This is a genomic window from Embleya sp. NBC_00896, from assembly GCF_045207785.1.
Lineage (GTDB): Bacteria > Actinomycetota > Actinomycetes > Streptomycetales > Streptomycetaceae > Embleya.
On record NZ_CP108776.1, the window covers coordinates 5210365 to 5268035 of the forward strand.

General features: G+C 71.0%; 46 protein-coding genes (2 of these 46 only partly in view). 29 read left to right on the top strand and 17 right to left on the bottom strand.

Features of this window, described 5'->3' with window-relative positions:
* Window positions 1–711: the 5' portion of a type VII secretion protein EccE gene (gene eccE, locus OG928_RS23690; RefSeq protein WP_406287052.1), read on the bottom strand. Its footprint begins 444 nt before the window's first position; only the first 711 of its 1155 coding nucleotides appear in the window; the start codon lies at window positions 709–711; its stop codon lies beyond the left edge, outside the window.
* Window positions 712–1004: 293 nt separating this feature from the next.
* Here eccE and eccB point away from each other — a divergent pair, with 293 nt between their 5' ends.
* From eccB to mycP, 4 genes are all read left to right on the top strand, one after another.
* Window positions 1005–2480 (top strand): type VII secretion protein EccB, encoded by a 1476-nt coding sequence (gene eccB / locus OG928_RS23695; protein ID WP_406287054.1) that lies wholly within the window; start codon window positions 1005–1007, stop codon window positions 2478–2480.
* A 297-nt stretch (window positions 2481–2777) separates the two neighbouring features.
* Window positions 2778–3083 carry a WXG100 family type VII secretion target gene (locus OG928_RS23700; RefSeq protein ID WP_406287056.1) on the top strand — a complete coding sequence of 102 codons (306 nt, stop codon included), beginning with the start codon at window positions 2778–2780 and terminating at the stop codon, window positions 3081–3083.
* A 97-nt stretch (window positions 3084–3180) separates the two neighbouring features.
* Entirely contained in the window at window positions 3181–3471 is a 291-nt protein-coding gene (locus OG928_RS23705) for a WXG100 family type VII secretion target (protein WP_406287059.1), read from the top strand.
* Between the two features lie 162 nt (window positions 3472–3633).
* Complete coding sequence (gene mycP, locus OG928_RS23710; RefSeq protein ID WP_406287062.1) at window positions 3634–4863, top strand: type VII secretion-associated serine protease mycosin; 1230 nt, start codon at window positions 3634–3636, stop codon at window positions 4861–4863.
* Between the two features lie 191 nt (window positions 4864–5054).
* On the opposite strand, the gene OG928_RS23715 is transcribed toward mycP, so the two are convergent.
* Window positions 5055–6341, bottom strand: coding sequence for a S8 family serine peptidase (locus OG928_RS23715; protein ID WP_406287064.1), 1287 nt, complete (start codon window positions 6339–6341; stop codon window positions 5055–5057).
* Between the two features lie 1062 nt (window positions 6342–7403).
* Here OG928_RS23715 and OG928_RS23720 point away from each other — a divergent pair.
* Window positions 7404–7712 (top strand): hypothetical protein, encoded by a 309-nt coding sequence (locus OG928_RS23720; protein ID WP_406287065.1) that lies wholly within the window; start codon window positions 7404–7406, stop codon window positions 7710–7712.
* A 285-nt stretch (window positions 7713–7997) separates the two neighbouring features.
* Here OG928_RS23720 and OG928_RS23725 read toward each other — a convergent pair whose 3' ends face one another.
* The 7 genes from OG928_RS23725 to OG928_RS23755 all read right to left on the bottom strand — a co-directional run bounded on the left by OG928_RS23725 (window position 7998) and on the right by OG928_RS23755 (window position 15508).
* Entirely contained in the window at window positions 7998–8417 is a 420-nt protein-coding gene (locus OG928_RS23725) for a hypothetical protein (protein ID WP_406287067.1), read from the bottom strand.
* Between the two features lie 274 nt (window positions 8418–8691).
* Entirely contained in the window at window positions 8692–12642 is a 3951-nt protein-coding gene (gene eccCa, locus OG928_RS23730; RefSeq protein WP_406287069.1) for a type VII secretion protein EccCa, read from the bottom strand.
* A gap of 155 nt (window positions 12643–12797) precedes the next feature.
* Entirely contained in the window at window positions 12798–13127 is a 330-nt protein-coding gene (locus OG928_RS23735; protein WP_406287072.1) for a hypothetical protein, read from the bottom strand.
* On the bottom strand, window positions 13124–13471 hold the full coding sequence (locus OG928_RS23740) for a hypothetical protein (protein ID WP_406287074.1): 348 nt from the start codon (window positions 13469–13471) through the stop codon (window positions 13124–13126). Before OG928_RS23740 ends, OG928_RS23735 begins: the two co-directional genes overlap by 4 nt.
* The gene (locus OG928_RS23745; protein ID WP_406287077.1) at window positions 13468–14040 is read right to left on the bottom strand and encodes a hypothetical protein; all 573 of its coding nucleotides are present in this window, start codon (window positions 14038–14040) and stop codon (window positions 13468–13470) included. The genes OG928_RS23740 and OG928_RS23745 overlap by 4 nt, the downstream gene beginning before the upstream one ends.
* A gap of 34 nt (window positions 14041–14074) precedes the next feature.
* A complete protein-coding gene (locus OG928_RS23750) occupies window positions 14075–15085 on the bottom strand; it encodes a WXG100 family type VII secretion target (RefSeq protein ID WP_406287079.1) in 1011 nt (336 codons plus the stop codon).
* Window positions 15086–15157: 72 nt separating this feature from the next.
* Window positions 15158–15508, bottom strand: coding sequence for a hypothetical protein (locus OG928_RS23755; RefSeq protein WP_406287081.1), 351 nt, complete (start codon window positions 15506–15508; stop codon window positions 15158–15160).
* Window positions 15509–15863: 355 nt separating this feature from the next.
* Here OG928_RS23755 and eccD point away from each other — a divergent pair, with 355 nt between their 5' ends.
* The 6 genes from eccD to OG928_RS23785 all read left to right on the top strand — a co-directional run bounded on the left by eccD (window position 15864) and on the right by OG928_RS23785 (window position 22854).
* Complete coding sequence (gene eccD / locus OG928_RS23760; protein ID WP_406287084.1) at window positions 15864–17261, top strand: type VII secretion integral membrane protein EccD; 1398 nt, start codon at window positions 15864–15866, stop codon at window positions 17259–17261.
* Between the two features lie 144 nt (window positions 17262–17405).
* Complete coding sequence (gene rpsO, locus OG928_RS23765) at window positions 17406–17693, top strand: 30S ribosomal protein S15 (RefSeq protein WP_406287086.1); 288 nt, start codon at window positions 17406–17408, stop codon at window positions 17691–17693.
* Between the two features lie 306 nt (window positions 17694–17999).
* On the top strand, window positions 18000–20225 hold the full coding sequence (locus OG928_RS23770) for a polyribonucleotide nucleotidyltransferase (protein WP_406287089.1): 2226 nt from the start codon (window positions 18000–18002) through the stop codon (window positions 20223–20225).
* Window positions 20222–21583 carry a M16 family metallopeptidase gene (locus OG928_RS23775; protein ID WP_406287091.1) on the top strand — a complete coding sequence of 454 codons (1362 nt, stop codon included), beginning with the start codon at window positions 20222–20224 and terminating at the stop codon, window positions 21581–21583. The genes OG928_RS23770 and OG928_RS23775 overlap by 4 nt, the downstream gene beginning before the upstream one ends.
* 54 nt (window positions 21584–21637) lie before the next feature.
* Window positions 21638–22390, top strand: coding sequence for a 4-hydroxy-tetrahydrodipicolinate reductase (dapB, locus tag OG928_RS23780; protein ID WP_406287093.1), 753 nt, complete (start codon window positions 21638–21640; stop codon window positions 22388–22390).
* 5 nt (window positions 22391–22395) lie between these two features.
* Window positions 22396–22854 carry a hypothetical protein gene (locus tag OG928_RS23785; RefSeq protein ID WP_406287094.1) on the top strand — a complete coding sequence of 153 codons (459 nt, stop codon included), beginning with the start codon at window positions 22396–22398 and terminating at the stop codon, window positions 22852–22854.
* A gap of 61 nt (window positions 22855–22915) precedes the next feature.
* Here the strand turns inward: OG928_RS23785 and OG928_RS23790 are convergent, their stop codons facing one another.
* On the bottom strand, window positions 22916–23581 hold the full coding sequence (locus OG928_RS23790) for a TetR/AcrR family transcriptional regulator (protein WP_406287097.1): 666 nt from the start codon (window positions 23579–23581) through the stop codon (window positions 22916–22918).
* Between the two features lie 79 nt (window positions 23582–23660).
* Window positions 23661–24206: a GNAT family N-acetyltransferase gene (locus OG928_RS23795; protein WP_406287099.1), complete on the bottom strand. Its 546-nt coding sequence runs from the start codon at window positions 24204–24206 to the stop codon at window positions 23661–23663.
* A gap of 174 nt (window positions 24207–24380) precedes the next feature.
* Between OG928_RS23795 and OG928_RS23800 the strand changes: the two genes are divergently transcribed.
* From OG928_RS23800 to OG928_RS23830, 7 genes are all read left to right on the top strand, one after another.
* Complete coding sequence (locus tag OG928_RS23800) at window positions 24381–25106, top strand: hypothetical protein (protein ID WP_406287102.1); 726 nt, start codon at window positions 24381–24383, stop codon at window positions 25104–25106.
* Between the two features lie 48 nt (window positions 25107–25154).
* The gene (locus OG928_RS23805) at window positions 25155–25283 is read left to right on the top strand and encodes a hypothetical protein (RefSeq protein WP_406287104.1); all 129 of its coding nucleotides are present in this window, start codon (window positions 25155–25157) and stop codon (window positions 25281–25283) included.
* Between the two features lie 279 nt (window positions 25284–25562).
* Window positions 25563–26462, top strand: coding sequence for a 4-hydroxy-tetrahydrodipicolinate synthase (dapA, locus tag OG928_RS23810; RefSeq protein WP_406287107.1), 900 nt, complete (start codon window positions 25563–25565; stop codon window positions 26460–26462).
* Window positions 26463–26587: 125 nt separating this feature from the next.
* Entirely contained in the window at window positions 26588–28276 is a 1689-nt protein-coding gene (locus tag OG928_RS23815; protein WP_406287109.1) for a ribonuclease J, read from the top strand.
* Between the two features lie 464 nt (window positions 28277–28740).
* A complete protein-coding gene (locus OG928_RS23820) occupies window positions 28741–29160 on the top strand; it encodes a peptidoglycan-binding protein (protein ID WP_406287110.1) in 420 nt (139 codons plus the stop codon).
* Between the two features lie 180 nt (window positions 29161–29340).
* Complete coding sequence (locus OG928_RS23825; RefSeq protein ID WP_406287111.1) at window positions 29341–30264, top strand: type IV toxin-antitoxin system AbiEi family antitoxin domain-containing protein; 924 nt, start codon at window positions 29341–29343, stop codon at window positions 30262–30264.
* Window positions 30265–30307: 43 nt separating this feature from the next.
* Window positions 30308–30805 (top strand): GNAT family N-acetyltransferase, encoded by a 498-nt coding sequence (locus OG928_RS23830; RefSeq protein ID WP_406287113.1) that lies wholly within the window; start codon window positions 30308–30310, stop codon window positions 30803–30805.
* Window positions 30806–31035: 230 nt separating this feature from the next.
* Here the strand turns inward: OG928_RS23830 and OG928_RS23835 are convergent, their stop codons facing one another.
* On the bottom strand, window positions 31036–33555 hold the full coding sequence (locus OG928_RS23835; protein ID WP_406287116.1) for a SpoIIE family protein phosphatase: 2520 nt from the start codon (window positions 33553–33555) through the stop codon (window positions 31036–31038).
* Between the two features lie 319 nt (window positions 33556–33874).
* Here OG928_RS23835 and OG928_RS23840 point away from each other — a divergent pair, with 319 nt between their 5' ends.
* The 9 genes from OG928_RS23840 to OG928_RS23880 all read left to right on the top strand — a co-directional run bounded on the left by OG928_RS23840 (window position 33875) and on the right by OG928_RS23880 (window position 49253).
* Window positions 33875–39568 carry a HAMP domain-containing protein gene (locus OG928_RS23840; RefSeq protein WP_406287118.1) on the top strand — a complete coding sequence of 1898 codons (5694 nt, stop codon included), beginning with the start codon at window positions 33875–33877 and terminating at the stop codon, window positions 39566–39568.
* Between the two features lie 375 nt (window positions 39569–39943).
* Window positions 39944–40636: a two-component system response regulator gene (locus OG928_RS23845; RefSeq protein WP_406287120.1), complete on the top strand. Its 693-nt coding sequence runs from the start codon at window positions 39944–39946 to the stop codon at window positions 40634–40636.
* 338 nt (window positions 40637–40974) lie between these two features.
* Window positions 40975–43482 (top strand): DNA translocase FtsK, encoded by a 2508-nt coding sequence (locus tag OG928_RS23850; protein WP_406287121.1) that lies wholly within the window; start codon window positions 40975–40977, stop codon window positions 43480–43482.
* Between the two features lie 57 nt (window positions 43483–43539).
* A complete protein-coding gene (locus OG928_RS23855; protein ID WP_406287123.1) occupies window positions 43540–44436 on the top strand; it encodes a helix-turn-helix domain-containing protein in 897 nt (298 codons plus the stop codon).
* A gap of 78 nt (window positions 44437–44514) precedes the next feature.
* Window positions 44515–46014 carry a 30S ribosomal protein S12 methylthiotransferase RimO gene (gene rimO, locus OG928_RS23860; protein ID WP_406287126.1) on the top strand — a complete coding sequence of 500 codons (1500 nt, stop codon included), beginning with the start codon at window positions 44515–44517 and terminating at the stop codon, window positions 46012–46014.
* Window positions 46011–46685 (top strand): CDP-diacylglycerol--glycerol-3-phosphate 3-phosphatidyltransferase, encoded by a 675-nt coding sequence (pgsA, locus tag OG928_RS23865; RefSeq protein ID WP_406287128.1) that lies wholly within the window; start codon window positions 46011–46013, stop codon window positions 46683–46685. The genes rimO and pgsA overlap by 4 nt, the downstream gene beginning before the upstream one ends.
* 38 nt (window positions 46686–46723) lie before the next feature.
* Window positions 46724–48001 (top strand): CinA family nicotinamide mononucleotide deamidase-related protein, encoded by a 1278-nt coding sequence (locus tag OG928_RS23870; protein ID WP_406287130.1) that lies wholly within the window; start codon window positions 46724–46726, stop codon window positions 47999–48001.
* Between the two features lie 244 nt (window positions 48002–48245).
* Window positions 48246–48638, top strand: coding sequence for a helix-turn-helix domain-containing protein (locus OG928_RS23875; protein ID WP_406287132.1), 393 nt, complete (start codon window positions 48246–48248; stop codon window positions 48636–48638).
* A gap of 183 nt (window positions 48639–48821) precedes the next feature.
* Window positions 48822–49253 carry a hypothetical protein gene (locus OG928_RS23880; protein ID WP_406287134.1) on the top strand — a complete coding sequence of 144 codons (432 nt, stop codon included), beginning with the start codon at window positions 48822–48824 and terminating at the stop codon, window positions 49251–49253.
* On the opposite strand, the gene OG928_RS23885 is transcribed toward OG928_RS23880, so the two are convergent.
* The 5 genes from OG928_RS23885 to OG928_RS23905 all read right to left on the bottom strand — a co-directional run bounded on the left by OG928_RS23885 (window position 49204) and on the right by OG928_RS23905 (window position 56448).
* Window positions 49204–50001: an SDR family NAD(P)-dependent oxidoreductase gene (locus OG928_RS23885; protein ID WP_406287135.1), complete on the bottom strand. Its 798-nt coding sequence runs from the start codon at window positions 49999–50001 to the stop codon at window positions 49204–49206. The genes OG928_RS23880 and OG928_RS23885 overlap by 50 nt on opposite strands.
* Window positions 50002–50129: 128 nt before the next feature.
* Window positions 50130–50642, bottom strand: coding sequence for a hypothetical protein (locus tag OG928_RS23890; RefSeq protein WP_406287137.1), 513 nt, complete (start codon window positions 50640–50642; stop codon window positions 50130–50132).
* Window positions 50639–51472: an Fpg/Nei family DNA glycosylase gene (locus tag OG928_RS23895; RefSeq protein WP_406287139.1), complete on the bottom strand. Its 834-nt coding sequence runs from the start codon at window positions 51470–51472 to the stop codon at window positions 50639–50641. Before OG928_RS23895 ends, OG928_RS23890 begins: the two co-directional genes overlap by 4 nt.
* Window positions 51473–51817: 345 nt before the next feature.
* The gene (locus OG928_RS23900; RefSeq protein ID WP_406287141.1) at window positions 51818–52069 is read right to left on the bottom strand and encodes a hypothetical protein; all 252 of its coding nucleotides are present in this window, start codon (window positions 52067–52069) and stop codon (window positions 51818–51820) included.
* The gene (locus tag OG928_RS23905; protein ID WP_406287144.1) at window positions 52066–56448 is read right to left on the bottom strand and encodes an ATP-dependent helicase; all 4383 of its coding nucleotides are present in this window, start codon (window positions 56446–56448) and stop codon (window positions 52066–52068) included. The genes OG928_RS23900 and OG928_RS23905 overlap by 4 nt, the downstream gene beginning before the upstream one ends.
* A 102-nt stretch (window positions 56449–56550) precedes the next feature.
* Between OG928_RS23905 and OG928_RS23910 the strand changes: the two genes are divergently transcribed.
* On the top strand, window positions 56551–56748 hold the full coding sequence (locus OG928_RS23910; protein ID WP_406287145.1) for a DUF3046 domain-containing protein: 198 nt from the start codon (window positions 56551–56553) through the stop codon (window positions 56746–56748).
* An 89-nt stretch (window positions 56749–56837) separates the two neighbouring features.
* Window positions 56838–57671: the 5' portion of an AI-2E family transporter gene (locus OG928_RS23915; RefSeq protein ID WP_406287148.1), read on the top strand. The gene runs 345 nt beyond the window's last position; 834 of the gene's 1179 nt are visible here — the first part of the coding sequence; the start codon lies at window positions 56838–56840; the stop codon falls past the right edge of the window.

Genomic DNA, 57671 nt, shown 5'->3' on the forward strand with positions numbered 1-57671 from the left:
CTCGAAACCGGCGCCGGTCAGATTCGCCGCGAGCTGGTTGACCGCCCGCAGCAGCGCGCGCTGGGCCCCCTGTTCGCCGCCGCCACGCGCCGCGACCGCGCTCGCGGACAGCTCGGGCTCGAACCGCAGCGCGATCCAGGTGAGCCGCAGCGCGGGCACGTCGTGCAGGCCCTGCTCGACGAGCTGCCGGTACGACCGGGTCGCCAGCGCCTCCTCGGGCAGGTGCGTGGCCGGCGCGGGCTGGGTGTGCTGGACCACCTGTACCGACGACAGCACCACGTCGTCGACCTCCAGCGTGCTCACGATCGCGGGCAGCGGCAGCGGCCGTTGCGCGCGGGTGGGCCGCAGCGGCTCGTCCCGCGAGGTGACCAGCAACACCGCGGTGAGAAACGTCCCGTCCCCGATCAGGCCGATCGAGCGGCGTTCGCGGTCGGTCACCGCACTCGTCACCAGCTGCGGAGCGCACTCCAATACCGGTACGAGGGTGGGATCCGCGTCGTCCGGCACGGCGGGCATCCGCCGCCTGTGGCGGAAATCGAGGACGATCGGCAGCCACTGCACGAGCCAACGCCCGCGCAGCCGCGCGATCGCGGGCACCACGAGCAGCAACGCCACGGCACCGAGGCCGATCAGCAGCGCCGGATTGGTCGCGAGACCGATCGCGACGAGCACCACCCCGAGCTGGATCAGTACGATCTGTTGCACCAGCACGCCGCCCACCCGCCCCGCGCGTGGATGTACCCGTAGAACGGCGCGCTGTGGTGCGGGTGGTGACGTCCCGTCAGGTGTGGGCGGGCGTGTCTGCCGATGCGTCCCTACAGGCGCGGGTGCGGCCACGTTTGCATCCCCCATGCTCACGACTTGTCCCCGTACGCCGTCGCCCGGCTGTCACGGTGGGTGCGGCACACCGTACGGTACGGGGCCAGAGGTTCGCCCGCGACCCTGTGGCCGCGTCGGTGATAGAACCTTCAGCCGGAGCGCACGGTCGATCACGGGGGAGAACGATGGCATCGCGCCGCGAGCAACTTGAGGCGTACATCTTCGCGCGCCGCCGCATGGTGGCCGCATTCCTGCAACCCGCGCCCGGCGGTGGGAGCGAGGAGAACGCCCCCAAGCCGATGCGCATGGTCACGCCCAGCATCGTGGTCGCGATGCTGGTCCTGGTCGGCTTCGGCGTGATCGGGCTGATCAAGCCCGGCACCCCGCCCGGCTGGAAGGACAAGAGCAGCCTGATCGTCGGTCGCGACTCGGCGAGTCGGTACGTCTATCTCGACGGCAAGCTGCACCCGGTGCTCAACATCGCGTCCGGCCGGCTGCTCCTGGACCCGGGCAAGTTCAAGGTCAACATGGTTCCGGAGAAGCAGCTCAACAGTGTGAACCACGGTGCGCCGCTGGGCATCCCGAACGCGCCGGACCGGCTGCCCACGGCCAAGGAGGTCAACGCCCGCAAGGCCTGGACGGTGTGCGAGCGCCCGGCCACCGGCAAGGACGGCAAGCCCGACCCGGGCGCCGAGCCGCAGCGCAGCGTGTTCATCGGCGCGGCCCCCGCGGACGGCGCGCTGCGACCGGGCGAGGGTCTGTTCGTCCAGGACAGCGACCTGCGCAAGTACCTGATCTACCAGGGCAAGCGTTTCCTCGTCGAGAAGACCACGGTGATCGGCGCGCTCAACCTCGTGGGCCTCCCGGCCCAGCCGGTGAGCGACGCGTGGCTGGCCACGCTGATCGACGGCGGCACCATCGACCACCCGACGCCGACGGACGCGGGCAAGTCCACGTCGTTGCCGCTGGACACGGAGTACAACAAGGTCGGCATCGTGCTGCGCGCCGAGGGCAGCGCCCAGCGGCAGAACTACGTGGTCACCATGGACGGCGTGATGCCGATCAGCGAGCTCACCGCGGTGCTGCTCACGTCGGACCCGCAGGCCAGGCAGGCGTACGGGAACACCCAGCCGGTCGCCTTCCCGGTCAACATCGGCACGCTCGGCGCCGCGGTCGTACAGGACCGCACGTACGCCGCCGAGAAGGGCTGGCCGGACATCCCGCCGGCGCCGATGAACCGGATGACGCGCAACGACCTGGAGCTGCCGCGCAGCGTGGTGTGCAACACCTTCTTCGGCGAGTGGCGCGGCAACCAGCCCGTGACCGCGCAGTCCGCGGGCACCCATCTGCCGGAGCAGCTCGTCGAGGGCATGGGCGGCGTATGGGTCAAGCCCGGTGCGGGGGCGCTGTATCGCGAGGTGACCGGTACGCCGAACGAGGGCGGTCCGATGTATCTCGTCGCCGACTCGGGGCTGCGCTACGGCATTCCGGAGGAGGCCCAGACCGGAAATCAGCCCGCGGCCGGTCAGGAGAGCGAGGCGAAGACGCGCCTGGGCTACAAAGGCGTCGAACCGCGGTCGCTGCCGCGCGCGTGGTCCGAACTGGTCTCCCGCGGCCCGCGATTGAGTGCCCAGGACGCCAAGAAGCCGCAGGGATCCTGACCTGCCGGGCGAGATTTTCAAACCTGGTACGGGAGTTGGGGTAGCGTCGGTCCATGTCGTGAGTGACTGCGAGCGCAGCCGAAGAGCACCACTCAAGACCCGGGCGTTACACCGGCCCAGTACCGTTTCGACTGCGTAAAGGTTCCGTAACCATGCGTAGGGCCTCGCTTGGGGGCTTTCCGCGGTTACGGTTAGAGTTCCCACGACGTCACAACAGTGACGTTGGTGCGGGGGCGCCCGACACGGGTGACACGAACCTTCCCTCGCGCACGTCTGTCTCATGGGGGATGGTGAAACATGGCAGGTGAAGCGTTCAAGATCACTCCGCAGATGTTGGCGGAGCTGTCGAAGAAGGTTCAGGGCGTCGCGACCGACCTGGAAGCGGCCATCACCGAGATGAACCGCAAGGTCGACGCGATCGAGGGGCAGTGGCAGGGCGCCGCACGGAACCAGTTCGACCCTTTGCAGGAGCAGGCCGTACAGAAGGCGCTCGGTGTCAAGCGCGCTCTTGACGCCATTTCCGGGGCCATGGGCTCGAACGCCAACTCGTACGACCACGTTGAGCAGGAAGTGGGCGGCAGAATCTCGAAGTTGATGTTCTGACCGATTTTCCTTCGGTAGCCGACGGTCGTACCCGCTCTCGTGCTGCTCGGGGCGATGCCCCGGTCGCAAACCGGTCATCCGACACTGGGGAGAAAGCATGTCGTCTGTAGTTGTCACTTTCGCTGCGCTCGAACAGGCCGCAGCCGATATTCGCGCCCTCAACGCCCGTCTCGCCGACATGCAGTCGGGTCTGAAGCGGGACATCTCGCCGGTCACCGAGTCGTGGTCCGGTGACGCGCGCGAGGGTTACCTCGTCCAGCAGGCGAGCTGGGACCAGAACGCGCAGGGCCTTCAGGACGCGCTCAACGGCATCGCCGACGGCCTGATGCGCGCGGCCGAGGCGTACCGCCAGACCGAGGCGTCCAACGCCAAGATGTGGCAGCAGTAGTCGGTACCACCGCAGCGATGTGGTGAGAGGAGGCGGGCGCGAGCCCGCCTCCTCTCGCGTCCGTCACCGGTCCCACGGGGGGTCGGCGAGATCTGACGACAGACCCGGCCGGACCGCGATCGACGGGCGGCGGCCGGGTGTTGATCCGGAAGGCGATCGACGATGCGATCCGTGCGGCGGTTGTGGGCGGCCCCTGCCCTCGCGTTGGGACTCCTGCTCCCCGCGGGCTCGGTGGGCGCGGTCGCGGGAACGCCCCCCGGGCCGGCGGACACCGCCCTGCTCGCGGGCAGCGATTGCCAGTACCCGTCCAAGCCGATGCCCGGCAAGCCGTGGTCCCTGCAGCGGGTGCTCCTGGACGAGCTCTGGCAGAAGGCGACCGGCAAGGGCGTCACGGTCGCGGTGATCGACAGCGGCATAGACGACGACAATCCGCAGCTCGGTCCCGGGATCACCATCGGTGGCAAGGACTTCTTCAACGACAAGGGCAACGGCACCGACGACACCCACGGCCACGGCACGATGGCCGCGGGGATCATCGCGGCCCGGCCCGGCGACCGGCTGACGCCCAAGCTCGAGACCGGCTTCGCGGGCCTCGCGCCGGACGCGCTGCTGTTGCCGATCCGGCAGAACGGCGGCGACGACGCGACGAAGGGCAACGAGGACACCCTGGCCGCGGCGATCGACTACGCGGTCACTGCGGGCGCCTCGATCATCAACATCTCGCAGGACACCGTGGGCGGCCAGAAGCCGGGCTCGAAGCTGGAGGAAGCGGTCCAGCGGGCGATCGCCAAGCAGATCGTCGTGGTCGCCGCGGCCGGCAACTCGGGCGACAAGGACAACCTCGACTCGTGGCCGGCGGCGTACGACGGCGTGTTGGCCGTCGGCGCGTCGGACCGGAACAACGAGCGCGCGCCGTTCTCACAGAACAAGCCGTACGTGGGCGTGATGGCCCCCGGCGTGGACATGTGGTCGACGGTCCCCAAGGGCGGGCACTGCCGCGGTGACGGAACGTCCTTCGCGACCCCGTACGTCGCCGGCGTCGCGGCCCTGATCCGCTCGGTCCACCCGACCTACACCGCGGCCCAGATCATCACGCTGATCGAACAGACCGCGCAGCGGTCCGCCCCGGGCCACGTGGACGGCGTCGGCTGGGGCGTGGTGGACCCGCTGCGCGCGCTGAACTCGACCAAGGTCCCCGGTAACTCCCCGGTGCCGGACCCCCAGGTCGACCGCAGCACCGAACTCGTCAATGTCGCCCCGCTGGCCTCCGGACCCACCCGCGCCGAGCGCGACCGGCGGCAGGCGTCGGTGGTCCTGTTCCTGGCACTGGGCCTGACCGTCGTGGTCATCTGCGGCGCGGTGGTCATCCGCGACGCGCGCGCGTCGAAGTAGTCGAAGCAGCCGGATCGGGGCCGGTCGGGCCGAGCAGCGGCCCGGCTTCCGGGGCGTACGCATGCGCGGGCGTCCCCTCTGGGGGTCATGGCGCGTCGAGCACCTTGACCTGAAGCGCCTTGGTTTGAGGGCCAACCTCCGTTGTCGGGCGGGCCGCTGCCAATACGGGGCGGGGCCTTGTTGTGTGAGTCTCAGCTCGGGCCGTACGGGCCGCCCTGGTAGTAGGACGGCGGCCCGCCGGGCCAAGCCGGTGCGGCGGCTTGTTGCCGAGCCGCCTCGCGGGTCCGGCGGCGGCGTACGGCCACGACGGCGGCGCCGGCGACCAATGCGACGGCGACCGCGCTGCCGCCGAGGATCGGGACGAGCAGGCTGTCGCCGTCGGACGTGCTGCCCGAAGCCGCGGGGGGAGCGGTGTTGCTCGGCCCGGCGGCGGGCGCGGTCGCGGCGGCCGAGGGCGTACCCGTCGCGGGCGGCGCGGAGGGCTTGTCGCCGCGCACACCGACGAGCGGGTTCACGTCGGCCGGTCCGGGGGTGTCGGTGGCGGCGATGGCCTTGCGGGGGCTGACGGCGCCATAGCCGAAGGTGTTCGAGGGCACGGGCTCGTTGGGCCGGTTGGCGGTGTCGATGAGCCGACGGATGACCTGATTGGCGGTCCAGTCGGGGTGGAGCGACCACACGAGTGCGGCGATGCCGGAGGTGAGCGCCGTCGAGTCGCTGGATCCGGTGGCCAGGCAGTAGCGGCTCTCGGTTACACAGGCGCTCGGGATGTCTTGTCCTGGAGCGGTCAGCGAGATCCACGACCCACGCACACTGTTGTTGGCGGGGCGCCCTTCACGATCCACCGCACTGACGGCCAGGACACCCGGGTAGGCGCCCGGATAGACCGGCACGTTGTGTCTATCCATAGGAGTGTTCCCACCGGCGGCGACCACCAACTTGCCTTTGCTCAAGGCATATGACACTGCTTCTCTCAACACTGGCTGGTCGACGGAGCCACCCTGGGAGAGGTTGATGATGTGGGCCGGCGAGTCCGCAGCGAGACGGACGCCCTGAGTCAATGAGACGACGTCTCTCCCGCCGGAGGCAGTTGCCTTTATGCGGAACGGGAGCACTTTCGTGGCAGGGGCCACACCGTAGACACCCTGGCCGCCGGCGGCCCGGCCTTGTCCCGCGATGAGGCTGGCCATCCCCGTGCCGTGACCGTCTTCGTCGCCTGAAGCGTTCAGACTGGGCAGCGTTTGTCCCACCAGGTCGGGGTGGGTGGCGTCCACTCCGGAGTCGATCACCGCGACGGTGATACCGGCCCCGCGTGTGGTCTTCCAGACCTCCTCGATCTTCCAGGTGTCCAGGTACCACTGTTGAGCACGGATGGACTCGGCTCGGGCGGGCGGAGCGAAGCGGCCAGCGCCGATCAGGACAGCCAGGAGCAGGCCGAGCGAGACGAACAGCCGGGGAGCTCGGATGAGGCGTCCGCTCATGCGGAGATGGTGTCCTTCCCGGGACAGTGACAGGACGTCGATCACTTGATGACCGGCGGGACGACACCGGGGCGGCGTGGGCCGTCCCAGACATTGTCCTCGTCGTCCTCGGAGCGGCTGGGGCGCGGCCGGACCTGTTCCGCGCGTGCGCCACCGGTGAACGGCGTCCGCTCTCCGGGCGTCGTGGTGCGGCGTTGGGCACCCGATCCCGAGGGTCCGGGAGTCCCGCCGTCCGCGGGCAGTGCCTGCAAGCGCGGCGAGTTCCGATTGGACGGAGTACTCGAAGTGCCACCTACGGAGCCGCCTTGTGACGACGCCAGCCTGCGCCCGGATCCGGTGCGCGACGGTTGTCCGGTCGCAGCACCGCCGACGCCGGAGGCACCCGGCATTCCCGGGGAGCGACCGGGGGAGCCCGTCGCGGAAGTGCCGCCCGGCCCGACGGGGCCCGGACCGTGTGCTTCGGGTCGAGCGCTGAACGTCCCGCGTCCGCCGCCGGGTCCGGGAGTGCCGCCGGGCGTGGTCCCCGGGATGCTCCCGCCCCCGCCGCGCGGACCCATGCCTCCCGGACCACGGGTGCCCGGCACCGATCCGGGAGCCGAGTTGGAGCGGCCGCCGCCTCCTCCGCCGGGGGAGGTGAAGGGGTTGTTCCCAGAGTAGGGAGGCACACTGCCCGGGGTGCCTCCGCTGGGCCCGTTTGCTCCTGGTGGCCCAGCGCCGGGGCCTCCTCCCGTGACCTGGGGCATCCAGGAGGGATCGAGTGTCGTGCCCGGACCTGTCAGAGGGCCGCTGCCTTGCAGGCTCGTTGTTTGAGGCACGTGAGGCATGGTTGAAACCGTTCCCGAACCGCCACCCGCACCTCCGGACCCACCCCCCGGCACGAATCCCTGTGGAGCACTGTAGATACCGGAGCCCGGACTACCCGCCCCGGAACGAGCGCCCGAAGAGTATTGCCCGCTTCCACCCGAGCCCCCACCAGTGCCTCCCGAGCCCCCACCGCTCCCTCCACTATCACCCGGGCCGCCCCCACCCGGAGCATTCAGGCTCGCGCCACCGTGCTTGTCGTTGTTGTCGCTCGGAAACACCGGAACCGGAAGCCCCTGCAAGTCCGTCGCCGCCACCCGATACGTCGACGCCAGCGTCCGCATCTGCGTGATCGCCTCGCGCCTGGCCGCCTCCACCTGCCCCTGGGCGTCCGCGTGGGCCTTGACCGGGTCCACGCCGTCGGCCGGAGGCGGGGTGCCCGGTGGCACGACCGGGGCCGGCTGGCCCGCCTTGGCCAACACCGCCCCGTCCACCTTCGGCATGGCCATCTTCGCCACGAAGATCTGCGTGCCGACGTGGTTGATGTGCCCACCGGCCGCGCGGGCGTAGTCGCCGAGGCCGTTCGTGGCCGCGACCAGCGTTCCGGCGAGCAGTTGGAAGGCGTCCGCGCTCTCGCCCTGCCATCCGTCGTTCACGCCCCGCGCGATCTTGGCCAGACTCTCCGCGGCCGTGGTGATCTTCTGCGCCGCGCCGGTCAGCTTCTCCCCGTAACCGGCGAGCGCCGAGGGGTTGGCAGTGGCGATCATGCTCTGCAATTGCTCGAGCGTGAAGCCCTCGAAGTCGGTCTCCGTCATCGGAATCGCCCCCTGATCCGCGTGCCCTGCCGCCCCGGCGTCATCCGAGATCGACCTTTCGATCCGCCTGCGACACTTGCGGCACCTGCGGTGTCTGCGGCACCTGCGCTGTCTGCGGAGCCGAACCCCCGACGGCGGGCGGCGGGCCACCATTGAGCTGCTGCTCGATCTGCGACATGGCCCGGCGCTGATCGTCGTCCGTCGCCGCCATGTTCTCGCCGGTCGCCTTCATCCCCTGCTTCATCGACACGATCTCGGAGTGCAGACTGTTGATCAACGTCTGCAGCCGCTGGGCCGTCTCCTTCAGTACCCCGCCGATCAACGGCGCCTCGGCGAACGACACGCCCAGATCCCCGTCGCCGATGGTGTACTTCGTCGAATTCGCCGGAGAGTCCGCGGTGTCCACGAGATCCGCGAGTACACCCTGCAGCGCGCCCTGGAACGTCTCCAGGGCCTCCACGCTCAACCGGAGGTTCGCGCCGCCCCCGGGCCCGACTTCCTGTTCTGCCATGACCAGCATCCCCCGGTGCTTGTACGTCTGTGCCGCGGCGCGTTTCGGCGCGCGCCGAACAAACCTGTGGCCGCAGCGTGCCCAATTGATCCATAGGGCATCAGCAGATCGCAAGAGGAATATGACGTTCCGTTATAACTATTCGGATGGACGTTCGCCCCAACCGGTACAAAACGGGGCCCGACCGATGTCGGCCGGGCCCCGTCATGTGGGTGGGGGTGCGCTATTGGTCGGGCAGCCACGCGGTCTGGATGAGTTGGGTGCCGCGGCGCCTGGTGATGAACTGGCCTCGGCCCGGCGGGAGTTGGCTGGGCTTGATGTTGCCCATCAGGACGCCCTCGTCGCGGTTGCCGGAGAGGATCAGGCCCGATGTGCCGAGGTCCAGGAGCTTCTGCAGGACCGGTTCGTACAGCGCGCGGCCCGCGCCGCCGCTGCTGCGGGCGATGATCAGGTGCAGGCCGACGTCTCGGGCCAGCGGGAGGAACTCGGCGATGCTGCCGACCGGGTTGCCGCTGGAGGAGGCGACCAGGTCGTAGTCGTCGACCAGCAGGAACAGCTCCGGCCCCGACCACCAGCTCCGGTTGCGCAGCTGATCCTGCGTCACCTCCGGTCCGGGGAGCCGCCGTTCGATGCCGCCGCGGATCTCGGCCATGAAGGAGGTCAGCGCCGGCGCCGCCGCCGCGTACTCCAGCAAGTGCGACTCCGGGACCACGTCCAAGAGCGTGCGCCGGTAGTCGGACACGATGATCCTGGCCTCCGCCGGCGTGTACCGCTCGGAGATGCCGCGGGCGAGCAACCGCAGGAAGTTGGTCTTGCCGGACTCGCTCTCGCCGAACAGCACGAAGTTCGTGTCCACGTTGAAGTCCAGGTACACCGGGCTCAACGTCTGCTCGTCCACGCCGATCGGGATTCCCCGACCCGGCACCTGCGCCGGCGTCGGCAACTGCTCGAAGGGAAGCAGCATCGGCAGCACGCGGACCGGCGGAGCGGGCGGACCCGACCACGCGGCCTTGATCGCGCCGACCATGCTCGCCATGCCCTCGCCCAGGTCCTCCGCCGAGTTCGCCCCGTCTATCCGCGGCAGCGCGCCCAGGAAGTGCAGCTTGTCCGGGGACAGACCGCGACCCGGTGCGCCCGTGGGCACGTTCGCCGCGAGCCGCCGGTCGACCTCGGACTCCATCGTCTCGCCGAGCCGCAGTTCGAGCCGGGTCTGGATCTGGTCCTTGAGCGCGGGCCGGACCTCCGGGTGCCGCGACGCGGTGAGGACGACGTGCACGCCGAAGCCCAGACCACGCGTGGCGATGTCGGTGACCTCGGCCTCGAGCGCGTCGAAGTCGTTCTTGAGCGTCAACCAGCCGTCCACGAACAGGAAGACGTCGCCCCACGCCTCGTCCGGCAGCGTCCCGGCGGCGCGGCGTCGACGGAAGGTGTCGATCGAGTCGATGTTGTTGACCCGGAACATCTCCTCGCGCCGGTTCAGGATGCCCTGGACCTCGCTGACGATCCGTCGGACCCGCTCGGCGTCGAGCCGGCCGGCCACCCCGCCCACGTGCGGCAGATCGTTCAGCGCGACCATGCCGCCGCCACCGAAGTCCAGTACGTAGAACTGGACCTCGGACGGAGTGTGGGTCAGCGCGAAGGAGGTGATCATGGTCCGCAGCAGCGTGCTCTTGCCACTGCGCGGACCGCCCACGATCAACGCGTGGCCGGCCGAACCGGAGAGGTCCGCGTACATGATGTCGCGGCGCTGCTCGAACGGCTTGTCCACCAGACCCAGCGGCACCACCAGACGACCGTTCGCACCCCAGTCGGGGGCGGTCAGGCCGCGGTCCGGCGTGACCACCAGCGGCGGCAGCATCTGGTCGACCGAGTTCGACTCGGCGAGCGGCGGCAGCCACACCTGGTGCGCGGGCGGGCCCTGGTTGACCATGCGTCGCACGATCACGTCCAGCACGGTGTCCGCGAGCGCGCTGTCGATGTCCGGCTCGGGCTCCGGCTCGGGCGGCAGATCGGGCTGCCGGTTCCACATGTTCGCGACCGTCCACTGGCTCCCGAACACGACCGGCATCGGCGAGCCGGCCTGGTTGCGCCGGACCCGGTCGGACGGGCGGTACGTACCCGACACGTACGCGGCCTTGAACTGCACCATCGACTCGGTGTCGAACTTCAGGTAGCCCGCGCCCGGCACCGACGGCAGGTGGTACGCGTCCGGCACGCCGATCGCCGCGCGCGACTCGGCGGCGGAGAACGTGCGCAGACCGATGCGGTACGACAGGTAGGTGTCCAGACCGCGCAGGCGGCCCTCCTCCAGACGCTGCGACGCGAGCAGCAGGTGCACGCCCAGCGATCGGCCGATGCGGCCGATCTGGATGAACATGTCGATGAAGTCCGGCTTCGCGGTGAGCAGCTCGCTGAACTCGTCGATGATGATGACGAGCGACGGGAGCGGTTCGAGCGCCGCGCCCGCGACGCGGGCCCGCTCGTAGTCGTGCATGTTGGCGTAGTTGCCGGCCGAACGCAGCAGTTCCTGACGCCGGTTCAGCTCACCGGTGATCGAGTCGCGCATGCGGTCGACCAGGGTCAGGTCGTCCGACAGGTTCGTGATGACCGCCGCGACGTGCGGCATGTCCGACATCCCGGAGAACGTCGCACCACCCTTGAAGTCGGCGAGCACGAAGTTGAGGATCTCCGAGCTGTGCGTGGTCGCGAGACCGAGCACCAGCGTGCGCAGCAGCTCCGACTTGCCGGAACCGGTCGCGCCGACGCACAGGCCGTGCGGACCCATGCCCTCCATCGCCGCTTCCTTGATGTCCAGCATGATCGGCTCGCCGGTCTGACCGATGCCGATCGGGACCCGCAGCCGGTCGTTGGGCGGACGCGGTCGCCACGTCTGCGACACGTCGACCTGTGCGGCGTCCCCGATGCCCATCAGGTCGGTGAAGTCCAGGTTGGCCAGCAGCGGTTCGTCGTCGTCGTTGGCCGAGAGCCGCAGCGGCGCGAGCTTGCGGGCCAGCGCCTCGGCGTCGCTCTCGGACAGGAAGTCGGGGAGGCCCTCGTACGCGCCGGCCGTCGACTCCAGGGTCAGCCGGTCCTCCTCGGTGATGATCGCGAGGCCGCCACGCAGCTCGTCGAGCGGTCCCGGGATCACCTCGACGATCGTCACGCCCTGGAGGCCGTCGGCCCCCGCGAGCTGCGAATTGGCGGGCACGCCGCCGCCGTCGAGGACGACGACCAGGTGCGGCTGGTCCAGCAGGGGCTGCGCGCCGGCCGCGAAGCGGGACCGGCCGGACAGGTCGTCGGCCAGCCACTCCTCGATCTCGCCGAGGTCGCCCGCGATCATCCGGACCGAGCCCGCGCCGTCCGACTGGGACGGGTGCTGCACGTGCGGCAGCCACTTGAGCCAGTCCCAGCGGGGCAGCGAGTTCGCGTCGGTCGCGACCACGATGCGCACGTCGTCCGGCGAGTGCAGCACCGCGAGTTGGCCGAGCATCGCCCGGGTCAGCCCGTACACGCTCTCCGGCTCACCGGAGACGGTCAGGTGGTAGAAGGACCGCAGCGAGATCGCCATCGGCAGGTCGTCCAGGGTCGCCTGGGTGCGCAGGAAGCGGCCCATGGCGTCCGCGCACAGCGGCTCCAGCTCCTCCAGCGGCGCGGTGCTCGGCGCCACCAGCGGGGTGGACAGCTGCTGTTGGCCGACGCCCACCCGGATCTGGCCGAAGTCGGCGTCGCCGGCCCGGCGTTCCCAGATCCGTCGCTCGCTCGCGGCCACCGACCACAGCTGGTCCGGGTCCGGGTGCGTCCACAGTTGCGCGTCGCGCTGCTTGCGGGCGGTCTTCCGGACCTCCTTGCGCTGCTGCCCCAGGTACTTGAGGTAGTCGCGGCGCGCGTCCAGCATCTCGACGCGGTTGCCGCCGCGGGCCTTGATGATGTTGGCGACCACCATGACCAGGGACGACACCATCATCAGGCCGCCCATGACCATCATCATCTTGGGTGCGCCCGGCATGAAGAAGAAGCCCGCTGACCCGAGCATGCCCATCATGGGGAGCACGCTCATGATCCAGTTCTGCTCGGCCGGGCGCTCCAGTTCGGGCGGCGGCTGGAGCTGGATCTCCTCCGCCGGCACGGGAGAGGGCAGCACCCTGGGCGGGCGCTTGACGATGACCACGGTCAAGGTGAATCAGCCTCATCCGTCGCGAGGATCCTTGGATACGGATCGAGCCCGCCGCAGAACACGGAAAAGGAGCAGGTGATGTGAGTCAACCCACCCCGTCAGGGTCGTCTCCATGATGCCGACGGCCATGGGGCCGATCGGACGTGCACGGCATCCTACTGGCCGAACCCGTTCGCGCCAGGGGTAGTTCTCCGGGATGCCGGCGGTGGGAAGGCGCCGGGCGGGGCCGTGCGCACGAACGTCATCCGGCGCTGCCCGCTGTAATTCTTCGTCTTCAAATACAGATAGCCCTGCTCGGCCGCCACCTCGATCACCTCCGGCGCGGTCAGACCGGTGCGCGGGAGCCAGATGTTCCGCTTCCGGCGGCGCCCCAACGCTTTTGCCACGGCCGCCCGTTGGCGGTCGACAGGCCAGGCCCGGCGGTGCTCCAGGTGCCATATATAGAGGGCGAAGAGCACCGCGAAAACTACTCCGCCGATCGTCACAGCCCGTCCTCCCACCACGGTGAACCGTTCCGCGGTGGCGGAAGGCGTCGGAAGCACAGCCGCATGCGGCCCTTGCGGTCCGGCAGGGTGGCGGTCCACACGTATCCGTGTGCCAGCGCGATGCGGCGAACCTCTTCGGGCCCCGGTAGGTGCTCATCGAGCGGAGCGGAGACCTCGTCCTCACCCGAGAACCAGATTGAGAACCGATTCGCCTGCTTTGTTCGCGCGTCCGGCTGGTGGCCCCGAACGCGCACGTACAGCGCCATCGCGACGACCGGCGCCACCAGCACGCAGAGCCCGACCAGCGAGATGTCCCGTGTAACCGCCTCGGCCGCAGTAATCATGACCGGCCGCCGGTGATGCGCAGGGTCTGCAACATGACGAGGGCCACGTCCACGAAGTCCTGCGACCGCACCAGGTTCGGCGTGGTCATGCGGAAGTGGATGGTCGCCCGAGTCCCACGCACGGGAACGAACGCGTTCAGTCGGGCGAGTGTCGCGCCACCGGGCAGGGCGTCAGGGGACGCGAGTGCTTCGTCGTCCATCGCGATGACGGCGGGCCCACACGGCAGATCGAGGAATGTGGGAGCCCGCACCGCGAGCCCCTCCGATCGCAACGTCGCGTGGATCTGCGTCACCGCCTCCGTCGGATCCGGCGACGGGGAGGCGCGTAACGCCGCGGTCATCCATGCGGATACGGATTCCTCACTCGACGGATCAGTCTCCAGTAAAATCGCGGAATAGAAGATGCCGTCCGCTTCCAGGGCCTGTCGAAACAGTTCCCCCGGGTCGTCCGCAGGGGTATCCGGGGCGACCTCGGAAGGGCGCGGCAGAATGACCTGGAAGCTGCGAGGGGACGTAATTTCCGCCATGATATCGGGATGATTCTCGAACGGTGCGAGGCTGGATATCATATGTCATCTCTCCCGTTGGATGGGCTCTCTGTCGTCAGAGGCCGAAGATCTTCTTGATTTTTCCCGATCCGGGTATCTTGTCGACGATATTATCGTCTGCCCATTTGAAGGGTGCCGTAATCGGTTCGAAGTCGCGATTGAAGAGATCTCCCAAGCCGGCACCGGTGACCACGTATCCCAGGCCCTTGACCCATTCGATGGTCTTATCCGCATTGCGGAGCAGGTTGACGCCGGGCACGATCCCGAGGGTGTCCCACATGTAGGTACGCCAAGGCACGCTTTCGCCGCCCAGGTCCGCCAGCGCGTGGAAAATGAGCGCGTCGGCCGAGGTTGCGGAGGAGATCAGGGTCAACGGCGGGGCGGCGCCCGTGGTCGCGCTGATCCCCGCCCAGAAGTCTCCGGCCTTCAGGTTGAATTCCGACTTGCGATCGATCCACCCGGGGGACCCCGAACCGGAGTCCTCCCCTCCGCCGTAGGGCATCGTGCTGCGCTTGATGTCGGCGGCGATGCGCTGGGCCGTCTCGTCGTGCCTTTTGCGCAACTCCATCCCTTCGGCGCGGATCGCTTCGAGCATCTGCACGGCCTGGCCGAGCGCCTCCTCGGCCTGCTTGCGGTTCGCGCGCTCCTCCGGCGCCACGATCGGGGACAGGTTGTGCCGTTGGAGATGGGGACTCTGTTCGAGTCGGTCCACTTGTGCGGCCGCACCGCGCGCGCGACTCTCCAAATCCTGACCCTGCTGATCGAACGTGCCCAGCGAGGCCGCCCACGTGTCGAGGGCCTCGACCGTCGCCCGGAGCCGCGGCAGCATCTCCCGGAGTCGGGTGGCGGTGGCATCGAGATCCGTACGAAAGGCATCCGCCGCAACGCCCGTCCAGGACATCGACGTCTGCCCGGCGGCCTCCATCCCCTCGACGAGGTGGGTCGCTTCCGATACCGACTCGCGCGTTCTCGTGGCGAGTTCGACCATGGCCGGCGGCTGTCCGGGGGAGGGGTCGAATCCTAATCCGGGGAATTCCTTGGCATTCTCGAAGAGTTCAAATCCCATGTGTGTGCCCCGATCCGGAAAGCATTCGATGACGTAGGTCCCGAGGTTTCGCGAGTTTCACGCCGTGCGCGGTCACCCCGTGTTCCCGTCGGGGGTGGTTCCGCTGCTCACTGCCGCGTCGCCGGCCGCCGCCGAGGCGGTCGCTATACCGAGACGGATGCCTTCCTCGGTTTTCCGATACTCTTCGAGAGCCGCCGCCAGGGTGCTCTTGAGCATTCGGCTCTTCTCCTGGATCAACTCGACATCCCGACTCATCGCGTCGTGGACGGCGAGGCAGGCGGTATCGAGATCCTTGTGCCCGGTGCGTCCCGGGCCGGTCTCCTTGAGAGCGGCCAGGGTGTCCTGTAATCCACGCATGTTCTGGATGATGGCGTCGTGGACGCGCGACAGCGCCTCCATATCGACGGCGAAGCTCTCGGCCATGCCTTCCCCCCACACCTCGCGACGCCCCTGACGGGAATCGCATCCGCACAGGCTCGCGCCGCGGTGTGCATGTGAGGCGACCTCGTGTGGACGGCGGATGCTGGAATCGCCCGTGGAGGCACGGGCTCGGATCCGTCGCGGAGCACGGAAAGGCCAAGGCGGGTGATGTGAGTCAACCCACCCCGTAAGGGTCGTCTCAATGGCACACGTGGGGCGGTGGAGCCGTTCGTGTACCCACCACATGTTATGGGCCGGCCGCGTCGATTCCAGTGATCGGGCGTATAGAGTTCGTCGATATCCCGGCCCCTCGGGGCCGCGGGACACGGGGCGGCTACAAGCAGGGGGATCTGCACAGGTGAACTCCACGACCACGACGGTCACGACCGGGTTCGCCCGGATCACCGTCATCGCACCGGATTGCCGAGTCGACCTCGCGCTGCCCGAGGAGGTCCCGCTCGCGGAGCTGTACCCGGAGATACTCCGGCTCTCCGGGCAGGTCCAGCGCAACGGCGCGGTGACCGGATTCCAGCTCACCCGCCTGGACGGCGAGGCCCTGGACAGCACGCTCACGCTCGCCGCGCAGAACGTGCGCGACGGCGAACTGCTGCGTTTCACCGCGCTCGCGGACGCGCCGCCACCGCCGGTGTACGACGACGTCGCCGACTCGGTCGCCACCTCCGTCGCGGGCGAACACCGGCTCTGGACGCCGGAGATGCTGCGGATCGCGGGCCTGTCCGGCGCGGCCGTGTTCTTCTCGCTCGGCGCCATCGTGCTGTGGCGGATGACCCCCCTGCCGCACGGCCTGCCGGCCATCGTCGCGGGTTCGCTCGCACTGGTGCTGACCGTCGTCGCCGGCGTCCGCGCCCGGGTGTACGGGGACAACACCGGCGGCGCCGTGCTCGGCCTCGGCGCGCTGCCGAACGCGTTCATCGCCGGTCTGGGCATCGTCGAGCCGCCGGTGCGCGAGGGACCCGGACGGGTCCAGTTCCTGGTCGCCTGCGTCGCCGTGCTGGTCGTGTCGACCCTGATCGCCGCGCTGCTACCGGAGCGCGGAGCGGTGTACATCGCCGGCGCCGGCGCCGGCGCGCTCGGCACGCTCGCCACCTTCGGACTGATCGCGTTCGACAGCGGCCCCCGTGAGGCCGCCGCCGTCGCCGCCACCGTCGCGGTCGCGATGATCGCGTTCCTGCCCTCGTGGGCGGCCCGGCTCGCGCGCCTGCCGATCGGCTTCCTGCCCTCCGACGCGCCCAACCGGCAGGGCGACACGCTCGACCACGCCGACGTCGCGGCGCGCGCCCGCAACGGGCACGAGCTGCTCAGCGGCCTCACCGGCGCGTGCGCGGCCGCGATCGTCGCCTCGTGCGTCGTGCTCGGCAACGTCGACACGCTGTGGACGCAGATCCTCACCGCGGTCGTGTCCCTGGTGACCCTGGGCCGGGCCCGCCTCTTCCGGCACACCGCGCAGGTCACGGTTTTGTATACGGCCGGCCTGCTCGGGCTCGCGATGCTGTTCATCGGGCTCGCCCTGGACACCGGCTTCCTGGACAAGGAGCGCCAGGGCTGGATCTTCGCGCTGGTGTGCGTGATCGGCGCACTGCTCTCGATCGTCGCCACCACGGTGCCCGTACGGGGTCTGTCCCCCTTCTGGGGGCGGCTCATGGACGTGCTCGAAGGCATGCTGATGGTCTCGGTCGTGCCGTTGTGCCTCGCGGTCCTCGATCTGTACGACAAACTGCGGAACATCACAGCCTGATGCGCTCCTGCTAGGGTTGTCCGTATCCCGGTGCCGCGTGCCCGGGATGCGTGCTGCCCACGGGTGGCGCGCCCGCACCATGTGAGCCCAGTCGCCTCCGTGAGTCAGACCGGGGGCGCTCACCACCTTGTAGAGGGAGAACACGTGTCGCTCGACGCAGCAACGAAGAAGCAGATCATGGCCGACTACGCCACCAAGGAAGGCGACACCGGCTCCCCCGAGGTGCAGGTCGCGATCCTGAGCTACCGCATCAACGAGCTCACCGGCCACCTCAAGGAGCACAAGCACGACCACCACAGCCGCCGGGGCCTGCTGCTCCTGGTCGGCCAGCGTCGTCGCCTGCTCGGCTACCTCGCCAAGAAGGACATCGAGCGCTACCGCACGCTGACGGACCGCCTGAGCATCCGCCGCAGCGGCGTCGGCATCCGCTAGTAACGAACGACGGGGGAGCGGCTTTCCGTAAGCCGCTCCTTCGCCGTATCCGGACGCGGTCTTTGTAGGCTGTGTTCCGCGGGCGCGTCACGCGCGCCGCACACGGCACGTCGCGCTACGAGGCGTGCCGGTACAACCCCACGAATTGGGAGCGCCGCGTCGCGACCAAGGCGCCGACCTACAGCGCCGGTCCTCGGTAGTGGCCCCCGGGTAACGCACCCGGGTGCTTCGATCGAAGACCGGCTCGGCCGGCCCTCAGGCGTCATGCGCCGCGGACCTCCCTCGACACGACCGAGGAGGGCACCCGTGGAGGGTCCCGACATCAGCTTCGCCGAAGCAGTCATCGAAAACGGCACGTTCGGCAACCGCACCATCCGCTTCGAGACCGGCCGGCTCGCCCGGCAGGCCGCCGGCTCCGCCGTGGTCTACCTGGACGACGACACCATGGTGCTTTCGGCCACCACGGCCTCGAAGCGCCCGAAGGACCAGCTCGACTTCTTCCCCCTGACGGTGGACGTCGAGGAGCGCATGTACGCCGCGGGCAAGATCCCCGGCTCGTTCTTCCGCCGCGAGGGCCGCCCGAGCGAGGACGCCGTCCTCACCTGTCGGCTGATCGACCGTCCGCTGCGCCCGTCCTTCCGCAAGGGCCTGCGCAACGAGATCCAGATCGTCGAGACGATCATGGCGCTCAACCCGGACCACCTGTACGACGTCGTCGCGATCAACGCGGCCTCGATGTCGACGCAGCTCGCGGGCCTGCCGTTCTCCGGCCCCATCGGTGGCGTGCGCGTCGCGCTCATCGACGGCCAGTGGGTCGGCTTCCCCACGCACACCGAGCTCGAGCGCGCCGTGTTCGACATGGTGGTCGCGGGCCGTGTGCTCGACGACGGTGACGTCGCGATCATGATGGTCGAGGCCGAGGCCACCGTCGGCACGATCGAGCTGGTCAAGGGTGGCGCCGCCGCCCCGACCGAGGAGATCGTCGCCGAGGGTCTCGAGGCGGCCAAGCCGTTCATCAAGGCGCTGTGCGCCGCGCAGGTCGAGGTGGCCAAGAGCGCCGCCAAGGAGACCGGCGAGTTCCAGGTCTTCCTGGACTACCAGGACGACGTCTTCGAGGCGCTCACCACCGCCGTGTCCGACGAGCTGTCGGCCGCGCTGACGATCGCCGGCAAGCAGGCCCGCGAGAGCGAGCTCGACCGCGTGAAGGACGTCGCGGCCGAGAAGCTGCTCCCGAAGTTCGAGGGTCGCGAGAAGGAGATCGGCGGCGCGTTCCGCGCGCTGACCAAGAAGCTCGTGCGTCAGCGCGTGCTGCGCGACAAGGTGCGCATCGACGGTCGTGGTCTGACCGACATCCGCACCCTGTCGGCCGAGGTCGAGGTCATCCCGCGCGTGCACGGCTCGGCCCTGTTCGAGCGCGGCGAGACCCAGATCCTGGGTGTCACCACGCTGAACATGCTCCGCATGGAGCAGATGCTCGACACGCTCTCGCCCGAGACGCGCAAGCGCTACATGCACAACTACAACTTCCCGCCGTACTCGGTCGGCGAGACCGGCCGCGTGGGTTCGCCCAAGCGCCGCGAGATCGGCCACGGCGCGCTCGCCGAGCGGGCGATCCTCCCGGTCCTGCCGGCCCGTGCGGACTTCCCGTACGCGATCCGTCAGGTGTCCGAGGCGCTCGGCTCCAACGGCTCGACCTCGATGGGCTCGGTCTGCGCGTCCACGATGTCGCTGCTCAACGCCGGTGTGCCGCTCCAGGCGCCGGTCGCGGGCATCGCGATGGGCCTGATCTCGGACGAGATCGACGGCAAGACCGAGTACGTGACGCTGACCGACATCCTCGGTGCCGAGGACGCGTACGGCGACATGGACTTCAAGGTCGCCGGCACCAAGGAGTTCGTGACCGCGCTCCAGCTCGACACCAAGCTCGACGGCATTCCCGCGTCGGTGCTCGCCGGTGCGCTGAAGCAGGCCAAGGACGCCCGCCTGCACATCCTCGACGTGATGATGGAAGCCATCGACACGCCGGACGAGATGTCGCAGTTCGCGCCGCGGATCATCACCGTCAAGATCCCGGTGGACAAGATCGGCGAGGTCATCGGCCCGAAGGGCAAGATGATCAACCAGATCCAGGACGACACCGGCGCCGAGATCACCATCGAGGACGATGGCACGATCTACATCGGTGCGTCGGACGGCACGTCGGCCGAGGCCGCGCGGGCGACGATCAACGCGATCGCCAACCCGACGATGCCCGAGGTCGGCGAGCGTTACCTGGGGACGGTTGTCAAGACCACGACGTTCGGCGCGTTCGTGTCGCTCATGCCCGGCAAGGACGGCCTGCTGCACATCTCGCAGCTGCGCAAGATCGCCGGTGGCAAGCGCGTCGAGAACGTCGACGACGTGATCAAGGTCGGCGACAAGGTCCAGGTCGAGATCGCCGAGATCGACGCCCGTGGCAAGCTGTCGCTCGTCCCGGTCATCGAGGGCGAAGACAACGACGCCGAGGCCTCCGAGGACGCTGCCGCCAAGTGACGTCCTCCTCGTCGAAGAACCAGGCCGCTGCGTCCGCGCAGCGGCCTGGTTCCACGAAGACCCTGCTGCGTGACGCGGACGGCGTCGGTGCCGTGCGCCGCACCGTGCTGCCGGGCGGCCTCCGGGTGATCACCGAGAACATGCCGTCCGTACGCTCCGCGACCTTCGGCATCTGGGTCGGGGTCGGCTCGCGCGACGAGACGCCCGCCCTCGCCGGTACCTCGCACTACCTCGAGCACCTGCTGTTCAAGGGCACCGAGAAGCGCGACGCCCTGGAGATCTCCGCGGAGCTGGACGCCGTCGGTGGTGAGATGAACGCCTTCACCACCAAGGAGTACACGTGCTACTACGCACGCGTGCTCGACAGCGACCTCCCGCTCGCGATCGACGTCATCTGCGACATGGTGACGAGCTCGCTGATCGAGTCCGAGGACGTGGACGCCGAACGCGGCGTCATCCTCGAGGAGATCGCGATGAACGAGGACGAGCCCGGCGACCTCGTCCACGAGCTGTTCTACGACGCCATGCTCGCCGACGCGCCGCTGGGCCGGCCGGTACTCGGCACGGTCGAGTCGATCAACGCGCTCACGCGCACCCAGATCAACGGCTACTACAAGCGCCGCTACCGGGCGCCGAACATGGTCGTGACCGCGGCCGGCAACGTCGAGCACGCCAAGGTCGTCCGCCTGGTCAAGAAGGCGTTCGCGCACGTGCGGGTGGACGAGAACGCGGTGGCCGCGGCGCCGCGCACCGGCGGTCGCGCGTTCCGCTCCACCGGGAACGTCCGGCTGATGAACCGGCCCACCGAGCAGGCCCACCTCGTGCTCGGCATGCCGGGCCTGGCCCGGGACGACGACCGGCGGTTCACGCTCAGCGTGCTCAACACGGCGCTCGGCGGCGGGATGAGCTCGCGCCTGTTCCAGGAGATCCGGGAGAAGCGCGGACTGGCCTACTCGGTCTACTCGTTCCACTCCGGCTACGCCGACCTCGGCGTGTTCGGCATCTACGCCGGGTGCCAGCCGAAGAAGGCCCGCCAGGTGATCGACATCTGCCGGACCGAACTGGACAAGGTGGTCCGCGAGGGCCTGCCCCAGGACGAGATCGATCGCGCGATCGGTCAGCTGCGCGGTTCCACCGTGCTCGGCCTGGAGGACACCGGGTCGCGGATGAGCCGGATCGGCAAGAGCGAACTCGTCTACGGCGAACACCTGTCCGTCGACGAGGTGCTCGCGCGGATCGGCGCGGTGACCGCGGCCGAGGTGCACGAGGTGGCGAAGAACCTGTTCGCCGCGCGACCCACCCTGGCCGTGGTCGGGCCGTTCGCCGACGACGCGGACTTCGTCGCCGCGTCGACCTGATCGACATCGAAGTTCCTCTGACTGGGTTCCTCTGACTGGAGAGTGCGCGAGATCATGACTGCAATCCGGGTGGGTGTGATCGGTGCGGCCGGCCGCATGGGCTCCGAGGCGTGCCGGGCGATCGAGGACGCGAGCGGCCTCGAACTGGTCGCGCGCGTCGACGAGGGCGACGAGCTCGCGGACCTCGGCAAGGCGGGTGCGCAGGTCGCCGTCGACTTCACCCACCCGGGCGTGGTCATGGACAACCTCGAATACTGCGTCGGCGCCGGCATCCACGCCGTCGTCGGCACCAGCGGGTTCACCCCCGACCGGCTTGCGCAGCTGCGCGACTGGCTCGCGCGGAGCCCGAGGACCGGCATCCTGATCGCGCCGAACTTCGGTATCGGCGCGGTCCTGATGATGCAGTTCGCGGCCAAGGCGGCCCGGTTCTACGAGTCGGTCGAGATCGTCGAACTGCACCACCCGAACAAGCTCGACGCGCCCAGCGGCACCGCCCGCAGGACCGCCGAGATGATCGCCGAGGCGCGCGCCGCGGCCGGTGCCGCGGAGCTGCCCGACGCGACGGTGGACGACCCGGACGGTGCCCGCGGCGCCAAGGTCGACGGCATTCCGGTGCACGCGGTCCGGCTGCGCGGGCTCGTCGCCCACCAGGAGGTCCTGTTCGGGGACGCGGGCGAGATGCTGACCATTCGGCACGACTCGTTCCAGCGCACGTCGTTCATGCCGGGCGTGCTCCTCGGGGTGCGTCGCGTGGTCTCCGCGCCGGGCCTGACCGTGGGCCTGGAACACTTCCTCGACCTGGACTGACCATCGTGAAGCAACGTGTCACCGCGCTGATCCTGATCGCGGTTCTGGTGTTCTACGTGTTCCTCGTCGGCAGTCGCGGCCTGATCGCGATCCGCGACGGGCAGCTCGTCACCGTGGTGCTGGGCGCCGCGATCCTGCTCGTTCCGGTCGTCGGTGCCTGGTACGTCTGGCGCGAGGTGCGGTTCGGCTTCGCCATGCAGCGGCTCGCGCGCGAGCTGGAGGCCGAGGGCGGCCTGCCGCGGGACGAGCTGGACCGCACGCCGGGCGGCCGGGTCGACCGGGACAGCGCCGACGAGGTGTTCGCCCGCCGCAAGGCCGAGACCGAGGCCGCGCCCGAGGACTGGCGGTCCTGGTACCGCCTCGCCGTCGCGTACGGCGACGCGCGCGACAACGCGCGGGGCCGCAGGGCGATGCTCACCGCGATCCGCCTGCACCGGGGCAGGACCCCCGCGGCCTCGGCGTAAAGCCCGTCCGGGGCCGGGGCCTGGGCCTCGACGGCTTTCGCGGTCTCGGTTCCGAAGGACCTCAGGCCGATCGGCTCGTCGGCGGGTGCAGCGCCGCCAGGACCTGCGGGGACACCGGCGCGGCCAGGATGCCGACCACGGCGTCCACCAGGTCCTCCACGAACGCCGCCGGCGGCAGCACGTCGTATGCGTGGCCCTCGTGGACGCGCTGCTCGCGATCGGCCGTGGCGTGCACGGTCAGGCTCCCGCTCAGCCGCAGCCGATTGCGCCGCACCGCGTCCGGCAGGTGCCCGAGCGCGAGGTCGATCAGCCGGCCGAACTCGGGTGTGGTGCCTTCGAGGCCCATCGCCGGCAGCGCGTACACCGACGCGCCCGCGTGCTGGTGTACGCGGGCCAGGAAGCGCAGATAGAAGCTGCCCCCGACGCCGATCTGCTCGGCGAGCGGGCGCACCATGGCCTCCGCCAGCGCGCGCGGATCCCGATCCAGACCGCACCGGACGAGGTCGCGGACCATGTCCTCGCGCCGCCCGTTGACGGTCGCGAGCCGGAATCCGAAGATTGCCCGGATCAGCTCTTCCTTGTTGCCGAAGTGGTATTGCGCGGCGGAATTGTTGCGCTGACTCGCCGCGACACTGATCTGTCGCAGCGAGACCGCGTCGATTCCGTGCACGGCGAAGAGCCGCTCGGCGGTGAGCAGAAGGCGCTCGCGGGTCGGAGTTCGGCTCACGGCGCCAACGTTAAGACGGCTGACTTACCTTGTTCAATGGAACATCGGTGTGGCGTTCACCGTGTTCGCCGGGGGTTTCTCAGTCCGGAACGGGCACCGAGGTGTGCAGCCGCAGCTGCCGGATGACCTGTCCCCCCGCCTCGTCCACCCACAGCTCGCGGGTCGCGCCGTCGGGTGCCCAGCCGGCGCCGACCAGGAACTCGTGCAGCGGCTTGTCGCTCTCCAGGACCCACGTCACCAGGGTGTCCACGCCGTCCTCGCCCGCGTGCGTGACGACCGCCGTCAGCAGCCGGGACGCGTGCCCCGCGCGCTGCCGCGCCGGGTCGACCACCAGGATCGCGAGCTCGCCGACCCGGGCCGGGTCGAGATCCTCGTCGGAGCCGGGCACCAGGGCCGCGAAGCCGGCCACGGCCGGACCCTCGCACGCCACGAGCAGTCGATGCCGGGGGGACGGCGGCGCGACCGCGGCGTCCTCCCACTCGACGGCCAGCGCCTCGGGCGTGGCGGCCTCCAGCGCGGCGGCCGGCAGCACACCCGTGTAGGCGTCGTGCCAGGCGCGTGCGTGTGCGGCGCCCAGCTCCGGGCCGTCTCCGGCGTGGGCTGTACGTACGTACGGATCGGTCATGGCGCCCCCATAGTCGAGTTCGGCTGAATTCTCGCGCGCGCGGGCCGTCCGTGTCCGCTTCTCGCCGAACGCGCACACGCGTGGGCGACACGCGCCCGGAGGCGTTCCCGCCCTCGCGCGCGGCGTGCGACGCTGTCGGCCAAGGGTTGGTGGGCGCGGCAGCGGAGGATGGTCATGGGGGTCCGGATCCGGCGAATCGCCCCGGCGTGCGCGGCGGTCGTGCTGCTCGCGACGGGCTGCATGGTGGGTCCGACGATCGACGACGAGAAGGGCAAGGCGGCCCACGCGGGCGCGACCGGCAACCCGCCGGATCTGCCGGGCAAGAACACCCCGGGCGGCGCGACGCCCGGTGTGGTGCCCTCCGGCGGCGCGGTCCCCTCCGGCGCGGTCCCGCAGAAGACCGGCACGCACGCCTACTCGAACGGCCTCACGGTCACCTCGCTCCCGCTCACGGTGAAGCGGGCGACCACCATGCCGGACGACAAGAAGGACCGGGTCGACGTCGCGGTCCCGATTCGCTGGCTCAACCGGACCAAGGGGAGCATCACCGCCGAGCTGCTGATCGTGGAGCTGTACGCGGGGCCCGACTCCATCGCGTGCACGAACGCCCTGGTCGGCGAGGCGCGCACCGGGCCGGACGAGGCCGCGCGCGGCGTCGAGACGATCATCACGTACAACTTCGCCGTGCCCAGGGCCCTGCTCGGCAAGCTCGTCATCCAGATTCGTCCGCTCTTCAGTCGGCTGGACCGGGACAACGTGACCTTCGAGACCTCGGTGACCCCGCCCGAGGGCAGCCCCACGCGCCCCGCCGAGGGCCCCTCGACCCAGCCGACGACGCGCGTCGTACCGCGTTCCACCCCGACCGTCGGCGCGTCGGATACGAGTCCGAACCCTCGTTAGGTCGGAGCCCCCTTCACTCATGGACTCGTCGACGAGGAGCATCCCCGCGTGACCGAAACACCCCAGGAGCAGGCGTCCGCCGCCCGCTTCCGCAGCGATGTCTCGGTCGAGCCGGTGAAGCACAGCGCGTCCGACCAGTACGCCGCGTTCGACACGAACGGCCGCGTCACGCCGTAGCTGTTGCGCCGTCCGGGTGTTCAAATCGGCACATAGAGTGACATCTGAAATTTTTCATCCGAAACCCTAAGGTTCCGGTCGAAATGGCCGATACTGAAAGAGATCAGGCGCTGCTCGAACCCCCGAGCGGGCAGCGCCTGGTCCTTTCTTTTGGGGCCGCTTTCGGGGGCCGGTTTCTTCGGTCGGCATCCGGGTTCGGATCCGGTCCGGACGGCGCCGAGGGTCTTATAGGGCGGGTGCTACCTGCAGGTCAGGTGTGCGCCCGGTACCGTTTGCGCCATGGCTCCGACGTCTACCCCCCAGACCCCCTTCGGTCGGGTCCTCACCGCGATGGTGACCCCCTTCACGGCCGATGGTGCGCTCGACCTTCCCGGCGCCCAGCGCCTGGCCTCCCACCTTGTCGACGCCGGCAACGACGGACTCGTCGTCAACGGCACCACCGGCGAGTCGCCCACGACGAGCGACGCGGAGAAAGAGCTGCTGGTCCGGGCGGTCCTGGAGGCCGTGGGCGATCGCGCGTTCGTGGTCAGCGGAGTGGGCACCAACGACACCCGGCACTCGGTCGAGCTGGCCCATCGGGCGCAGGCCGCCGGTGCGCACGGCCTGCTCGTGGTGACGCCGTACTACAACAAGCCCCCGCAGGAGGGCCTGTACCGGCACTTCACGACGATCGCGGACGCGACCGAGCTGCCGGTCATGCTGTACGACATCCCCGGCCGCAGCGCGGTGCCGATCGAGACCGAGACCCTGGTCCGGCTCGCCGAGCACCCGCGGATCGTCGCCAACAAGGACGCCAAGGGCGACCTCGCGTCCGCGAGCTGGGTCATGGCGCGGACCGACATGGTGTACTACAGCGGTGAGGACGTGCTGAACCTGCCGCTCCTGTCCATCGGCGCGGTCGGTGTCGTGAGCGTGGTCGGCCACCTCGTGTCGGCGGAATTGCGCGCGATGATCGACGCCCACGTGGGCGGCGATGTCGTCAAGGCGCGCGAGATCCACCAGCGTCTTCTTCCGGTGTACACCGGCATTTTTCGTACCCAGGGCGTGATCCTCACCAAGGCCGCTCTGGGATTGCAGGGCCTGCCCGCCGGTCCGCTGCGGCTGCCGCTGATCGAGGCCACTCCGGCCCAGATCGCGCAGCTGAGGCAGGATCTTTCGGCCGGCGGGGTACAGCTGTAAACAGGAATATCTGTAAGTAGTACCCCGGGCGGGTACCACACCCGCTCGGGCCGAACACGAGCTTTTGCGCGTCCCGTCCGGCGGCCCAACGGCCGCCGGGCGGCGACGCGTGGCGAGGAGAGAACTTGAGCCATCCCCATCCGGAACTCGGCCCGCCTCCCGTACTGCCCAAGGGTGGACTACGCATCACCCCGCTCGGCGGTCTCGGCGAGATCGGCCGCAACATGACCGTCTTCGAGTTCGACGGCCGGCTGCTGATCGTCGACTGCGGGGTGTTGTTCCCCGAGGAGGAGCAGCCCGGAGTCGACCTCATCCTGCCGGACTTCACCTCGATCCGGGATCGTCTCGACGACATCGAGGCGATCATCCTGACGCACGGCCACGAGGACCACATCGGTGCGGTCCCGTACCTGTTGCGCGAGAAGGCCGACATTCCGCTGATCGGGTCGAAGCTGACCCTGGCCTTCATCGAGGCCAAGCTCACCGAGCACCGCATCCGGCCGTACACGCTGGAGGTGAAGGAAGGCGACATCGAGCGGCTCGGCCCGTTCGAGTGCGAGTTCATCTCGGTGAACCACTCGATCCCGGACGCGCTCGCGCTGGCCATCCGCACCGAGGCCGGCACCGTCGTGCACACCGGCGACTTCAAGATGGACCAGCTTCCGCTGGACAACCGGCTGACCGACCTGCCGGCGTTCGCGCGGCTGGGCACCGAAGGCATCGACCTGCTGCTCGTGGACTCCACGAACGCCGAGGTCCCGGGCTTCATCCCGGCCGAGCGGGACATCGCGGGCGTGCTCGACCGGGTCTTCGCGGACGCCGATCAGCGGATCATCGTGGCCAGCTTCGCGAGCCACGTGCACCGCATCCAGCAGGTGCTCGACACGGCGTACGCCTACGAGCGCAAGGTCGCCTTCGTCGGCCGCTCGATGGTGCGCAACATGAAGATCGCCGGAGACCTCGGCTATCTGAAGATCCCCGCCGGGCTCGTGGTCGACGTCAAGACGCTCGACGATCTGCCGCCGGACGAGGTCGTGCTCGTGTGCACGGGTTCGCAGGGCGAGCCGATGGCCGCGCTCTCGCGGATGGCCAACCGCTCGCACCAGCAGATCCGGATCATCGAGGGCGACACGGTCGTGCTCGCCTCCTCGCTCATCCCGGGCAACGAGACCGCGATCTACCGCGTCATCAACGGGCTGACCCGCTGGGGCGCGAAGGTCGTCCACAAGGGCAACGCCAAGGTGCACGTCTCCGGGCACGCGTCGGCGGGTGAGCTGTTGTACTTCTTCAACCTCACGCGGCCGCGCAACCTGATGCCGGTGCACGGCGAGTGGCGCCATCTGCGCGCCGCGGCCAACCTCGGGATCCAGACCGGTGTGCGCAAGGACCGGGTCGTCATCGCCGAGGACGGCCTCACGGTCGACCTCGTCAACGGTGTCGCGAAGATCACCGGCAAGGTGCAGGCGGGGTACGTCTACGTGGACGGTTTGTCCGTGGGCGACGTGACCGAGTCCTCGCTCAAGGACCGTCGGATCCTGGGCGAGGAGGGCTTCGTGTCCGTGTTTCTCGCCGTGGACTCCTCCACCGGCAAGGTGGTCGGCGGACCGCAGATCCAGGCTCGCGGGTCGGGTATCGACGATGCGAAGTTCGACAGCGTGATTCCGAAGATCGAGGAGATGCTGCAGAAGGCGGCCGCCGACGGAGTCGCGGAGCCGTATCAGCTGCAGCAGCAGGTGCGCCGGATCGTGGGCAAGTGGGTGTCGGACACCTACCGCCGTCGACCGATGATCCTGCCGGTGGTCGTGGAGGTCTGAGACCACGCTGATCGCTCGCTCGGGGCCCGCTACGAAATCTTCGTAGCGGGCCCTTCGGCGTTTGTGGTCGGTACGGGCGGCGGGTTCCCGGCCGTTTGTGCGAGGCCGTTCGTGTGAGGCGAGGGGCGTCGGGTGGGCGCCGCCCGGGCACGAGTGGGCGCCCCGGGTGGGTGCCCTGAGTGGGCGCTCGCGGGGCTCGGTGGGTGGATGGGGTGCGGTCGCGGTTGACGTTGTGCCGGAATTCTCCGGTTTTACCGCTGCGATGGTCCGGTTTTCGTACTTCTGGGTGGCGTGCTTCTCCGCTCCTAACGTCGGTCGTGTTCGCAGGGCGTTCGCCCGGTGGACGTACGACAGGTCGACACGGTCGACAGGATCGGCAGTCAGGAGCAGAGATGAATGCGGTACAGCGGACCCGGTGCTGCGGCGGCCCGCGTCGAGGGGCGCCTCCGCCGCCTCCGCCGCCGGTGCCTCGGGCGCCCGCGGCGCTGCCCGGACAGCGGCGTCGGCGGCGGGTCGCGGCGCTCGCGCTGACCTCGTGCGCGGCGTTGGGTCTGGGCGCGGGGGTGACGGGCCCCGTGACGCCGGCGGTGGCCGCCCCGCGCTGTGATCACGTGGCCAAGGACAACCGGCCGGAACTGCGTGAAGGGGATCGGGACGACGCGGTCGCCCAGGTGCAGTGTCTGGTCAATACGCGGTCGGGGGCTCCGGGCGAGGTCCCGGAGGACGGCGTGTTCGAGGCGGCCACCGCGGACGGGGTCCGGTGGGTGCAGAAGTGCAACAGCCTCGATCCGTCGGGGGTCACCGACGCCGCGACCTGGAAGGTGCTCTACCGGGCGAAGAAGGGATGCGGAAAGAAGGCGGAGCAGGAGAGCGCCGCCGGCTGAGCGGGTGAGGCCGGGCGGGGCGAGGAGGGGCGTCGGCGGGTCGGCCGGGGGAACGGATCGAGGGGGCGGTCCGGTCCACCGGGTGCGGGATCCACAGGCCGGGTGTGATGGTCGCACCTTCCCCGGGGGTTGTGGACGACGGACGGCACGCGTGGAGGGGACGCGCGCACACTGACCCGCATGACGCCGACCGACCTTTCCTCGCTGCTGTCCAGGCCCTTCACCCTCGCCGTCGCCGCCCGCCACGGGGTCGGCCGGTCGGTCGTCCGGCGCCTGGTGCGCGACGGCGACGTGCGTCGGGTCATACACGGGGTCTACGTCGGCGCGCACGTCGTCGACGCGCTGGAGGTGCGGGCCCGGGCCGCGGTCATGGTTCTGCCCCGCGGGGCCGTGGTCTGTGGGCGCACCGCAGCGCGATTGCACGGAGTGCGCGTTCCGGCGGATCCCCGGGAACGGGCGCGGCGCACGGCACCGATCGAGGTGGCCGTGCCGGTGGGGGCGGCTCTGCCCCGCCGGCACGGCTGCCGGGCACGGGTGCTGGCGCTGCGGGCCGAGGAGGTGGTGCGGCTGGGCGGGGTCCCGGTCACGTCGCCCGTGCGGACGGCGGCCGACCTGGCCCGGACCGCGGATCGGGACACGGGTGTCGTGGTGCTGGACGGATTCCTGCGGGCCGGGCTGATCCCGGCCGACGCGCTCGCCGGGATGGTCGGGCGCTACGCCGGTCACCCGGGCCGCCGGCGCCTCGCCGAGGTCGTGCGCCTCGCCGACGGGCGCAGCGCCGACGAGGACGAGACCCGGCTGCGGCTCGCCGTGCTCGGGGCGGGGCTCGCGGCGGTGGAGGTCGGGTGGGAGGTCCGCTCGGCCTTCGGGCGGACGCTGCACCGCTTCGCCCTGGCGTGGCCGGGGGTGCGGGTCGGGGTAGACCTGACGCCGCATCAGCAATGGATCAGGGCCCGCGCTCGGAGCCTCGCCGGACAGGGCTGGGTCGTCCTGGAATGCCCGGCGATCCAGGTGCGTGACAACCCGGCGGCCACGATCGCCCGGATCGCGTCCGAACTACGCCTGCGCGACCGCCGACGCGGGGACGACGAACGAGCGGCCTGACGGGTGCCCTCGGCGGCCGGGTGTGGGCCGGCATGCTGCGGCGATGAACGAGAACGAGCCTGTCCGCACCGATCGCCTGGACCTGATCCCGGTCGAGGCCGACCATGCCGAGGAGATGGCGGGCGTCCTGGGCGACCCGGGGCTGCACGCCTTCATCGGGGGCGAGCCGGAGGACGTCGACGCCCTCCGGGCCCGCTACACGCGCTGGGCGAAGGGGTCTCCGGATCCCGCGGTCGTGTGGCTGAACCGGGTGATCCGGCTGCGCGAGGGGCAGTGCCTCGTCGGCACCGTCCAGGCCACGGTCGGGCCGGGCCCGGTCGCCGAGGTCGCATGGGTCGTGGGCGGCACATGGCAGGGCCGGGGCATCGCCAAGGAGGCGGCGATCGCGTGGGTCACCTGGCTGCGCACCCAGGGCATCGAAGAAATCCGCGCACACATCCACCCCGACAACACCGCCTCCACCGGCGTGGCCCACGCAGCGGGCCTGACCCCAACCCACACCTGGCACGAATCCGAACAACGCTGGTCGACGCCCCATTGACCCCTGCGATCAGCCCATCCCAGCCGGTCCGGCGTGTGAAGACGGCCCGTGCGGGCGGCCCATCCCAGCCCGTCCGGCGTTTGAGGACAGGTTTTCGAGCCGGTCGGGCGTGTGGGGTCGGCCCGTGTGGGCGGCTCGTCCCAGCCCGTCCGGCGTTTGAGGACAGGCTTTTGAGCCCGTCCGGCGTTTGAGGACGGCCCGCCGGGTCGCCGGCCGCGCGGTCCCTACGGTCAGTCCTCGGCAGAGACCCGCATGACCAGGATGGCCATGTCGTCTCGCGCCGGCTCCTCGGCGAAGAGCTCCACCGCCCGATGGATGCGCGCGGCCACCGCCCCGGCGGTGAGACCCGTGCAACCCGACAGGACCTCGGCCAAGCCGTCGTCGCCGAGCATGCGGCTGCCCTCCCGGCGTTCGGTGACGCCGTCGGTGACGCAGACCAGGACGTCGCCCGGGTCGAGGTCCACGGTCTCCAGGACCAGATCGACCTCGTCCAACACGCCGAGCAGCGGCTGCGGCGTGGCCACGGACGTGACCGTGCCGTCGGGGCACAGGCGCAGCGGCAGCGGGTGACCGGCGGAGACCAGACTGAGCCGGACGCCGCCGCCCTCGCGGTGCGTCATGTGGCCGTGCAGGAGGGTCAGGAACCGGCTGCGCGGGCCCTCCTCCAGGATCGCGGTGTTCAGGCGCTGCAAGACGGCCGGCACCGACATGCCCTCGCGCGTGAGCAGCCGCAGCGCCTGGCGGGCGAGGCCCGTGACGGCGGCGGCCTCGGGGCCGGTGCCGCACACGTCACCGATCGCGAAGCCCCACTTGTCGTCGCCGATCGTGAACAGGTCGTAGAAGTCGCCGCCGACCTCGTTGCCCTCGCCGGAGGCCTGGTAGACCACCTCGACGTCGACGCCCGGGACCTTGGGCAGCTCGGGCGGCAGGAGGCTGCGCTGGAGCGCCTGGCTGGTCGAGTTGCGCTCGGAGTACAGCCGGGCGTTGTCCATCGCCAGGGCCGCGCGGCGGGACAGGTCCTCGGCGAGTTCCAGCGTGTCCCGGCGGAAGCGGTCGCCGGCCAGGATGCCGAAGGTCAGCATGCCGATGCCCCGGCCGCGGGCGACCAGCGGCAGCGTGACCGCCTCGCCCGTGACCAGGTCGGCGTGCTCGCGGACGGTCTCCGGGTCCAGGTGCCGCAGGCCCAGCCAGCGGCGCGCGCCCGGGGTGGGCTGCGCGCGCGGCGGCTCGGCCTGGTCGAGCAGGGCCCGCAGGTCGTCGATGCGCATCTCGTCGGCGTGCCAGACCACGCTCAGCACGGGCGCGTGCGACTCGCCCGTGTGGACCGCGCACCACGTGCCCAACCGCGGGACCACGATCTGGGCGATCATCGCGAGCGTCATCTCGGGGTCGAGGGTGCCGGCGAGCAGGTCGGACGCCTCGGCGAGGAACGACAGCGAGCCGCGGCGCACCCGCTCCAACTCGGACAGACGCGCGCTCTCGACGGTCAGCGAGACCCGGTCGGCGGCCCGCTGCAGCCGGGCCGCGTCGTCGTTGTCGAAGCGCGAGGACGATTCGGAGGCCACGCCGAGCGTCCCGGTGAGGCGACCCTCGACCTTGAGCGGGACGGTCACCGCCGACCGCATCCGGGTGTCCTGCAAAATCGGCACCGCGTCGGGACTGGCCTCCAGGTCCTCGTGCACCGCGGGCATCCGCGCCGAGCCGTAGCGGCCCACCGCGGTCTCGACGGGCACCCGGGACAGCCGGTGCGCCGACCCGGCGAGGCCGGTCGTCGCGCGCACCTCCATCTCGCTCTCGTCGTCGGTCGCCAGCAGCACGAACGCCGAGTCGGCGTCGAGCAGGTCGCGGGCGCGTTCGACCGCGCGTTGCAGCAGGTCCTCCAGGCCGAGCCGGCTCAGCCCGTCGATCCCGTCCCACTCGTTGTCCTGCACCACGACGCCCACCCGGCCGCGGGCCGCGTCGCGGTTCTCCAGCACCGCCCGGGCCTGCGCGGGCACCAGGAGGGCCACCAGTGCCGGGTCCCCGGCGGCGTCGCGCAGTCGTACGTGCGACGCGAAGACGCGGAAGGCGATGCCCTTCGCGGTGCGGATGTCGTACGAGCCCTGCCAGCGGGAGAGCTCCAGCATCTCGTCGAGGGTCAGCTCGGTCCCCGGCGTCTGCGGCCACGCGACGAGGTCGTTCAGCGACATGCCGAGCGCTTCGTCCGCGCTCAGGCCGAACAGGCGGGCCGCCTCGGGGCTCCAGTGCGTCACCCGGCGCGCGTTGTCGGTGTGCACGACGGAGACGTGTACCGGCACCGCGGCGTCGGGCAGCGCGTTGGCCGGCAGCAGCGGGCCCGCGGAGCTGGTCGCCGACTTCGGGTCGGCCAGTTCGAGGCGGAACCACACGCGTTTGACGTTCTTGGCGTATTCGACGCCCCACGCCGACGCCAGCGACGCGGACAGGAACAGGCCACGCCCGCTCTCGTCGCCGTCGTCGAACCCGGTCGCGGGCTCGGGCAGCTCCCGGCTGGGGTAGTGGTCGGTGACCTCGATCTGCACGCCGCCGTCGTAGCGCACGCAGGAGACCTCGGCCGAGGTCCCGGCGTGCACGATCGCGTTGGTGACCAGCTCGCTGGTCAACAGCACGGCGTCGTCCACGACGTCGACGGCGTCCCAGTCGCTGAGCGTGTTGCGGACGAACGAGCGTGCGGCCGCCACGGACCTGCCCTCGGGTGCGAAGGCAGCACTCATCCGGGCAGTGATGAGCATGCTCGTTCCCTGATCCATACACTCCCGCATCTGCGACGAACGGCGGCTGCGGTGACGAATCCGGCTCCACAGTCCGGCAGATTCGCACCCTATCGGTTTCGGACGATCGGGCGGACCCCTTCCAAACAGTGACGGATCCATCACGATTTCGACAGATGTTCGGCCGGAGAGGGTCATTCGAGGACAGATCTTCCCGCCGACAAGCACCATCCTCCCGGACCACCTCTGCTCTCAACCCTGTGAGTGAAAGACTGTCGATGGCAAGCGGCCGGACGCACGAGCGGTCGCGGCGAATCGGGTCCGGCGGAGGAAATGCGAGATGGCGAAGGCTTCCCCAGGGCAGGCACGGACGACGGCTGCCCGGCGGGCCCATGCGGACGAGCAGGATCTGCGTCGGCTGCTGGCGGCTCTGACCGGTGTTCGGGACGGCAATTTCCGCAAGCGGCTCAGGGTCTCCGGCGAGGGGATCGTGGCCGAGATCGCCGTCGTGTTCAACGACATGGTCGAGCGCAACCAGCACCTCGCCGGCGAGCTGGCCAGGGTCCGCCGGGTCGTCGGACGTGAGGGAAAACTCACCGAGCGGCTCGACCCGGGACCGGGCGAGGGCGCCTGGGCGACCAGCATCGACGCGGCCAACGCGCTCGTGGAGGACTTGGTCCGCCCGACCGTCGAGGTCGGCCGGGTGCTCGCGGCCGTCGCCGAGGGCGACCTGTCCCAGCGGATGGACCTGCGGATCGCCGAGCAGCCGCTGCGTGGCGAGTTCCTGCGGATGGGCCGCACCGCCAACGGCCTCGTCGACCAGCTGTCCGCGTTCGCCGACGAGGTGACCCGGGTGGCCCGGGAGGTCGGCACCGAGGGCAAGCTCGGCGGCCAGGCCCGGGTGCGCGGGGTGTCCGGCAGTTGGAAGGACCTCACCGACTCGGTCAACACGATGGCCAGCCGACTGACCGCGCAGGTGCGCGACATCGCGCTCGTGACCACCGCGGTGGCGAAGGGCGACCTCTCGCGCACGGTCACCGTCGAGGTGGCCGGCGAGATGCTGGAGCTGAAGGAGACCGTCAACACGATGGTCGACCAGCTCTCCGGGTTCGCCGACGAGGTGACCCGGGTGGCCCGGGAGGTCGGCACCGAGGGCCGCCTCGGCGGCCAGGCCCGGGTCGAGGGCGTATCCGGGACGTGGAAGGACCTGACCGACTCGGTCAACGTCATGGCGGGCAACCTGACCGCCCAGGTCCGCGACATCGCGCAGGTGACCAAGGCGGTCGCGTACGGCGACCTGTCCCAGACCATCACCGTCTCCGCGCGCGGCGAGATGGCCCAGCTCGCCGAGACCATCAACGCGATGACCGGCACGCTGCGCACGTTCGCGTCCGAGGTGACCCGAGTCGCCCGCGAGGTCGGCTTCGAGGGCAGGCTCGGCGGGCAGGCCCAGGTCCCGGGCGGCGCGGGCATCTGGAAGGACCTGACCGACTCGGTCAACACCGCCTTCTTCAACCTCACCGCGCAGGTCCGCGACATCGCGGGCGTCACCACGGCGGTCGCGCAGGGCGACCTGTCGCAGAAGATCACCGTGGACGTCTCCGGCGAGATGCTGGAGCTCAAGAACACCGTCAACACGATGGTCGGCCAGCTCGGCGCGTTCGCCTCCGAGGTCACCCGGGTGGCCCGCGAGGTGGGCAGCGAGGGCATCCTCGGCGGCCAGGCGCAGGTCTCCGGCGTGGCCGGCACCTGGAAGGACCTGACCGACTCGGTCAACGTGATGGCCGGCAACCTGACCGGCCAGGTCCGCAACATCGCCCAGGTCTCCACCGCGGTGGCCCGCGGCGACCTGTCGCAGAAGATCACGGTCGACGTCTCCGGCGAGATGCTGGAGCTCAAGAACACCGTCAACACGATGGTGGACCAGCTCAGCGCGTTCGCCTCCGAGGTCACCCGGGTCGCCCGCGAGGTCGGCGGTGAAGGGCGGCTCGGCGGCCAGGCCCGGGTCGTCCCGGGCGTCGCCGGTGTCTGGCTCGACCTGACCGACTCGGTGAACTTCATGGCGGGCAACCTGACCGCCCAGGTCCGCAACATCGCCGAGGTGACCACGGCGGTCGCGCGCGGCGACCTGTCGAAGAAGATCGACGTGGACGCCCGGGGCGAGATCCTCGAGGTCAAGAACACCGTCAACACGATGGTCGACCAGCTCTCCGCGTTCGCCGACGAGGTGACCCGAGTCGCCCGCGAGGTGGGTACGGAGGGCCGGCTCGGCGGCCAGGCCCAGGTGCTCGGCGTGGCCGGCGTCTGGCGCGACCTCACCTACTCGGTGAACTCGATGGCCGGCAACCTCACCGAACAGGTCCGCAGCCTCGGCCAGGTCACCACCGCCGTCGCGCGCGGCGACCTGTCGCAGAAGATCACGGTCGACGCCCGGGGCGAGATCCTCGAACTCAAGAACACCGTGAACACCATGGTCGACCAGCTCTCCGGCTTCGCCGACGAGGTCACCAGGGTGGCCCGCGAGGTGGGTACCGAGGGCCGACTCGGCGGCCAGGCCGACGTCAAGGGCGTCTCCGGCACCTGGAAGGACCTCACCGAGTCCGTCAACGTGATGGCCGGCAATCTGACCGGCCAGGTCCGCAGCATCGCCGACGTGACCACGGCGGTCGCCACCGGCGACCTGTCCAAGAAGATCACCGTCGACGCCCGCGGCGAGATCCTGGAGCTGAAGGAGACCGTCAACACGATGGTCGACCAGCTCAGCGCGTTCGCCGACGAGGTGACCCGGGTGGCCCGCGAGGTGGGCACCGAGGGTCGACTCGGCGGCCAGGCCCGGGTGCGCGGCGTCTCCGGCATCTGGAAGGACCTGACCGACAACGTCAACGTCATGGCCAACAACCTGACGTCCCAGGTCCGCAACATCGCCCAGGTCGCCACCGCCGTCGCCGACGGCGACCTGTCGCAGAAGAGCACCGTCGAGGCCAAGGGCGAGATGGCCGGGCTCGCGGGCACGATCAACACGATGGTCGACACGCTCCGTGCCTTCGCCGACGAGGTGACCCGGGTCGCCCGCGAGGTGGGCACCGAAGGCATCCTCGGCGGCCAGGCACACGTCCCCGGCGTCTCGGGCACCTGGAAGGACCTGACCGACAACGTCAACTCGATGGCCGACAACCTCACCGGCCAGGTCCGCAACATCGCCAAGGTGACCACCGCGATCGCCGGCGGCGACCTGTCGCAGAAGATCGACGTGGACGCGCGCGGCGAGATGCTGGAGCTCAAGACCACGATCAACACGATGGTCGACCAGCTGTCCGCGTTCGCCGGCGAGGTCACGCGCGTGGCCCGCGAGGTGGGCACCGAGGGCATGCTCGGCGGCCAGGCCGAGGTCGAAGGCGTCTCCGGGACCTGGAAGCAGCTCACCGAGAACGTCAACGAGCTGGCCGGCAACCTGACCCGCCAGGTCCGCGCGATCGCCGAGGTCGCCACCGCGGTGACCCGCGGCGACCTGTCCCTGCAGATCGCGGTGGACGCGTCCGGAGAGCTCGACGAGCTCAAGGACAACATCAACCAGATGATCTACAACCTGCGCGAGACCACGCGGGCCAACCGCGAGCAGGACTGGCTCAAGACCAACCTGGCCAGGATCTCCGGGCTCATGCAGGGTCGCCGCGACCTGATGGCGGTCGCCGCGCTGATCATGAGTGAACTGACCCCGGTCGTCGACGCCCAGCACGGCGCCTTCTTCCTGGCCGAACTGACCCAGGAGGACGTGGTCGAGCTGCGGCTCATCGCCTCCTACGGCTACCAGGACGGCGGCGGGGTGCCGACCCGCTTCCGGCTCGGCCAGTCGCTGGTCGGGCAGGCCGCGCTGGAGAAGCGCTCGATCCTGATCCTGGACGCGCCGCCCGGCTACATCAAGATCGCCTCCGGACTCGGCGAGGCCGCCCCGGCCAACGTGATCGTGCTGCCCGTGCTGTTCGAGGACCAGCTCCTGGGCGTCCTCGAACTCGCCTCGTTCCGGCCGTTCACGAAGGTGCACCGCAACTTCCTGGAGCAGCTCAACGAGCAGATCGGCGTCACGGTCAACACGATCATGGCGAACTCGCGCACCGAGATGCTGCTCGCCGAATCCCAGCGGCTGACCGAGGAGTTGCAGGAACGCTCCGAGGAACTCCAGCGCCAGCAGGGTGAACTGCGGCACTCCAACGCCGAGTTGGAGGACAAGGCGGCGCTGCTGGCCCGGCAGAACCGGGACATCGAGATCAAGAATCGCGAGATCGAGCAGGCCCGGCAGGCCCTGGAGGAGCGCGCCGAACAGCTCGCGCTGTCCTCCAAGTACAAGTCCGAGTTCCTCGCGAACATGTCGCACGAGCTGCGCACGCCGCTGAACAGCCTGCTGATCCTGGCCAAGCTGCTCGCCGACAACGTCGAGGGCAATCTGACCCGCAAGCAGGTCGAGTTCGCGGAGACCATCCACGGCGCCGGATCCGACCTGCTGCAGCTGATCAACGACATCCTCGACCTGTCCAAGGTGCAGGCCGGAAAGATGGACGTCCGGCCCGCGCGGATCGCGCTCGCGCAGCTCATGGACTACGTCGAGGCGACCATCCGACCGCTCACGGCGGAGAAGAACCTCGACTTCACCGTGCATGTCTCGCCCGCGGTCCCGGGGATCCTGTTCACCGACGAGCAGCGCCTCCAGCAGGTGCTGCGCAACCTGCTCTCGAACGCGGTCAAGTTCACCGACTCGGGCTCGGTCGAGGTCCTGATCACCCTGACCGACGACATCCCGATCACCAACACCGAGCTGGACAACGCCGAGCACGCGGTCGCGTTCTCGGTGATCGACACCGGCATCGGCATCGCGGTGGACAAGCTCAAGGTGATCTTCGAGGCGTTCCAGCAGGCCGACGGCACCACCAGTCGCCGCTACGGGGGCACCGGGCTCGGCCTGTCGATCAGCCGCGAGATCGCGTGGCTGCTCGGCGGCGAGATCCACGCCGAGAGCATGCCGGGCCGCGGCAGCACGTTCACGCTCTACCTGCCGCTGGACAGCGTCATGGTCCCGGGCGACGAGCCGCCGGCGCACGACCGGAACGCCGAACTCGCGCCGACGCCCTACCGGGCCGCGCTGCCGCCGGCGGCGCCGTCCACGCCGCTGCTCAGCGACGCCCCGGAGCACCTGGGCGACGGTGAGCCGGAGCCCGGCCCCGCCCCGTCCGTGCCCCGGCGGGTGCTGGTCGTGGAGACCCCGCAGTCCGACGGCGCCCCGCTCGCGACCGCGCTCGCCGGCGTGGACGGGGTGCTCGACCTGACCACCGCGGCGGACGAGGGCGAGGCGGTCCGGCTGCTGGCCGAGGCGCCGCCCGCGTGCCTCGTGGTGGACCTGCGGCTCGCCGACGAGGGGGCGTGGCAGGTGCTGGACGCGGTGGCGTCCCGTACCGAGTTGCAGAACCTGCCCGTCGTCGTGCACGTCCCGCACCGCCCGACCCGTTCCGAGTCGGGCCGGCTGCGCGGCTACCGGCGCCGGATCGTCCTGCTGCAGCGGGTCTCCACCCCGGACGGGCTGGCCCGGGCGGTGCTCGCGGCGACCGGTCCGGTCCGGTCCGACCACGTCGTCCCGCCCAAGCCCGTCGTCAAGCCCTTCGACGGCACCTTCGACGGCGAGCGCGTGCTGATCGTCGACGACGACGTGCGCAACGTGTTCGCGCTGACCAGCGTGCTGGAGCAGTACGGACTCAGCGTGCTGTACGCCGAGAACGGCCGCGAGGGCATCGAGGTGCTCCAGGGGCACGACGACATCGCGATCGTGCTGATGGACGTGATGATGCCGGAGATGGACGGATACGCCACGACATCCGCGATTCGTCGGATGCCGCAGTACGCGGGGCTGCCGATCATCGCGCTCACCGCGAAGGCGATGAAGGGCGATCAGGAGAAGAGCATCGACTCCGGAGCCTCCGACTACGTCGCCAAGCCCGTGGACACAAGGCACTTGTTGGGACTCATCCGGACATGGATCGACCACTAGTTCGCATCCACCGTGGCAAGCACCACATGATGGAACCCGGACAGGCCGAGGCGCGTTGGACGTTATGGAGGGGTCGATGGGGGGATGTCGCCACCGTAGGTTGGTTTCCGGTGACACCATGCGGTCGTCTGTTTCGGAATACCTGCCGAGCCGGTGGCCGGGCCACTACCATGACCGGGACGAGCACGACCCGGAACGTGTGCTCGGCCGGCGCGGTGTGGACCGGGGCGGTATCGGTCGAGGTTGTGCCGAGCGAAGCTGTGTCGATCGAGGCTGTGTCATTCAGGGCCGCGTAATCCAAAAACATGCACAAGGACGAGTGGAGCCGGCCGATACGCGGGGTCACCCACCGTGTCGGATCGAAGAGGGTGGGCCATGACGGAGAAGGCCAAGATCCTCCTGGTCGATGACCGTCAGGAGAATCTGCTCGCCCTGGAGGCGATCCTGTCCGCGCTGGACCAGACCCTGGTTCGGGCGCACTCGGGCGAGGAAGCTCTCAAGGCGCTGCTGACGGACGAGTTCGCGGTGATCCTGCTCGACGTCCAGATGCCCGGCATGGACGGTTTCGAGACGGCCGCGCACATCAAGCGCCGGGAGAAGACCCGGGACATCCCGATCATCTTCCTGACCGCCATCAACCACGGCCCGCACCACACCTTCCGCGGCTACGCGGCCGGTGCGGTCGACTACATCTCCAAGCCGTTCGACCCGTGGGTGCTGCGGGCCAAGGTCTCCGTCTTCGTGGACCTGTACAAGAAGAACTGCCAGCTTCGTGAACAGGCCGCGCTGTTGCGCGGGCGCCTCGAAGGGGTCGCGGGCGGTGAACGGGCCGGGGCGGACGTGATCGGCGAGTTGTCCGCGCGCCTGGCCGCGGTCGAGGAGCAGGCCGACGGCATGGCCAAGCAGGTCGAGTCGGCCGACGATCCGATCCTGGCCGCCTCGACGAGCCAACTGCGCCGCCGGGTGGCCCGCATGCGCGCCGCCCTTGACGCCCTCGCCCCACCCACGTCCGGCCACGGCGGCCCACCCCTGGTCCCCGCACCGGACACGGGCGAAACCGACGACTGACAGCCACCCGAGCGCCGGCCGACCCCTCCACAGCCGGCCGGCGCCCGAGGCCACCCGAGTCGAAAGGCGGGCTCAATCAGCCCGGCGGGCGCTTGAGGCCACCTCGGGCGCAGCCCGGCCCAATCGAGCCGGGCGGGCGTTTGAGGCCACCTGAGCCGAAGGACGGGCCCAATCAGCCCGGCCGGCGCTTGAGGCCACCTCGGCCCCAGGCCGGCCCAATCAAGCCCGGCCGGCGTTTGAGGCCAACAGCCCGTCCGGAGCCTGAGGACACCCCGACACGGCCCGCCCCACGGGCTGTTACGCACGGGGTGCACGAGGTCCACCGGTAACCTCGGAACATGGCCACACGTGCGTCCGGCGGCGGAGCGCAACCGCGCACGGCCGCGAAGAAGAAGGCTCCCGCCAAGAAGCCGGCACCTCCGCCCCCGCCCCCGCCGAAACTGTTCGGTGGGCTCCCCGCGCTGCTCGGCAAGGGCCTTCGGGGTCTGTGGCTGGGCCTGGCCCACGCGTTCGGCGCGGCCGCGCGCGGAATCGGCTCCGGCGCACGCGGGCTCGACCCCGCGCATCGCCGCGACGGGATCGGTCTGGCCCTGCTCGGCCTGGCCATAGTGATCGCCGCCGGAGCGTGGGGGACCATCGACGGCGTGGTCGGCGAGGCGGTCAACGCCGTCGTCGCGGGCCTGGTCGGGCGGCTCGACCTGCTTGTGCCGTTCCTGGTCGGCGCGTTGGGCATCCGCGTCATGCGCCACCCGGACCAGAAGGACGCCACCGGGCGGATCATGATCGGCTGCACCGCGCTGGTGTGCAGCGTGCTCGGCCTGATCCACGTCGGCTGCGGGACCCCGCAGCCGAGCGACGGCGCGACCGCGATGCGCGACGCCGGCGGTTACGTCGGCTGGGCCTTCGCGGCCCCGCCCGTGCACCTGGTCACCGCGTGGGTCGCGGTGCCGCTGCTCGTGCTGCTGATCGTGTTCGGCCTGCTCGTGGTCACCGCGACGCCGATCAACGCGGTGCCGGAGCGGCTCGGGGTCTTCCTCGGGTTCGTCGAGGAGCGCGAGCCGGGGCGGCTCGACGAGGACGACCGCCCGAGCGGGTTCGCCTCGTTCGAGGACGACGACGAGCCGGCCGCCCCCGCGCCGGTACGCAAGCCCCGCGCGCGCCGTCGGCAGAGCCCGGCCCCGACCGGTCACCCCGACGCGATCGACGTCGCCGCGGCCGCCGCCGCGGCCCTGGACGCGGGCGACCTGGGCTCCGTCGTACCGCCCGCGCGCTCGCGCAAGGCCGCCGCCGCGCGGGTCGCGACCGACCTGCGCGCGCAGGCCGCCGCCCCGGCGCACACGCCCGCGCCGCCACGCAGCGAGCAGTTGAAGCTGTCCGGCGACATCACCTACCACCTGCCCGGACCGACGCTGCTCAAGAAGGGCCCGCCGGCCAAGGCCCGCAGCAAGGCCAACGACGACGTGGTCGCGGCGCTGTCCAAGGTGTTCGAGCAGTTCAACGTGGACGCGCAGGTCACCGGCTTCTCCCGCGGCCCCACCGTGACCCGCTACGTGATCGAGCTGGGCCCGGCGGTCAAGGTCGAGCGGATCACCGCCCTGGCCAAGAACATCGCGTACGCGGTGGCCAGCGCCGACGTGCGGATCATCAGCCCGATCCCGGGCAAGTCCGCGGTCGGCATCGAGATTCCCAACACCGACCGCGAGATGGTCAGCCTCGGCGACATCCTGGCCTCCGACACCGCCGCCGGCGACGCGCACCCGATGATCGCCGCGCTCGGCAAGGACGTCGAGGGCAACGACGTGGTCGCCAACCTCGCCAAGATGCCGCACCTGCTGGTCGCGGGCGCGACCGGCGCGGGCAAGTCGAGCTGCATCAACGGCCTGATCACCTCGATCATGATGCGCGCCACCCCGGAGGAGGTCCGGATGGTGCTGGTCGACCCCAAGCGGGTCGAACTGACCACCTACGAGGGCATCCCGCACCTGATCACGCCGATCATCACGAACCCCAAGAGGGCCGCCGAGGCGCTCCAGTGGGTCGTGCGCGAGATGGACATGCGCTACGACGACCTGGCCAACTTCGGCTTCCGGCACGTGGACGACTTCAACGTCGCCGTGCGCGCGGGCAAGCTCAAGATGCCGCCCGGCAGCGAACGCGAGCCCACGCCCTACCCGTACCTGCTGGTGATCGTCGACGAGCTCGCCGACCTCATGATGGTCGCGCCGCGCGACGTCGAGGACTCGATCGTGCGGATCACCCAGCTCGCGCGCGCCGCGGGCATCCACCTCGTGCTGGCCACCCAGCGGCCCAGCGTCGACGTGGTGACCGGGCTGATCAAGGCCAACGTGCCCTCCCGACTCGCGTTCGCGACCTCCTCGCTCGCCGACAGCCGGGTCATCCTGGACCAGCCCGGCGCGGAGAAGCTGATCGGCAAGGGCGACGCGCTGTTCCTGCCGATGGGCGCGAGCAAGCCGATCCGGATGCAGGGCGCCTACGTCACCGAGGAGGAGATCGACGCGGTCGCCCGGCACTGCAAGGAGCAGCTCCAGCCGGAGTACCTCGAGGAGGTCACCGTCGCGCCCGGCCAGAAGAAGCAGGTCGACGAGGACGTCGGCGACGACCTCGACCTGCTGTGCCAGGCGGTCGAGCTGGTGGTGTCCACCCAGTTCGGCTCGACCTCGATGCTCCAACGCAAGCTGCGGGTGGGCTTCGCGAAGGCCGGCCGGTTGATGGACCTGATGGAGAGCCGGGACATCGTCGGACCGAGCGAGGGATCCAAAGCGCGCGAAGTATTGATCAAACCGGATGAAATCGAGCAGGTTCTGGCCACGTTGCGTGGAGAATGATCTGACTTAAGTGATGATTGGTAGTACTCGCGACGTATGAGGCATAAGGGGCGTATCGTGTCGATCGGTCAGAGCCTCAGCGAGGCTCGAGTGCGGGCCGGTCTCACTGTGGACCGGCTCAGTGAGGTCACCCGAATTCGACAAGCCGTCATCGAAGGCATCGAACAGGACGATTTCGAGCCGTGTGGCGGCGACTTCTACGCCCGAGGCCACATCCGCACCGTGGCCCGCGCGACCGGCGTCGACCCGATGCCCCTGCTCGCCGAATACGACGCGACGGTCGGCGGCAGGAGCACCCCCCGCCCGATCGAGATCTTCGACTCCCCGCGCAAGTCGATCGAACACCGCCGGCCCAACTGGAGCATGGCCATGGGTGTCGCCGTGGTCATCGTGCTGATCTTCGCGTTCGTCCAGCTCGCGGGCGGGCGCGCCGACGAAGACGAGAAGGCGACCGCGTCGCGCGTCACGCCCACGACCACGTTGCAGCCCACCACCCCGGCCGCGCCCGCGCCCCCGCCGCCCCCGGTGGAATCGGCGGTCCAGAGCCCGCAGTTCCCGGCCGAGGTGACCGTCCTGGTCAACGCGATCGACGGCCCCAGCTGGGTGCGCACGCTCGACGCCGAGGGCAAGGAGATCTTCGAGACGATTCTGGCCAAGGGCGAGAGCAAGACGTTCTCGGACCCCGCGAAGCTCGAACTCCAGATCGGCAATTCCGGCGCGGTACAGCTCACCGTCAACGGCAAGGAGGTCGGCGCGGCGGGCCCGCCCGGGGCGGTCGTCAAGTACACCTTCGTGCCCGGCGACCCCGCACCGCAGATGCAGAGCGCTTCGCCGACACCTTCCACCAAGCAGCCGAGCACTTCGCCGACGCCCTCCGCCGGGCGCACGACCGCTTCGTCGACGCCTTCCACCAGGCGGACGAGCGCTTCGCCCACGCCTTCCACCGGTCGGTGAACCCACTCGATCCGGCCGGAACCGCCGCACGCTTCCCTGCGTCCGGTCCATGCTCACCTCTGACGTAGGCTTTCCGGCATGCCCGCCCGCGATACCACCAGCCCCGCCGCCCCGGCCGAGAGCCCCTCCGCCCTGCGCACCGTCGCCCTGGTCACCCTCGGCTGCGCCCGCAACGAGGTCGACTCCGAGGAGCTCGCCGGACGGCTCGAGGCCGACGGCTGGTCCCTCGTCGAAGACGCCGCGGACGCCTCCGTCGTGATGGTCAACACCTGCGGATTCGTCGAATCCGCCAAGAAGGACTCGATCGACACCGTCCTGGAGGCCGCCGACCTCAAGGGCGAGGGCCGTACGCAGGCCGTCGTCGCGGTCGGCTGCCTCGCCGAGCGCTACGGCGACCAGCTCGCCGGCGAGTTGCCCGAGGCCGACGCCGTGCTCGGCTTCGACGACTACAGCGACATCTCCGGGCGCCTGCGCTCGATCCTCGCGGGCGAGAATCACGTCTCGCACGTACCGCGCGACCGCCGCGCCCTGCTGCCGATCACGCCCGTCGAGCGCCAGGCCGTCGACGTCGCGGTGCCCGGCCACGGCGCCCCCGAAGACCTCCCGGAGGGCGTCGCCCCCGCGTCCGGGCCGCGCACGCTGCGCCGTCGGCTCGGCGAGGGCCCCGTCGCCTCGCTCAAGCTCGCGTCCGGCTGCGACCGGCGCTGCTCGTTCTGTGCGATCCCCTCCTTCCGCGGCTCGTTCCTGTCCCGCCGCCCCTCCGACGTGATCGCCGAGGCCCGCTGGCTGGCCGAGCAGGGCGTCCGCGAGATCGTCCTGGTCAGCGAGAACTCCACGTCCTACGGCAAGGACCTCGGCGACCTGCGGCTGCTGGAGACCCTGCTGCCCGAGCTGGCCGCCGTCGAGGGCATCGAGCGGGTCCGGGTCAACTACCTGCAACCCGCCGAGATGCGCCCGAGCCTGATCGACGTGCTCACCGGCACGCCGGGCGTCGCGCCCTACTTCGACCTGTCCTTCCAGCACGCCGCCGAGCCGGTGCTGCGCCGGATGCGCCGGTTCGGCTCGCGCGAGGCCTTCACCGGGCTGCTGGAGCAGGCCCGCGCCAAGGCCCCCGAGGCCGGCGCGCGCTCGAACTTCATCGTGGGCTTCCCCGGCGAGACCGAGGAGGACGTGGACGAGCTGGAGCGCTTCCTGATCGAGGCCCGCCTCGACGCGATCGGCGTGTTCGGCTACTCGGACGAGGACGGCACGGAGGCGGCCGGCTACGCCGACAAGCTCGACGCCGACGTCGTCGCGGCCCGGGTCGAGCGCATCTCGCGGCTCGCCGAGGAACTCGTCGGCCAGCGCGCCGAGGAGCGGATCGGCACCGAGGCGATCGTGCTGATCGAGGAGCTCGGCGAGGACGGCACCGCCGAGGGCCACGCGACCCACCAGGCACCCGAGACCGACGGCTCGACCACCGTCGTCGGCGAGGGACTGCGCGTGGGCGACCTGGTCCGGGTCCGGATCACCGACAGCGAGGGCGCCGACCTGCACGGCGAGGCGATCGACGTGATCGTGCCCGGGGGCGATCGGTGACGGCCGAACCGGCACCGCACCGCCGGCGCCCGGCCGAGGCCGTCCGCGCCGCCGCCGCGAACCACCCGCCGAAGCCCGACCGCCTCGGCGACCCCACGACATCGGTGAGCGCGTGGAACGCGGCCAACGCGCTCACCATGATGCGCGTGGCCCTGGTGCCGGTCTTCGTCGTGCTGCTGCTCCAGGACGGCGGTCACGATCCCAAGTGGCGCGCCTGGGCGTGGGCCGCCTTCACGGTCGCCAGCATCAGCGACCTGTTCGACGGCAAGCTCGCCCGGATGCACAACCTCGTCACCGACTTCGGCAAGCTGGTCGACCCGATCGCCGACAAGGCGCTGATGGGCGCCGCGCTGATCAGCCTGTCCGCGCTCGGCGACCTGCCGTGGTGGGTCACGCTGCTCGTGCTCGCCCGCGAGGTCGGGATCACACTGCTGCGCTTTTGGGTGATCCGCCACGGCGTGATCCCCGCGAGCCGCGGAGGCAAGGCCAAGACGATGCTGCAAGGCGTCGCGATCGGGATGTACACGCTGGTCATGACCGGCCCGCTGGCCAGCTCGCGGGCCTGGATCATGGCCGCCGCGGTGATCATCACCGTGGTGACCGGTCTGGACTACGTCGTCAAGGCCGTTCGGCTGCGACGCGGCAGCCAGGTGCCGGCCGGACAGGTCTGACGCCGGGGCGGATCCCGGCGACTGGGGGAAGAGACACCATGCGCGAATTGAAGGTCGAACTGGTCGCGGTGGGCGACGAATTGCTCGTCGGCGACGTGGTGAACACCAACGCGGTGACGCTCGGCCGTCGGCTCACCGCCGCCGGCCTGCGGGTCACCGGCGTGTCCACGGTCGGCGACGGCCTCGACGCGATGGTCGACGTGCTCACCCAGGCCGTTCGCCGCGCCGATGCCGTGATCGTCTCCGGCGGGCTCGGCCCCACCTCCGACGACCGCACCCGCGAGGCGATAGCCGCGGTCGCCGGGGTCCCGCTGCGCCGCGATCCGGGGATCGAGGACTGGCTGCGTCGGCGCTACGAGGGCATGAACCGCACGCTCACCGCGCTCGGCCTGCAACAGGCCGACGTCCCCGAGGGCGGTCGCAGCCTGCCCAACGCCAACGGCAGCGCCCCCGGCGTGGCGGTGTCGGTCGGCGAGGTCGTGGTCTACGCGATCCCGGGCCCGCCGCACGAGATGATCGCGATGACCGAGGAGCAGGTGCTGCCCGACCTGCTGCGCCGCGCCGGCGAACCGCCCGCCCGGGCCCAGCGCCAGCTGCGGACCGCCTCGATCGGCGAGGGCGTGATCGCCGGGATGCTCGAATCGCTGGAGAAGGAACTCGCGGTCGCCGGCGCGGTCGAGGTCGCCTACCTCGCCACGGCCGGCCAGACCCGGGTCAAGCTGACCTCGACCGGCCCGGGCGGGGACGCGGCCGTGGACGCCGCCGCGGTCCGGGCGCGCGAGCTCCTGGGCGCCTGCGTGTACGGCGAGGCGGGCGACACGCTCGCGGGCGTCGTACTGGCCCTGCTGCGCGAGCGGGGCGCGACCGTCGCGGTGGCCGAATCGCTCACCGGCGGCCTGGTCGCGGCCGAGCTGACCACGGTCCCGGGCGCGTCCGCGAGCGTGCGCGGCTCGGTCACCGCCTACGCCACCGACCTCAAGGCCGCGATGCTCGGCGTCGACGCCGACCTGCTCGCCGCCGAGGGCGCCGTTCACCCGGACGTGGCGGCGCGGATGGCCGAGGGTGTGCGTCGAACGATGTCGGGTACGTACGGGGTGGCCACGACGGGGGTCGCCGGACCGGACCCCCAGGACGGCAAACCGGTCGGCACCGTATACATCGCGGTCGCGGGCCCCGAGGGCACAACGGTGCTTTCGCTCCGGTTCTCGGGCAGCCGGGACAGGATTCGGGAGATGACCGTGGTTCGCGCGCTGGACCTGCTCCGGTGCGTCGTCGCGGGCCTGCCGGCCGAGCAGGACCCGTCGTGCACGGGCTGAACGGGAACGCCTGTTCGGCGAGGATTCCTCGTCGATCGGGAATGCAGGGGACACGCGGAAGGCTGTGGATCAACGTGTTGCGCATCGAGGCGGGAACGGGCCGGAAGCCCCATGGACCCTGGACCCCCCTGCCGTCAAGGTTCCACGCCCTGAGTGAACAGGACCGTAAGGCGGGCGCACCCGCGCGATCGGGCGGGTACGGTGGGGCTGTGACCCCCCGAGCCGCCCTAGGAGGGAGCGACCGATGATCCTGCTCCGTCGCCTGCTGGGTGACGTGCTGCGGCGCCAGCGCCAGCGTCAGGGTCGCACCCTGCGCGAGGTGTCGTCCTCAGCCCGGGTATCCCTTGGCTACCTGTCCGAGGTCGAGCGCGGACAAAAAGAAGCCTCGTCCGAACTGCTGGCCGCGATCTGCGACGCACTCGACGTACGCATGTCCGTGCTCATGCGGGAGGTCAGCGACGAGCTGGCCCTCGCCGAGCTGGCCTCGGCCGAGGCGATGCGTCCGGTCCTGGAACCGGTCGGCGCCGGCTTCACGCCGAACGAGCGCGCCGCCGCCGAACGTCAGAACAACGACCGGTCGTCGGGCCCCGGCCCGATCTCCTCCGACAACGCGGTGAGCGTGGTGGTGGCGGCCTGACGGGCCGGATGTCGTGGGCCGAGAACCCGGCCCGCCCGGCGCGAACCCGCTCTCGACTCGGCTGTTCCGCCCCGCTCCCCGATACCGCGACCAGCGGGGGGCGGGGCGGACGCATGCGATGACCCCGGTTCGGGGACTCTCCCGCGGAGGATCCTCGTCGGAGGATCCGGGGAGGTGCGAGCCGTGGACACGATCCGGGACCACCCCGCGGGAGCCGCCCCTCGCGACCGCGCACGCGTGGCCCGCCCGGTGGACGGCGACATCCGTGGGCGCGGCCGGTCCACGTGGACCCTGGCCGTGCTGTCGACCCTTGTGTGGTGGGCCGCGATGGCCTGGGCGGTGACCCGCGACGAACCCGGATACACCCCCGTCGCCGGGGCGCTCCTGCTGGGTGGCTGGAGCCTGTCGATCCTGCCCGTGCACTGCGCGCGGGTCCGCCGGAGCGCCCGGATGCCCCGGCCGGGGCGTCGGGGCGACGCGCAGTGCCGGCTGTGCGCCGAAAGGGCCGCCGATCGGGAGGACGCCGAAGCGGCGGTCCCGGCGGTCCCGGCGGCGCCGGTCGGGGCTACCAGGGCATCGCGACGCCGCCGTTGGGGCGCAGGATCTGGCCCGTGACGAACTTGGCGGCGTCGGAGGCGAGGTAGGCCACCGCGTACGAGATGTCGGTGGGCTCGCCCACGGTGCGCAGCGGCGACATCCTGGCCATCGGCGCGGCGACGGCGGCCTTGCGGTCCTCGTCCTCGTTGCCGTCGGCGTCGGTCCAGTGTCGGCCGGTCATGCCGGTGACGATCCAGCCGGGCGCGACCGCGTTCACCCGTACGCCCCGGGGGCCGACCTCGGTGGCGAGGGTCTTGGTGAGTTGGACCACGGCGGCCTTGGCGGCGCCGTAGCACAGCAGGCCCGAGGTGGCGGTGTCCACGGCGCCGGAGGCCATGTTGACGATGCTGCCCGAGCCCTGGCGGGTCATCACCCGGGCGGCGGCGCGGCAGCCGAAGAAGACGCCCTTGAAGTTGATCGCGAGGACCCGGTCGAGGTCGGCCTCCTCGGTCTCCACGACCGTGCTCATGTGCATGACCCCGGCGATGTTCGCGAGCACGTCGAGCCGGCCGTGCGCGGCGACGGCGTCGTTGATCAGCGCGTCGACCTGGTCGGCGCTCGAGGTGTCCACGCGGGTGCCGGTCGCGGCGCCGCCCGCGTCCAGGATCGCCTTCGCGGTCGCGTTCGCGCCGGCCTCGTCGATGTCGGCGCACACCACGGTGGCGCCGAGGTCGGCCAGCACCTCCGCGCTGGAGCGGCCGATTCCCGAGGCCGCGCCGGTGACGACGGCGACCCGGCCGGTCAGATCGAGGGCTTCACGAAACACGGATGGCCTCCCGGCGTTGGTCGTGTGCGGCGCGCCGACCGTACGAGCCATCTGACGAACAGTCAATGAGTGTGTGGGGCAAGGAGATCGGCGTCACCGCAGGCGCTGTCGCAGCGCTGTCGCGGGGGTCAGCGCCGGCGTTCGCCCGGGTGTCGGTGCCGCTGTTCCTGCCGGTGGCACCAGCGGTGCGCGGCGCCGCCTTCGGGAAACACGCCGCCCTCGGCGAGGCCGTCGCACGCGTTTCGGGGAAACCGGTCCAGGCGGAGCGCCGGCGCGGTGGTGCGGGCGGGGCGGGGTTCGTGGGCGGGTTTCACGACGGGGGCGCCGGCGCGGCTGCGCGGGGCCTCCGTCCGGGGCGCGCTCGGCGGGGCCGCGGTCGGCGGGGCGGCGGGGGCATCCGGGGCGTCCGGGGCGTCGGCGGTGGGCTCCTCGGGGCCGCCCGCCATGGCGGTGATCGCGGGGGCCGGTGGCTCGGCTTCGGGGCGCGGCGGGTCCGTGGTCGGCGCGGGCGGGGCGAGGGTGACCCCGACCGGCGCGACCGGTCGCGGGGTGGGCGGCGGCGCGGACACCGTCGTGCACCCGGCGGCGGCCAGGATCAGGACGGGCAACACCAGGGCCGGCACGATCCGGGGCGACGTCATGCCCTGTACGACGAACCGCCCGGGCCCCGGTCACTGGGTGTACTCCCATCGGGTGACGGCTGGCAGCGCGGGCACCAGTACGTCACGCGGGGCGGATCGCCCAGGTCGGCACGCCGGATCGGGGTTCGGCAGCGCGCGCACGGACGGCCGCCGCGCCCGTAGACCCAGTGCCGCCGACCGGGCCGGGTGTCGCCGGTGGTGATGTGGCCGACCCGGTCGCGGTTGGCGAACAGGAGCCGGTGCGCGAGGGCGACCCACGCGTTCGGGTCGCCGGCCGCCGCGACCGGGGTCCACGGGGCGATGCCGCGCAGGAAGCACAACTCGGCGCGGTACACGTTGCCGATCCCGGCCAGGTTGCGCTGGTCCAGGAGCGCGTCGCCGATCGGCCGGTCCGGGCGCGCGGCCAGCCGGCGGGCGGCCTCGACCGGGTCCCAGTCGGGGCCGAGCAGGTCGGGGCCGAGGTGGCCGACCACGGTCGACTCGTCGGCGGTGCGCAGCAGTTCGACCACGGGCATCCGCATGCCGACCGCGGTGTGCTCGGGGTTCGCGAGGATCAGTCGGATCGCGTGCGGCGGGCGGGGGAGCGGGCGCGAACCGGTGCGCTGGATCTCCCACGTGCCGTCCATCCGCAGATGGGTGTGCAGCGTGACGTCGCCCTCGATCCGGGTCAGCAGGTGCTTGCCGCGCGGGACGACCGCCAGGACCGAGCGGCCGGTCAGATCGACGGTCGCGATCCTCGGCACGCGGAAGTCGGTCACGGTCAGCGGGCGGCCCACGAGCGCCGCGCGCAGTCGCCGCGCCGCCTGGAACACGCTGTCGCCTTCGGGCATGTCGCCATTGTCCCGGGTGCGCGATCGTCGCGAGGACACGCCCCGGGCCCGGCGCCCGGCCCCCGAGTGTCCCCCCGGACCCATCGGGTGCGGCCGGACCCCGGGGGTCGCGGTGCCACAGGAGTCATGCCGGGGACCGACGTCGCGAGCGCGCGGCCAGGAACACGTTCGCGACGCCGGATCCATGTGCATCCCGACCGTGACGCGTGCAGGGTCGCCACGGGCGGGTGGTGCCGGCCGACTTCGCCCGGGTCGCCCCCGACGTCGCCTTCCGTGGTTCCGATCCTGCGGGACGCACATGACCGCAGTGTTTCGCCCACCGGGCGCTCGTGTAACGAAACGGTGTCACCCGCGAAGGCGCAGCCCCTTGGGGGTCGCGTGGAAGCCCGCCGCTTCGAGCGCCTTCCCGAGCGAGGAGGTCAACACCTCGGCGCCGTCGGCCTTCTCGACCGTGAGCTTGCCGAGCGCGCCCGCGCGCACCGCCGAGGCCAGCGCCGCGGCGGCGGGCCCGACCCGGTCCGGGTCGTCGGTCCAGGACAGCAGGGTGCGGCCGCCGCGTTCGATGTACAGGACGGGCTCGCCGTCGAGCAGGATCACCAGCGCGCCCGCCTTGCGGCCCGGCCGGTGGCCGCCCCCGTCTCGCCGGGCCGGTCCGGCCACGGCAGCGCGGCGCCGTACGGGTTGGCGGGGTCGGCGGCGGCGAGCACGACCGCGTCGGGCAGTTCGTGCGGCTCGCGCCGCTCGCTCGCGGTCTGCAGCGCGCGCAGCCGGTCCACCGCCCCGTCGGCGGCGAACTGGGCCGCGCCCAGGCCCTCCACGAAGTAGCCCCGGCGGACCCGGCCGCCGTCCTCGAACACGCTCAGCACCTTGTAGGCCGCCGCGAAACCGCCCGGGCTGCCCTCGGCGACCACCGCGCCGCGGGTGACCACGCCGTGCCGGTCGAGCAGGGTCTCGGCCAGCGCGTGCGCGCGCCGGGTCGGGTCCGGCTCGGGCGCGGGGGCGAGCGACCAGCGGCCGGCGACGGTCGGCGGGCCGGTCCGCGGCACGCCCACGGGCCGACCGCGGCTCAGCCCCGCGTATCGCCCGCGCGGGGTCGCCCGCCGGGCCCGGTGCGCGGTCGAGCCGGACGTGCGCCCCGAGCCGAGCAGCGCCCGCAGCGGGGTCAGCGTGTCGCCGGTGACCCGCCCCGACCACGCCAGATCCCACAGCGCCTCGGCGATCACGCCCTCGGCCGGCATCGGGTCGAGCGTCGGATCCTGGGCCAGCCGCTCGACCAGTTGCCGGAAGAACAACGCGTAGCCGCCCGCCAACGCGGTCAGGATCGCGCCGTGCAGCGGGGTCGCGTCCAGTGGTACGGGCGGCGGGAGCAGGTAGGGCGCGGCGTCGGCGAGGTAGAGCGAGACCCAGCCGTCCTTGCCCGGCAGCGCGCCGTGCCCGGCCCACACCACCTCGCCCGCCGCGCACAACTCGTCGAGCATCGCGGGGGTGTAGCCGACCACCCGCGAGGGCAGCACCAGCTTCTCCAGCGCGGACGCCGGCACACTCGCGCCCTGTAGTTGCTCGACCACCCGAACCAGGCCGTCCAGGCCGCGCACCCCGCTCGCGCCCACGCCCTGCCACGCGGTCAGGAACCGGGCCAGCGCCACCGGCGGCACCGGCTCGACCTCGTGCCGCAGCGCCGCGAGCGAGCGCCGGCGCAGCATCCGCAACACCTCCGCGCCGCACCACTCCAGGCCGGAACCGCCCGGCCGGAACTCGCCGGAGACGACCTGCCCGCTCGCCGCCAAGCGCTCCAGCGTGCCGGTGGTCACCGCGACCCCCAGGCCGAACCGTGCCGCGGCCTCACCCGCCCGGAACGGCCCGTGCGTGCGCGCGTGCCGGGCGAGCAGGTCGCCCAACGGGTCCTTGACCGGCTCGGTGAACGCCTCGGGGACACCGACCGGCAGCGCGGTGCCGAGCGCGTCCCGCAGCCGGCCCGCGTCCTCGACGCCGGCCCAGCGCTCCTCGCCCGCGATCCGCACCCGGATCACCCGGCGGGAGTGCTCCAGGCCGGTCAACCAGTCGGCATCGAACGCGTCCGTACTGCGCGCCGCGACCTCGGCGGTGGTCAGCGGCCCGAGCAGCCGCAACAGGTCCGCCACCCCCTCGGCGTCGCGCACGCGCCGGTCCTGGGCCAGCCGCTGCAACTCGCCCTCGGTGCGGGCCAGCACCTCCGGGTCGAGCAGCTCGCGCAGCTCGGCCTGGCCCAGCAGCTCGGCCAGCAGCCGTGAGTCGAGCGCGAGCGCCGCCGCACGGCGCTCCGCGAGCGGCGAGTCGCCCTCGTACATGAACTGCGCGACGTAGCCGAACAGCAGCGAGCGCGCGAACGGGGACGGCTCGGTCGTGGTGACCTCGACGATCCGCACCGCGCGCGTGGCGATGTCGCGCATCAGGCCGGTCAGACCCGGCACGTCGAACACGTCCTGGAGGCACTCGCGCATGGTCTCCAGGACGATCGGGAACGAGCCGTACTCGCTCGCCACCGCGAGCAGTTGCGCCGAGCGCTGCCGCTGCTGCCACAGCGGTGTGCGCCGCCCCGGCATCCGGCGCGGCAGCAGCAGGGCCCGCGCCGCGCACTCGCGAAAGCGCGACGCGAACAGCGCCGAGCCGCCCACCTCGGCGGTCACCAGCGGTTCGATCTCGGCTTCCTCGAAGACCGCGAAGTCGGGCGGCAGCGTGCCGGCCGCGAGATCGTCGGAGCCTTCCCCGAAGGGCTCGTCACCGAAGGGTTGGCCGGTGTCCGGCAGCCGCAGCACGATCCCGTCGTCGCCGTGCATCGTCTGCACGTCGAGCCCGGTCCGCTCGCGCAGCCGGGCCGAGATCGCCAGCGCCCACGGCGCGTGCACCTGCGCGCCGAACGGCGAGTGCACGACCACGCGCCAGTCGCCCAGCTCGTCGCGGAACCGCTCGACCACGATCGTCCGGTCGTCCGGGACGTGTCCGCAGGCCTCGCGCTGCTCGCCCAGATAGCCGAGCAGGTTGTCGACGGCCCACGGGTCGAGCCCCGCGGCGGCCACCCGCACGCGGGCCTTGTCGGCCGAGAGCGTGCCGATCTCGCGTACGAACGCGCCGAGCGCGCGGCCCAGTTCGACCGGCCGGCCGAGCGCGTCGCCGTGCCAGAACGGCAGCTTGCCCGGCAGCCCCGGAGCGGGCGAGACCAGCACCTTGTCGTGCGTGATGTCCTCGATCCGCCACGACGACGTGCCCAGCGTGAACACGTCGCCCACGCGCGACTCGTAGACCATCTCCTCGTCCAGCTCGCCGACCCGCGACTTCGCGTCGCCGGAGACCAGGAACACGCCGAACAGGCCGCGGTCGGGGATCGTGCCGCCGGAGGTGACGGCGAGCCGCTGGGCGCCCGGGCGGGCGGACAGCACGCCGCCCACCCGGTCCCACACGATCCGCGGCCGCAACTCGGCGAACGCGTCGGAGGGGTAGCGGCCGGCGAGCATGTCCAGGGTCGCCTCGTAGGCCGACACGGGCAGCGCGGTGAACGGCGCGGCCCGGCGGATCAGCGCGAGCAGCGCGTCCACGTCGCGGTCCTCGATCGAGACCATCGACACGATCTGCTGCGCGAGCACGTCGAGCGGATTGCGCGGCGAGCGGACCGACTCGATGGCCCCCTCGCGCATCCGCTCGGTCACCACCGCGGTCTGCACCAGGTCGCCGCGGAACTTGGGGAAGATCACGCCGCGCGAGACCGCGCCCACCTGGTGCCCGGCCCGGCCCACCCGCTGCAGCCCGGACGCCACCGACGGCGGCGACTCGACCTGCACGACCAGGTCCACCGCGCCCATGTCGATGCCCAGCTCCAGGCTCGACGTGGCGACCACCGCGGGCAGCCGGCCGGCCTTGAGGTCCTCCTCGACCAGGGACCGCTGCTCCTTGGACACCGAACCGTGGTGGGCGCGCGCGAGCACCGGTGGCGCGCCCTTGCTGCTGCCGGCCTGCGCCATCAGCTCGGCCGGCGACGAGTCCTTGGGCAGTTCCTCGCCGGTGGCCCGTTCGTAGGCGATCTCGTTCAGCCGGCCGCACAGGCGCTCGGCGAGCCGCCGCGAGTTGGCGAACACGATCGTCGAGCGGTGTGCCTGGATCAGGTCGACGATGCGCTCCTCGACGTGCGGCCACACCGAGGCCTTGCGCTCGTTGCCCGCCTCGTCGAAGTCGCCGGTGCCGCCGCCGAGTTCGCCCATGTCCTCGACCGGTACGACGACCGAGAGCTCGAACGTCTTGGTGGACGGCGGCTGGACGACGGTGACGTCGCCCGTCGAGCGCATCCAGCGCGCGACCTCGTCGACCGGGCGCACGGTCGCGGACAGGCCGATCCGGCGCGCGGGCCGCTCCAGCAGCTCGTCGAGGCGCTCCAGACTCAGCGCCAGGTGCGCGCCGCGCTTGGTGCCGGCGACCGCGTGCACCTCGTCCACGATCACCGTGTCCACTCCGCGCAGCGCCTCGCGGGCCTGCGAGGTGAGGATCAGGAACAGCGACTCGGGCGTGGTGATCAGGATGTCCGGCGGCTTCGTGGCGAACCGTCGCCGGTCCGCCGCGGGGGTGTCCCCGGAGCGCACGCCCACGGTGACCTCCGGCTCGGGCAGCCCCAGGCGCACCGCCGCCTGCCGGATGCCGGTGAGCGGGCTGCGCAGGTTGCGCTCGACGTCGACCGCGAGCGCCTTGAGCGGCGAGATGTACAACACCCGACACCGGCGCCGCGGGTCGGCCGGCACCGGCTCGGCGGCGAGCCGGTCCAGCGCGGACAGGAAGGCCGCGAGGGTCTTGCCGGATCCGGTGGGCGCGACCACCAGCGCGTCCCGGCCCTCCGCGATCGCGCGCCACGCGCCCGCCTGAGCCCGTGTCGGCGCGTGGAAGGCGCCGGTGAACCACTCCCGCGTGGCGGGAGAGAACCCGGCGAGGATCGATGCGGAGTCGTCGTGCGGCATAACTCCCCATGGTGCCGCGTGGGTCCGACATTCGCGTTGGCCGACCGGCGGGCGAGGGCGGCGGAGAATCGCGGAGGCCGCCCGGACCGGGATACTGGCCGGATGGGAATGACCGACTTCTGGCGACGCATGCGCGCCCACTTCGGCGACGCGTACGCCGAGTCCTTCGCCCGCGACCACGTGATGTCGGAGCTTGGCGGCCGCACCGTGCACGAGGCGCTGGCCGCGGGCATCGAGGCCAAGGTCGTGTGGCGGGGGGTCTGTACCTCGCTGGGCCTGTCGGCCACGAAACGCGCATGACCAAACGGGCATAGCATGACGCTCTAGGCTCTTCCTGTCATTCGACGCATGCCACGTCACAGTGGTGTGCGACAGCACAGGGAGCCCATGTGAGCACACCCGACCCGCCGACCGCCCGGATCGCCCCGAGCGATCGGATGCCGCCGTGGCTGCCGCGGGCCGTGCTCATGATCCTCGCGATGATCGCGGGCTTCCGGCTGCTCGGCTGGACCCTGGACCAACTGCGCACGCTGCTGATCGACCTGCTGCTCGCGTTCTTCCTCGCGCTCGCCTTCGAGCCGGCCGTGGACCGGCTCGCCCGGCGCGGCATGCGGCGCGGGCTCGCGACCGGGATCGCCTTCGTCGTGGTCTTCCTCGCCTGTGCGGGCTTCGTCGCCTTGGTCGGCTCACTGCTGATCGACCAGATCGTCGAACTCGCGCGCAACCTGCCGGACTACGTCGACAGCCTGGTCGCCTGGGCCAACCGCACGTTCGACACCGAGTTGACGGTGGAGGAGATCCAGGACGACCTGTTCAAGGACTCCGGCACGGTCCAGGGCTACGCCCAGACGGTCGCCGACAACGCGCTCGGCTTCTCCGCCGCGATCGTCGGCGGCGTGTTCCAGCTCTTCACGATCGCGCTGTTCACGTTCTACTTCACCGCCGAGGGCCCCCGGATGCGCCGCGCGGTGTGCTCGCTGCTCCCGCCGGAGCGGCAGGGCGAGGTGCTGCGCGGGTGGGAGATCGCGATCGACAAGACCGGCGGCTACCTCTACTCGCGTGCCGCGCTCGCGTTGATCTCGGCCTTCGCGCACTACATCGCGTTCCTGGTGCTCGACGTCCCGTACGCGGTCCCGCTCGCGCTGTGGGTCGGGCTGATCTCGCAGTTCGTGCCGACCGTCGGGACGTACATCGCGATCGTGCTGCCCGCGCTGATCGCGCTG

What these genes read in the sequence shown, in the direction of transcription:
- OG928_RS23795 (WP_406287099.1), bottom strand. Translation starts at nt 24,206, where the DNA reads ATGACCGATCCGTACGTACGTACAGCCCACGCCGGAGACGGCCCGGAG.
- OG928_RS23850 (WP_406287121.1), top strand. Translation starts at nt 40,975, where the DNA reads ATGGCCACACGTGCGTCCGGCGGCGGAGCGCAACCGCGCACGGCCGCG.
- OG928_RS23750 (WP_406287079.1), bottom strand. Translation starts at nt 15,085, where the DNA reads ATGGGATTTGAACTCTTCGAGAATGCCAAGGAATTCCCCGGATTAGGA.
- OG928_RS23715 (WP_406287064.1), bottom strand. Translation starts at nt 6,341, where the DNA reads ATGAGCGGACGCCTCATCCGAGCTCCCCGGCTGTTCGTCTCGCTCGGC.
- OG928_RS23890 (WP_406287137.1), bottom strand. Translation starts at nt 50,642, where the DNA reads ATGACGTCGCCCCGGATCGTGCCGGCCCTGGTGTTGCCCGTCCTGATC.
- dapA (WP_406287107.1), top strand. Translation starts at nt 25,563, where the DNA reads ATGGCTCCGACGTCTACCCCCCAGACCCCCTTCGGTCGGGTCCTCACC.
- OG928_RS23705 (WP_406287059.1), top strand. Translation starts at nt 3,181, where the DNA reads ATGTCGTCTGTAGTTGTCACTTTCGCTGCGCTCGAACAGGCCGCAGCC.
- OG928_RS23840 (WP_406287118.1), top strand. Translation starts at nt 33,875, where the DNA reads ATGGCGAAGGCTTCCCCAGGGCAGGCACGGACGACGGCTGCCCGGCGG.
- OG928_RS23895 (WP_406287139.1), bottom strand. Translation starts at nt 51,472, where the DNA reads ATGCCCGAAGGCGACAGCGTGTTCCAGGCGGCGCGGCGACTGCGCGCG.
- OG928_RS23835 (WP_406287116.1), bottom strand. Translation starts at nt 33,555, where the DNA reads ATGCTCATCACTGCCCGGATGAGTGCTGCCTTCGCACCCGAGGGCAGG.
- OG928_RS23755 (WP_406287081.1), bottom strand. Translation starts at nt 15,508, where the DNA reads ATGGCCGAGAGCTTCGCCGTCGATATGGAGGCGCTGTCGCGCGTCCAC.
- eccB (WP_406287054.1), top strand. Translation starts at nt 1,005, where the DNA reads ATGGCATCGCGCCGCGAGCAACTTGAGGCGTACATCTTCGCGCGCCGC.
- OG928_RS23845 (WP_406287120.1), top strand. Translation starts at nt 39,944, where the DNA reads ATGACGGAGAAGGCCAAGATCCTCCTGGTCGATGACCGTCAGGAGAAT.
- OG928_RS23875 (WP_406287132.1), top strand. Translation starts at nt 48,246, where the DNA reads ATGATCCTGCTCCGTCGCCTGCTGGGTGACGTGCTGCGGCGCCAGCGC.
- OG928_RS23740 (WP_406287074.1), bottom strand. Translation starts at nt 13,471, where the DNA reads ATGATTACTGCGGCCGAGGCGGTTACACGGGACATCTCGCTGGTCGGG.
- OG928_RS23870 (WP_406287130.1), top strand. Translation starts at nt 46,724, where the DNA reads ATGCGCGAATTGAAGGTCGAACTGGTCGCGGTGGGCGACGAATTGCTC.
- dapB (WP_406287093.1), top strand. Translation starts at nt 21,638, where the DNA reads ATGACTGCAATCCGGGTGGGTGTGATCGGTGCGGCCGGCCGCATGGGC.
- OG928_RS23910 (WP_406287145.1), top strand. Translation starts at nt 56,551, where the DNA reads ATGGGAATGACCGACTTCTGGCGACGCATGCGCGCCCACTTCGGCGAC.
- OG928_RS23800 (WP_406287102.1), top strand. Translation starts at nt 24,381, where the DNA reads ATGGGGGTCCGGATCCGGCGAATCGCCCCGGCGTGCGCGGCGGTCGTG.
- OG928_RS23830 (WP_406287113.1), top strand. Translation starts at nt 30,308, where the DNA reads ATGAACGAGAACGAGCCTGTCCGCACCGATCGCCTGGACCTGATCCCG.
- OG928_RS23745 (WP_406287077.1), bottom strand. Translation starts at nt 14,040, where the DNA reads ATGATATCCAGCCTCGCACCGTTCGAGAATCATCCCGATATCATGGCG.
- rimO (WP_406287126.1), top strand. Translation starts at nt 44,515, where the DNA reads ATGCCCGCCCGCGATACCACCAGCCCCGCCGCCCCGGCCGAGAGCCCC.
- OG928_RS23825 (WP_406287111.1), top strand. Translation starts at nt 29,341, where the DNA reads ATGACGCCGACCGACCTTTCCTCGCTGCTGTCCAGGCCCTTCACCCTC.
- OG928_RS23905 (WP_406287144.1), bottom strand. Translation starts at nt 56,448, where the DNA reads ATGCCGCACGACGACTCCGCATCGATCCTCGCCGGGTTCTCTCCCGCC.
- mycP (WP_406287062.1), top strand. Translation starts at nt 3,634, where the DNA reads ATGCGATCCGTGCGGCGGTTGTGGGCGGCCCCTGCCCTCGCGTTGGGA.
- OG928_RS23700 (WP_406287056.1), top strand. Translation starts at nt 2,778, where the DNA reads ATGGCAGGTGAAGCGTTCAAGATCACTCCGCAGATGTTGGCGGAGCTG.